Here is a 54508-nt window from a genome sequence, read left to right as displayed (position 1 = left end):
ACTGACATCGCACCCGGCGCCGTCCTGGTGATCAACGCCGGTTCGTCGTCGTTGAAGTATCAACTCGTCGATCCGCGCACCGAGGACGTCTATGCGGACGGCCTCGCCGAGCGGATCGGCGAGGATACGCCGCGGATCAAGCACGAGGCGGGCGGCCGGGAGCGGGTGCTCGAGACCGCCCTTCCGGATCACCGTGCGGCGATCGCCGCGGTGACCGAGCTGCTACACGAGGACGGCATCGATCTGGCCAGTGCGGAGTTGGCGGCGGTGGGTCACCGGGTGGTGCACGGTGGACGCAGCTTCCACGCGCCGACCGTGATCGACGACGAGGTGCTCGCCGAGATCGCGCGGATCGCGCCGCTCGCCCCGTTGCACAATCCGCCGAACCTCGTCGGCATCGAGGCGGTGTCGGCGTTGCTCCCGGACGTGCCGCAGGTGGCGATCTTCGACACGGCGTTCTTCCACGACCTGCCCGAGGAGTCGGCGACCTACGCGATCGATGCCGAGGTCGCCCGTGAGTACGCGATCCGCCGGTACGGCTTTCACGGCACCAGCCACCAATACGTCTCGCGGCGGGCGGCGGAGTTTCTGGGCCGCCCCGTCTCCGAGGTCAATCAGATCGTGCTGCACTTGGGCAACGGTGCGTCGGCCTCGGCCGTGCGCGGCGGGCGCCCCATCGACACGTCGATGGGAATGACTCCGCTCGAGGGTCTGGTGATGGGCACCCGCACCGGAGACATCGATCCCGGCATCGCCTTCCAGCTTGCGCGTGTGGCCGCCGCCGGGAGCGAAGGGAGCGGGCCGAATTCGCAGGGGATGACCATCGATCAGATCGACCGCCTCTACAACAAGCAGTCCGGTCTCAAGGGGCTGTGCGGCGACAACGACTTCCGGTCCGTCCTGGAGCGGGTCGACGCCGGCGACGAGGCCGCCGCACTCGCCTACAAGGTCTACCTGCACCGGCTGCGGCATTACATCGGGGCGTACATGATCGAGCTGGGCCGGGTCGACGCGATCGTCTTCACTGCGGGCGTCGGCGAGAACGCGGCGCCGGTGCGCGCGGATGCGCTGGCGCACCTGGAGATGTACGGCATCGAGATCGATCCGGAGCGGAACGCCGTCCGGTCGGGCGAGCCTCGTCGTATCTCCACGGATTCCTCGACGGTCGCGGTCTTGGTGGTCCCGACCAACGAGGAACTCGCGATCGCGCGCCAGTCCGCCGCCGTCGCGGCCTCGTTGTAGGGGCCGGTCGTCGGATCTGCTGAACGCGGCCACCGCGCACGACTTCCTACTCGAACAGCCGGTACAGAAGGCGCAGCACTGTGATCGCCATCGCCTTGTCGAGAGGTTCGTTGCCGTTGCCGCACTTGGGACTCTGGACGCACGACGGGCAACCGGCCTGGCACGCGCAGTCGGTGACGGCATCGGCGGTGGCCGCGACCCACGCGCCGAACGCCTCGTAGCCGCGCTCGGCGAAGCCCGCGCCGCCCGGGTAGCCGTCGTACACGAAGATGCTCGGCAGGCCGGTGCCCGGGTGGGCGTTGGTGCTCAGGCCGCCGATGTCCCAGCGGTCGCAGGTCGCGACCAAGCCGAGCATCCCGATCATGGCGTGCTCGGCGGCGTGGAGTGCGCCGGGGAATTTGTCCGGCGCGACTCCGGCCGCGATCAGGGCGTCCGGCTCCAGAGTGATCATCACCGACTTGGTCTCGAGTCGTTCGGCCGGCAGGTGCAGGCTGACCGAGTCGAGGATCTCACCGGACAGCGCTTTACGCAGGTAGCCGACCACTTCTTCGGTCACCAGGACATCGGCGAGCGCCACCGTCAGCGGGCCGAAACTCTGCGAACAGGGTAGGCCGAGCACCTCCACCTCGCTGTTCTCGCGCACCGAGGTGGTCCAGTCGGGTTCTTCCGGGTGCGCCAGTGCCAGGCACTCGTCGAGGTCGAGTTCGTCGACCACGAAGCTCTCTCCCTGATGGAGGTAGACGGCGCCGGGGTGGACGGCGCGTTTGGCGCGGGCGGAGTCGACAGTGCCGAGCAGTCGCGCGGTGGTGGTGTCGACGATCAGCACCTGGCCGCCGATGCCGCCGCGGATGTCGATGTCGGCGTGCGGTCCCCCGGTGCCGGAGTTGGTCGAGGGTGCCGGGTACCAGCCCGCCTTGCGTCGGCGCAGCAGTCCTTCTTCGGTCAGCGTGGCGACCACGTCGTGTGCGCCGAAGGCCTCGACGTCGGCTTCCGTCAGCGGCAGTTCAGTTGCCGCGCACAGCATGTGTGGGCCGAGGATGTACGGGTTGGTCGGATCGGTGACGGTCGCCTCGACCGGGCGGTCGAGCAGGGCTTCCGGATGGTGGACCAGGTAGGTGTCGAGCGGGTCGTCGCGTGCGACAAGGACCACGAGCGATCCCTCGCCGCGCCGGCCCGCCCGGCCCGCCTGCTGCCAGAACGATGCGACGGTGCCCGGATAGCCCGCGACGATGACGGCGTCCAGACCGCTGATGTCCACGCCGAGTTCCAGTGCGTTGGTGGTCGCGACGCCGAGCAGTTCGCCGTCGGCGAGAGCGTGTTCGAGTCGGCGGCGGTCGTCGGCCAGGTAGCCGGCGCGGTAGGCCGCGACGCGGCCGGCGAGCGCCGGGGCCGACTCGGCGAGGAGTTGCTGCGCGCGCAGGGCGGTGATCTCGGTGCCGCGGCGGCTGCGGACGAAGCACAGCGTGCGCGCCCCTTCGATCACGAAGTCGGCGAGCAGGCGCGCGGCCTCGGCGGCGGCGGGGCGCCGGACGGGGGCGTCGTTCTCGCCGTGCTGCTCGTCCAGGAAACCGGGCTCCCACAGGGCGACGGTCCGCTCTCCGTGCGGCGACGTGTCTTCGGTGACGGCCTCGACCGGGCTGTTGATCAGCCGGGAGAGCGCCTCGGCGGGGTTGGCGACGGTGGCGCTCGCCCCGATCACCACCGGGTCGGCGCCGTACTGCCGGGCGATGCGGAGGATCCGCTGCAGCACCAGTGCGGTGTGCGAACCGAAGACCCCGCGGTAGTGGTGACATTCGTCGACCACGACGAACGTGAGCTTGGCGAAGAACTGCCGCCACTTGGCGTGGGTGGACGCGATGCCGAGGTGCAGCATGTCGGGGTTGGTGAAGATCCACCGCGAGTGCAGGCGCGCCCATTGCCGGAGCTCCTGCTCGGTGTCGCCGTCGTACATGCACGGCTGCAGGTGGCTGAACTCCGGTCTGCCCGCGATCAGCTGGGACACCGCGCGGAGCTGGTCGGTGCCGAGCGCCTTGGTCGGGGAGAGGTACAGCGCGGTCGCGTGCGGGTCATCGGCGAAACGGGTGAGGATCGGCAGTTGATAGGCGAGCGACTTGCCGGACGCGGTGCCGGTGCACAGCGAGACGTGCCGACCGGCGGCCGCGTGTTCGGCGGCCTCCACCTGGTGCCGCCACGGCGTGGCGATCCCGCGTTCGGCGAACGCCTCCCGCACCGCTGCGGGGACCCACTCGGGCCAGTCGGCGAACTCGGCTGTGCGCGTGGGGATCACCGCGGTGTGTGTAAGCGGGCTCTCGACCTCGGGATCGGCGCCGGCGAGGGTGCGGCCGAGCAACTCGGTGCCGTACGTCACCTGCTCCATCGTCGTGCACCTCGCCGTAGTCGCGCCCGGCGTTCCATCTTATCGATGCGGATCTCGGGGTTGAGCGGGGAGATCCGGCCAGGCGCGGCCCTGCGGGATACTCAGCACTTCAACGAGGCGGCACGCTCCGGCGGGAGCGACCCGTCGGGGACGACCCGTCCGTTCTCCCATCGGTAAGTCACCGTGGCCCGACCCTTCATGTCGGCGAACGATTCGTCGTCGACCAACCACCGGTAGGGCACCGTGACCCTCGTGCCGTCGCCGTTCACCTGACCGAGCGGGCCGAAGCACGGGGTCGACGGGCCGACGAAGTCGCCCTTGTGAAACAGGAGAACCGCGCCGGCGGACGAGACGGTCATCCCCGAGTTCACGACCACGTAGCTCAAATCCAGGCAGGGGTCGTAGTTGCCTTCGCGCTGATCCAGCCACGACAGGTTCTCCGGGGCAGGAGTCTTGGCGACCGCCGCGTCGACCTTCGGGGCGTCGTTGCCGGAATCCTGCGATTCGCATGCCGCTGTGGTCGCAGTCGGGGCGGGGCTCGCTGTGCTCCGTTGCGGACTCTTCGCGTCCTTTTCGAGCATCGAGGTGCAGGCGAAGAACTCGGTGCCGGGCGGCGAGGTGATCGATTCCGGCGAGACGTTCTCGGGCTGACTCGTCATCGTGTAATCGGTGCCGTGCCCCGTTCCTGACATGGATCGTTGGTACTTGTAGGCAGTTCGAGTGGACGGCCCGGCCGTTTCGCCGCCATACGGGGTCTTGGCCTCGCCGACCGCGATGCCGTCTGCGGTGCAGAGCACGCGCGAGCGCTCACCCTCGCCCGCGCGGAACGACCAGAGCGAGAAGCCGCCGTCGCTGGGCCGGAGCAACGATCCGGGTGGTTGGAGACGCGAGAGCTCACCGTCGCGCCAGGCCAGAACGGCGAAGTGCATCGAGGTGGAGCCGGAGCTCACCGGCACGACGATCTGTGCCGCGGAGCCGATCCCGAGTCGATACGCCTCGAGCGGCTCGTCGACCAGAGTGGACTGCGCGGGTAGAAGGTCGCCGTCGACCTCCAGAGATCCGGTGGCGCCGCCGGCGAGGTGCACCACGACGACGCGGTCGTCACCGGCGACGACTTGGCCGACCGCATCGAGACGGCCGTCCCCGTCGACGTCAGCGTTGCCGACGGGGGTGCAGTCGGTACGGCCTTCGCACGCTGCGTCGGCGCTCAACGCGACAGGGCTCTTGGCGCCGGCTGTCGTGTCTTCTGGCGAGTCGAAGTAGGAGCCGCAGGCGGTGGTGAGCAGAAGCGCGGTGGCGAGGGGAACCGCTAGAAGGGAGTGAATTCGCATGGCAGTGAATATCCTGTTTTCGGTTGGCGAAGGACGTGGGCGACCGGTTGGAGTTCGGCGTAGAGCGCGACTCGTCGACTCAGGGAGGCGAATCAAACGGTGTTCCTGACCGTGGCGGCATGATTAGCTGGTCTCGGTCAAAGGGCCTCCGGTGCGATGCCTTGCGGCGGAATCGGCGAAGTCAGAAGAGGAATGCAGTAGATGGCACAGGGAACTGTGAAGTGGTTCAACGCGGAGAAGGGCTACGGCTTCATCGCGCCTGACGACGGGAACCGCGACGTGTTCGTTCACTACACCGAGATCGAGGGGAACGGCTTCCGCACCCTTGAAGAAGATCAGAGAGTGGAGTACGAACTCGGGCAGAGCGACAAAGGCCTGCAGGCGACGGGCGTCCGCTCGGTCTGAAGTCACGTGCACACGTCCTCCTTGCTGATTGCTGATTGCTGATTGGCGAGGGGTGCCTTGTCCCGGCTTCTCAGTCACAGTAGGGACAAGCGTTGCGCCTGTCGCGGAGAACTCCCGACGGATCGTCGTAGAGTTCTCCTGTGAGCCAGTTGTCGTTGTTCTCTGCCGAGACGGAGGATCCAGCCATTGACGACCTGGCCGGACTGCTTGCGGCACAAGGACAATCGCTGCACACGGCGACCGGAGCCAGGGTTTCGGTGGTGGTTCCGGAGCTGTGGCGTGCCGAGGCGATCTGCGCTGACATCGCCGTCACCGGTATCAACGCGGAACTTGCCGAAGCTGAGGGCAAGCCGATCGCCCGAACCGAGGCGAATCCTCGACTGACCGCGCTGCACCGTCGCTGGTCGGCCGGTGCAGTCAAGACCGTCCCGGAGGGTTGGACGCCGTCGCCGCGCGCGCTGCGCCTGTGGGTGCTCGCCGCCGGTCACCCGGAGGGTCCGCACTACGTGCTGAATCTGGACCCACATGCCCCGGACACCCACGGCCCGCTGTCCACGGCGCTCATGCGGATCGGCATCGCGCCGACGCTGGTGGGTTCGCACGGCAGCCAGCCCTCCTTGCGGATCACCGGTCGCAAGCGTCGTGCGCGGCTGCTCGAGACGGTAGGCGGTCCGCCTCCCGGCGCCGAGGCTCGGGCCGCCTGGCCCGCATCCCCTTAGACGCGGTCGCGGCACGACGCGTGCCCGGTCAGCCGTCCGCACGGGCCTCGGTCACGATGCCGTCGTCGATCCGGAAGCTGGCGGCAGGCCCGACGCATTCGACGCCGTTCGGAGTGAGCGTGGTGCAGGTGAGTCCGTAGGCGCTGATCCGATGGTTCGCCGGCATGGATCGCGGTGTGGCCGGTCCGCCTTCGTTCAGGGACGGCTGCACACCCTCGACCGTGAGGACCACGCTGTTCGGCGGACCCGTGAACGGACCGTTCTGCACATCCGGCGTACCGGCGGGGTACTCGCCGAAACAGACGACCGACGCGGGAGACGTGCCGCTGTGCGCCGGACTCAGAGAGCAGATCTGCTCGCCGTCGCCCTGGTTGTACTTCCAGGTGTAGAAACCTGGATACCCCGGAGCCTCGTACTCGGCCGGATCGACGTCGACGATGCCGCTTCCCGGTTCGGCGGTGGCCGCTCCGGGGCCGGCATAGGACGCGCCGCCGGCAAGCCCGACGATGAGCGCAGTTCCCGCGACAATCCGAGCGGTGGATGCAGTGATGGCCATGAAACCGACTCCTTCGATGAGTGCTCGTGGGCGGCAACTGTGTCGACCGGCTTCTCCGTTCCCGGTCCTGCCCACGCCGAGAATGCTAGGAGGGGTCTGCGCCCCTGTACATGGGGAGAACTCCCCTCTCGGCGACGTCGCGCGTCGGCTACTCCGACCGCCATCTGTTTGTGCCTGGAGCACGGAGAAGGCGCAGGGAATCGGCGGTGATCAGTCGGGTGTCGAGTGCGTACTCGACGAGTCGCGTGCGGCGATTGGCGGCCAGGCCGCGACCGCTGCCGACCAGTCCGGTGACGCCGTCGTCCGCCAGTCGCTCGCACAGGCGGTCGAGCTTGCGGTTCACCTTGGTCGCCGACCATCCGAGACGATCCGCTACCGCGTGGAGCGAGGGGATGCGGTCCAGACCCGTCCCCGGATAGCGGAGCAGGGGCTCTGCCATGGCGGCCAGCAGCATCGTCTGTTCCACGTTCAGGTCCCGTGGTTGGGCGGTGGGAACGCGTCCCGGGTCGCCCTCGAACGACGGCGGCGCGGGTGACTCGGAGAGCCGCAGGGCGATCTCGTAGACCGTCGGCCCGGCTTCGAAGACGGCGACCACTCGGTCTGCGACGAGCACGTCGGACGCGCCGGAGCGCAGCACCGATACCGCGCCGGTCCGCTCGTCGAAGACTTTGACGGGAATCCTGCGGCCGACGTTCGAGATCCACCACAGGCGGTCATGGAAGGCGAGATGGATCAGCTGCCGGTGCAGGTACGGATTGTCGGGGAACGCGAGGTCTCCGTCCCGGCCGACGGTGAAGGTCTGACCTGGAGCGATCATGTGATGAGAGCCCATCCGGTCGTCGATCCGCAGCACGGGTCCCGTCATTGAATCGGGGTGGGTCTCGGTCACCTGTCAGCTCTCTCCTCGTGCCGCAACATGGTATGCCGCCGATGTCTGGTATGCGTCATGCAGGGTAATGTCTAGGCCCATGGGGAGTCGGGATCGGAGTGGGAGCGCGCTCGGCGCGTATCACTTGGTCCGGCAGATCGGCCGTGGCGGCATGGGCGAGGTGTACGAGGCGTTCGATGCCGACAGGGACCGCAGAGTCGCCCTGAAGGTGTTGCCCGAGGAATTCGCGCACAGCGCCGAGTTGCGTGCCCGGTTCCTCCGCGAGGCTCGCGCGGTGGCGAAGCTGAGCGATCCGCATGTCATCCCGATCCACGATTACGGAGAGGTCGACGGCCAGCTGTTCCTGGACATGCGCTACGTCGACGGCGGGGATCTGCGAAGACTGCTCCGCTGCGGTGGGATGACTCGCGAGCGCGCGGTGGACATCGTCACGCACATCGCCGCGGCGCTCGATTCGGCGCACGCGGCGGGATTGATTCACCGGGACGTGAAGCCCGAGAACGTCCTCGTCGACTCCACGGGGTTCGCGTATCTCGCTGACTTCGGGCTTGTCCGGACCTCGGGCGAGGATTCGCTGACCCGAACCGGAGTGCCGATCGGATCGATCAACTACATGTCGCCCGAGCGTTTCGGCACCGAGACGGAGGTCGGGCCGAAGAGCGACGTCTACGCGCTCGGCTGCGTGTTGTACGAGTCCATCAGCGGGGAGAAGCCTTTCGGGATCGACAGCGTCGAGCGGATCATCGCAGGGCACTTGCACCGGGAGCTGCCACCGACCGGTACGGCCTTCGATCAGGTGATCGCTGTGGGCACCGCCAAGGATCCGGCCGCACGGTATGCCACTGCGGGTGAGCTTGCTCGGGACGCACGACGCGCACTGGCCGGAGAGCCGATCGCCGGACTGGCACCGCCGGTCGCCGACCAGTCGACAGTCGAAACACTCGCCCCGCCGGCTGCGATCGAGCAGGATCGACCCGAGCGGCGGCATCGGAAGCGAGCGCTGATGGGTGCGGGAGCGGTGGCGGCGGTCCTGCTTCTGGCCGCCGGCGGATACGGGCTCGCGCAGTGGATCGGCCGGGATCAGGGCGAGCGCGTGACCGCCTCCGGCGCCGGCGCGACCACGACGTCGTCGCCCGATGTCTCGGGTACGTCTCCCCGCGCGGCGAGCCCAGTCGGAGAATTGAAGGGTGCTCTCGACGTCGGTGTCCCGATCTCCACAGTGCCGTGCGACGGATCCAGCGCCCTGATCGTCTATGCGAATGCGACCGGGGGCGATCATTCGGCCTATCGCGACGAGATCGAGGCGGGCCTGGCGGCGCACCCGGGGAGCAGCTACATGCGCACCGACCAATTCGTCCTCGATGACGGGACCCGGCTCGGGGAGTGCGGGTCGATCCGCGGCCGGCTGGCCTCGACGCAGGGCGGTGACACCCCGATCTACATCGTTTTTCGGCAGTTCCCGAACGTGCAGGCGGCGTGTGCAGCCGACGATCCGTCCGATGCCGCCTACGTGCGGATCCTTCATCCCGACGGAGAAGTGGGCGTCGATCCGTGCTGACACCGGATCAACGGAGTTGCTCGTAGTACGACCGGCTCGATGTGGGGAACCAGAGAAGGCAGATCACCGGGACCGCGATCAGGATCCCCACCCAAGAAAAGATCCATAATCCCGCGAGTGCCGTCATGAAGATACGCGTCGGATTGCCGGGAAACAGCCAGAGCAGCACGCTGGCGACGACGGCGAGGGCGACCAGAATCCAGAGGAACGGTCCCTGGCCGGAGTACGCGGCGACGGCGGCGATGAACGCGGCCGCCACGAGGCCGAGAACCGAGGCGATCACCACCGGCGCGGGCATAGGCGGGCGCGACTGTCGAGCCGCGGGGTAACCCTGACCCGGTGCGTAGACCGGGTAGCCCGGCACCGGGTACTGCGGCGTGACTGGAAGACCCGGCGGTCCTGTCGGCGGGAACGGCGAAGCAGGGTTCGGCGGCTGGCGAGGGGGACTCGGCTCGAACGGGTTCTGGAACGGATTCGTCACGTCGTCAGTACCTCCGGTTGTGGGCCGATCGATTGAGATAGCGGGTCTTCGCGGCCCGGTACGCGCCTGCTGCGCGTGCCTCCCGCCAGTTGCCGTAGGCACGGAATCCCGCCCCCACGCCGCTGACCGCCCCGGCCCCCAGGTGCAACGCCCCGGCACCCACGTTCAGCAGGGTCGCGTTGCGCTGGCGGCGCGCGGCCTCGTGCTGGAGCTGGGTCGTCGTCGGGGTGCCGTGCCAGACGGCGGCGATGTCGAAGGCGTGCGTGGCGTAGAAGTCGATCTGGCGCTCTGCGCGCGCGTGGAAGAACTCGATGTCGAGCTCGTTCATCGCGGCGAACGACGAGTAGCGGGCCCGCGTGTGCGTGTCGGCCCGCCAGGCTTCTGGTCCGCGTTCTTCAGCCAGCCGGAACTCCGCCCGCCGTCCCCACTGGACCGCTGCGAAGCTGGTCGCGTCCGCGGGACCGAACAGGTCCGCGTGCTGGTCGAGCCGCGCCGCGAGCAGCGCAGGCTCAGCCGGCGGATTCGCTCCCATCTCTTCCACAATCCGCCACAGGTGCTCGGCGACCGCTGCGGCCTCGACCTGGCGCCGACTCGGGTCGCCCGACGCCGCCGCCACCGCCGCGCGGTGACCGGCAGCGCCCATCGCCCAGTCCCAGCAGTGAATCACGCATCGGCGTACGACTTCGGGCGACAGCGGCGTCTGAGCAAGTTGCGGAAAGACCCAGACGATCTCCTGCTCGAGCTGAGGATGGCCGGGCAGCAGAATGTCGCCGGGGATCCGTCGCTGCGGAGGAGGCAGCGGGTGATCGACGGGAGTCAGGAGCATGAATCCTCCCGGATCGAGATACGGGGCGAACGGTCGGTGCGGTGGTCTCATGGTCTCCGCCTAGGTCGAGCGAGGTAACAGGTGACGTGCCGATTCAGAACCTCTGATGTGCCACCGCTGAGTCGACGGCGGGGGAGCACCACAGGGCGATGATCACGATCAGGGTGAAGACGGCGGACAGTCCGACGAACGCGATGCCGATGTACGGCGTCCCGATGCCCAGGACCGCCGGTGTGAGCGGAACGAGCGACGCGGCAATCCGGGTGCTGCGGGACATCCGGGTGACCACGAACACCGCCATGGCCAGCATCCCCAGGCCGAGGAAGATCGCGAAGAACGCCGCTACGGCGCCCAGGGCCCACACGGTAGTGGCGAAGTCGTCGGAAGCGTTTTCGACGCCGCTGACATCGGTGAACTGAAGAATCGACCCCACGATCAGCAGGAGGCCGTACACGCCGAACGCCACCGAGGCGCCTTTGACGGCGCCCGGAGCGAGGTCCCAGCGAGTCGGTGGAGTCTGGTTCGGCGGACCGGGAGGTCCAGGGAGCGGCGCGTGGCCGAAGCCGTTGGTGGCAGGATTGCCCGGCGCCGGAAGCCCGTGATTTCCGGTGGGCGGCGGCGTGCCGGCGGGTTGCGGCGGTGGGATCGCGGTCATTTCCGAACAATAACCCATTTTCGGTTGACGATGGAGGCGCAGGCGCATACAACGATGTGTGCAAGAGGCGGCCCCACTGGCGGCAACCGCGGTCAACCGATCTTTGGGTATCTCGATGGGGAGGGGATCATCGATGAATGGCCTTGCGGGGAGACGGATACGTGAAGCGCAGTGAGGCGCTCTGCCGCATCCTCAAGGGCTATCGACAGGAGAAGGGGTTCACGCAGCAGGAGCTCGCGAACCGGCTGGGCGTCGTGCAGACGCTGGTGTCCAAGGTCGAGTCGCGCGAGCGCAGGCTCGACGTCGTCGAGCTCATGATGTACCTCAAGCCGCTCGACCGGACCGTCGCCGAACTGCTGGACGAACTCGAGCAGCTCGCGCCCGAGTCCGACGACGATCTGACTGGTTCAGGGACTGTCGAGATCAATCGCCTCGTGGTATCCGGCACCGATCTGTCGTTGTCCCGCGTTCTCGGGTCGCTGGAACGCTCGCTCGGGTCGACCGGAGGGGCGACGGTGCCGGCGCCGGAATTGATCGTGTCGCTCACCCGGGGCGAGGACGGCATCGACGAGGTCGTCGTCGACCTGGCTGGGATCCGCGGACCGGCTCATCTCGCCGTCATGGCTGCACTGGAAAGCCTGGGTGAGACTCGCTGGACCGACGACGCGGTGCTTCCGGGCAGTTGACGGCGGGCGAGACGTGCCGGTGGGCGACGTTCGTGGGAGTGCGGACCAGCTACCTGCGGATCACCAGTGAACTTCGACCGACTTCGAAGGGGCCCAGGACGTTTCGCCCGCTGTAGGAGTCGGCGGTCTGCCGGGTCAACAGGATGCGCTGACCCCAGTGGTCGAAGTGCCCGCCGGCAGGTGTCTGGTGCACCCGAGAGCGGTACACCCCGAACGGCGTGAAGACGGTGATCACGCTGTCGTCGATCCGCGCCGGGGTGACCGTCGGATAGACGCCGTAGTTGTTGCTGGTGAACGTGTAATACCCGTCGTCGACCCTCGCTGCCGATTCGCCGGCGGTGAGGGTGGTGCCCGCGAACGCGGCCGCGCTGACGGCCAGGGCCGACAGGGCGACGGCGGCGCGGCGTCTTGATCTCGTCATCGTTCCTCCTGGGATCGACTGATACCGGCCCCGGCCTGGACGTCGCCGTCAGAACTCTGCCACCCGCCGTCGCACCTCGGGGAGCGGCGATCCCGCTCAGCTGGGCCACGCATTGAGCACGATCCCGACGCGTGCGAACCCGGGCGACGAGCAGGTGAGGCGGTCGCCGTTGTAGACGTAGTGGCGGTACTCGTAGACCCCGACGTGCGTACCGAGCCCGTCTGACAACCACCAGCCCAGACACTGCACCGTGCCGTATGCCAGCTTGTTCGACGGCGCGCATGCGAAGGTCGCCGCCTCCCAGGTGATGCTGGAGACCCGGCACGGGTGCGGAGCGGCCGCTGCGGTCGCCGGAACGGCCGTCAACGCCCCTCCGAGACCCAGGACCGCGAGCGCCGCCGCTGCTGCCTTGCTCCGCCAGGTAGACATCAGACCCATCCTTCCCGAGGGTTCACTTGTGATTATCGTCACAAGTGCCGGGGGTGTTAGCAGGACTGGAAGCGGGGCGTCGTCGGACGCGCATCGGGCCTGCGGATGGCCGGCGGCAGAAGACTGCTGATATGCCGATGTGCAGAAGGCCCTATATATAAGGTACAACGGCAACGAGTAGCGATTCTCTTACCGAAGGGCACCCGTGGCCGCCACCGATACCGATTCCTCCGCCGTGCGGCGGCTCGTCATCGTCGAGTCGCCGACCAAGGCCCGCAAGATCGCGGGCTACCTCGGCGGCAACTACATCGTGGAATCCTCCCGCGGGCACATCCGCGATCTGCCCCGCGGCGCCGCGGACGTGCCGGCGAAGTACAAGGGGCAGTCGTGGGCCAGGCTCGGCGTGAACGTCGACGAGGGCTTCGAGCCGCTGTACGTGGTGTCCGCCGACAAGAAGTCGACGGTCACCGAACTGAAGTCCCTGCTCAAGCAGGTCGACGAGCTCTACCTGGCGACGGACGGCGACCGTGAGGGCGAGGCCATCGCCTGGCACCTGCTGGAGACGCTCAAGCCGAAGATCCCCGTCAAGCGGATGGTCTTCCACGAGATCACCGAATCCGCGATCCGAGCTGCCGCCGAGAACCCCCGCGATCTCGACATCGACCTGGTCGACGCCCAGGAGACCCGCCGCATCCTCGACCGGCTCTACGGCTACGAGGTGTCGCCGGTGCTGTGGAAGAAGGTGATGCCGAAGCTGTCGGCCGGCCGTGTGCAGTCGGTGGCCACCCGCATCATCGTCGACCGGGAGCGCGAGCGGATGGCCTTCGTCTCCGCCGGCTACTGGGACATCGCAGCAACCATGGATGCCGGCGCCGATGCGTCGCCGCGGAGGTTCGCCTCCAAACTGCTGTCGGTCGACGACGCCCGCGTGGCCACCGGCCGCGACTTCGGCCCGGACGGCAAGCTGAAGAAGGCCGACTCCGTCGTCGTGCTCGACGAGGCCAAGGCGTCCGCGCTGGCCGCCGGCCTGCAGAACGCGGCGCTCACCGTCACCTCGGTGGAGGAGAAGCCGTACACGCGGCGCCCGTACGCCCCGTTCATGACGTCGACTCTGCAGCAGGAGGCCGGCCGCAAGCTGCGCTTCTCGTCGGACCGCACCATGCGCACCGCGCAGCGCCTGTACGAGAACGGCTACATCACCTACATGCGTACCGACTCGACGACGCTCAGCGAGTCGGCGATCACCGCGGCACGGAATCAGGCGCGGGAACTGTACGGACCAGAGTTCGTCCATCCGACACCGCGCCAGTACAACCGGAAGGTCAAGAACGCGCAGGAGGCGCACGAGGCGATCCGCCCCGCCGGCGACACCTTCCGCACCCCCGGCCAGCTGGCATCTGCGCTGAGCACCGATGAGTTCCGCCTGTACGAACTGATCTGGCAGCGCACCGTCGCCTCGCAGATGGCCGACGCCAAGGGCACCACCATGAGCCTGCGGATCGGGGGCACCGCCACCACGGGAGAGCAGGTGATCTTCAGCTCGTCCGGCCGCACCATCACTTTCCCGGGCTTCCTCTCGGCATACGTGGAGAGCGTCGACGATCAGGCCGCCGGACAGTCCGACGACGCCGAGAACCGCCTGCCGAACCTGCGCGAGGGCCAGTCGCTGACCGCGGCCGAGCTGACCGCGGACGGGCACACCACCAATCCGCCGGCCCGCTACACCGAGGCCTCGCTGGTGAAGGTGCTCGAAGATCTCGGTATCGGGCGGCCGTCGACCTACGCGTCGATCATCGGCACCATTCAGGACCGCGGCTACGTGCTGAAGAAGGGCAACGCCCTGGTGCCGTCCTGGGTCGCGTTCGCCGTGGTCGGGCTGCTGGAGGGGTATTTCGACAGCCTCGTCGACTACGACTTCACCGCCTCGCTGGAAGACGACCTCGACGAGATCGCCAACGGTGACGCCGACCGCACCGAATGGCTCAGCGAGTTCTACTTCGGCCGCGCGGATGCGCAGGAGGAGTCCGACCAGGACGACGCCGCACACACCATCGGGCGGCTCGGCGGACTCAAGAAGCTCGTCGGCGTGAACCTCGAGGGCATCGACGCCCGCGAGGTGAACTCGATCAAGGTGCACGACGACGCGCAGGGGCGCCCGATCTACGTCCGAGTGGGCCGCTTCGGTCCGTACCTGGAGCGCAACGTGGCCCCCGAGGGCGCCGAGCCGGATCTGCAGCGCGCCAACCTTCCGGCGGACATGACGCCGGACGAGCTGACCGTCGAGGTGGCCGAGAAGCTCTTCTCCACGCCCCAGGAGGGTCGGGTGCTGGGCGTGGACCCGGTGACCGGACACCAGATCGTGGCCAAGGAAGGTCGCTACGGGCCGTACGTCACCGAGATCCTCCCCGACGACAAGGACGAGGACGGCGACGCGGCGCCCGCCACCATCCCGCCGGGGCCGACTCCGCGAGACCCGTCGTCGCCGCTGGGAGCCGGTGCCGGAGAGTCGGGCCCCGCCGGTTCGGACGAGGTCGTCGCGCTCGACGAGGTCGGGTCGGTGGCCACCAAGGCGCCGGCCAAGGTTGCGAAGACCTCGACCCAACGGAAGACCGCGGCCAAGAAGGCGGCCAAGCCGAAGCCGCGCACCGGATCGCTGCTGCGCAGCATGGACATCGCGACCGTGACCCTCGAGGATGCCCTCAAGCTGCTTTCGCTGCCGCGGGTGGTGGGCAAGGATCCCGAGAGCGGCGAGGAGATCACCGCGCAGAACGGCCGATACGGCCCGTATCTGAAGAAGGGCACCGACTCCCGTTCGCTGGCGAACGAAGAGCAGATGTTCACCGTGACTCTCGATGAGGCGCTGAAGCTGTACGCCGAGCCGAAGCGGCGCGGTCGTGCGGCGGCCGCTCCGCCGTTGCGTGAACTGGGCGAGGACTCGGCCAGTGGCAAGCCGATGGTGATCAAGGACGGCCGCTTCGGTCCGTACGTCACCGACGGGGAGACCAACGCGAGCCTGCGCAAGGGAGACGAGGTCGCCACCATCACCCCCGACCGGGCGATGGAGCTACTGGCCGAGCGCCGCGCCAGGGGCCCGGCCAAGAAGGCTGCCAAGAAGACGACGAAGAAGGCTGCGGCCAAGAAGACTGCGGCGAAGAAGGCCGCGGCCAAGAAGACCGCGGCCAAGAAGACCGCAACCAAGAAGGCCGCAACCAAGAAGACCGCAACCAAGAAGACCGCAACCAAGAAGGCCGCGGCCGAGGACTAGACGCGCTGCCGAGCAGCAGCTGCCCGGCAGATGAGACCGGCCCGCTCGACTCGGCACCCGACCGACGGTTGCTGTCGGAACCTGCCGGAGTGCGTCCGTCGCGATCGAGCGGGAGTGTCCGTACCCTGACGTACGGAACCGGCTCGGCGCCCTTTCGGGCCAGACGTGCTGGGCATTCGCGCCGAAGGCGAAACTGTACGTCACGGTAGGGACAGCATCGGGTCCGCAGTTAGCTGTGTGGCAGGCATCGGCAGGTGCTCACCGCGCTCGACCACCGCGACGACGGCCTGCACTCGTTCTTCCCACTCGTGGACCACATGCCGGTAGGCGAAGCGCATCGGGAGAAAGCCGAGACGGTACGCCTCCAGGTCCCGTTCGCGGTCGCTGTGGAACTGCTCGCTCGAGGAGTGGTATTCCTCGCCGTCGACCTCGATGATCAGCCGGTTGCCGAGCAACAGGTCGATCCGGCCGAGTCCGGGTACCTCGACCTGGGGTCGCACCCGGTACCCGCGGTCAGTCAGTCGGAGCCGGGCCATGCTCTCCGTCCCCGCCTCAGCCATGGCACACAGATCCAGCAGCGACTGCACCCGCTCGGGCGTCGAGCGGAGGAGGTACTCGATCTCCTCACGCGACAGGAGTCCCTTGTGCATGATCGAGTCGAGCACCACGACGGTGTCCTCGCGGTTGAGGCAGCGCACCGCGTGCGCGAGGGCGGTGGTGACGTCGTCGACGGCGCAGCCCTCGCGCAGCGGGCGCCCGAAGCGCCGACAGAACCCGCGGACCTTGCGGTTGTGGTTCGCGGGTCGAGTACGAGCGTGGACCCGGCTGTGACCCTCGGGAATCCAGACGCCGTGGAGTCGAAGTGCGGAGACGCAACTGCAGACGCCGCCCCGCTGGACGGCCTCGACGACCGCGGGGTCTGCCGTCGGTGTCGCGTACCAGCCCGGGCGCAACCGGCGGAGGTCTGCGGTGGAGAGCGCACGTCGCAGGTCAGTCCTGGTAGCACCCGCTTTCTGCAAGGCGGCCCAGGAGGCTACGCCGTGCCCCTGCTCCAGCGGTGCTTCGATACGCATACTGACGAGTGTCGGCATCGACGCCGGCGGACGGCAGGCCCGTCGGCGGCTGTGGTGGACAACTCCGGCCGTCCACAGGTGGGCGGCGACGGCGCTGGACATTGACCGTACCGTGACGTACAGCGGAGTCCGGCGACTACAGCACCATCGAACGCACTGGTCGGCGAACACGCTAGCGCAGTGTGGCCGACCGCTACGTCACACCCGTGTCACGGGACACTAGGGTCAGTCTTCCTCGTCCGGTGTCTCCGAGATGACGTCCGGGGCGATCTCCACGAGGTTCGGCCGCGCGAGCAGCGTCTCGATGCCGCGACCGCGGAGTTCCACGCCCTCGCCGATCTGCCAGTGCTCGGCCTCGCTCTCGCTGGCCAGAAACACCGCGCGAGCCGAGCCCAGCACGCGCGTCGGCTCGTCCTTGGCGAGTTCGGTCAGGCGCGCGGCCTCGTTCACCGGGTCGCCGATCACGGTGTACTCCAGGCGCTGTTGCGAACCGATGTGTCCGGCGACGGCCTTGCCGGCCGAGACGCCGATGCCCATGTCCACGTCACCGAGGCGCCTGGTGAGCTCGACGCGGAGCTCCCGGCCGGCGGCGAGCGCCCGGCCGGCGAAGTCGTCCTGGTCGAGCGGAGCGCCGAAGATGGCCAGCGCGGCGTCGCCCTGAAACTTGTTCACGAAGCCGCCGTGGTGACCCACGACCTCGACCACCACCTCGAAGAACTCGTTGAGCAGTTCCACCACTTCCCGGGGAGGGCGGTTCACCGCGAGGCGGGTGGACCCGACGATGTCGACGAAGAGCACCCCGACGTAGCGCTCCTCTCCGCCGAGCTCGGTGCCGCTCTCGATCGCCCGCCGCGCCACGTCCTCCCCGACATAGCGACCGAAGAGGTCCCGGAGCTCCTGTCGCTCTCGGAGATCGTCGACCATCTCGTTGAACCCGGCCTGCAGCAGTCCGAGATCGTTGCCGTCGTAGATCTTCACCGCGACGTTCAGGTTGCCCGCGCGCACCTGGCTCAGCGCCGTGCGCAGCTGCTTGATCGGATCGGTGATCGAACGGACCAGTCGCACGAAGGCGAGCAGGCCGATGATGATGGACGCCACCGCCATCCAGATGATCGGACGCTCCAGATCAGCCGAGGTGGCGTCGATCACGTCGGTCCGCTGCAGGATGATCAGAAAAAGGATCACCGACATCGGCAGTGCCACGGTGATCGCCCAGAAGACCCCGATCCGGAGGGTAATGCCCGGTGCCGAGGCCGATTCGGGATGGTTGGCCATCGCGGCCACCGTGATGGGGCGTAGCACCTTCTCGGACTGCTGGAAGCTCAGGATGGCTGTCACCAGAGCACCCACGGCGCTCGCGATCGCCACCAGGATCGCGGCCTTTCCCGACTCGCGGAGGTTGAGTGCGGCCAGCAGCACCCCACCGATCAGCCACAGTCCGACGTTGACGAAGGTCAGCAGCCAGGGCAGCTGGAGGGCGCGCCGGCGGGCCGCTTCGTCGTCGAGTCGGGTCCGCCGACGATGCCAGATCAGCACCGGCATCGACAGCTGGATCGACGCCAGGGCGCCGATCACGATGGCGGCCATCAGATAGCCGATGAAGAACGCCTGGTTCTGGGCGCTGATCTCGTTCAGTGCGATGGCGTCCGGCTCAGGCATGCCGAAGCGCAGGAACGCGAAGGTGAACAGGGCGCCGATAAGGTTGGCGCGCAACATGTCCAGGGCGAGGATCGGCCACGGCGTGTGCGACAGCCAGCGCAGGGTATGCGCTGCCTTCGAGAGTCGCGACCGATGCTGCACCACAGAACCAAGGTACCGGGGTGCTTGCAAGAGTTAAACGCTTTGCCGGGAGAGGCGATGTCTGAGCAGGGACTTACCCTGGTCACTGTGACCAATGTCTTCGAGGGACTGATCGGGCAGGAGACGGTGGCGGCCGACCTGACCGCGGCCGCCCGCGCTGCTCGCGGCATCGCCGCCGAGCTGGAGCGGGTGGCGGACGGCGCCGTCTCGATGTTCGGGGACGACCTGGTGCCGGCCGGTCTGAACGGAACCGACGGGACCGGTGGATCGGCGATGACGCATTCGTGGCTGTTCACCGGGCCTGCGGGCAGCGGACGTTCGGTCGCGGCCACGAGTTTCGCCGCGGCGCTGCAATGCACGGACCCCGACGTCGTCGGCTGTGGCGAATGCCGGGCGTGCACGACGATCCTGGCGGGGACGCACGGGGACGTGCGGCACATCGTGCCCGAGGGGATCTCCATCTCGGTGGCGCAGATCCGCGACATCGTGCGCCTCGCTGCTCGCCGGCCGACCACCGGTCGCTGGCAGATCGTGATCGTCGAGGACGCCGACCGCCTCACCGAGCACGGCGCCAATGCGCTCTTGAAGGCGGTGGAGGAGCCTCCCGATCGGACGCTGTTCCTGCTCTGCGCACCGTCGGTCTCGCCCGAGGACATCTCGGTGACCCTGCGATCGCGCTGCCGTCACGTGGCGTTGACCGCGCCGTCCGCCGCCGACGTGGCTCAGGTGCTGATCCGGCGCGACGCCATCGATCCCGAGCGTGCCGAGTGGGCGGCGAGCGTCTCCGGCGGTCACATCGGCCGCGCGCGGCGTCTCGCGACGGACGAACACGCCCGAGCGCAACGCGACCAGGCGCTGGCCCTGGCGAGTGCGGCTGTGCGCGAGGGTGAGATGTACGCGGCGGGAGAAGCTCTGGTGAGCGCTGCGAAAAAGGTGGCCGACGAGATCGCCGCCGAACTCAACGAACCGGAGATGGCCGAACTGATGACGGCGCTCGGCGCCGGCGGTACCGGAAAGGGCACGGCGCGGCCCCCGCGCGGGAGCGCCGGACCGATCAAAGACCTGGAGCGCCGGCAGAAGGCGCGGCACACCCGCATCGTGCGGGACAACCTCGACCGCGCTCTCGTCGACCTGGCCGCCCTGTTCCGGGATGCGCTGACGCTGTCGACCGGAGCGACGGTGACGATGATGCACCCGGACAGGGTGGCCGACGTGTCATCGCGAATGGCCTCCTACGCCTCGCCGGAGAAGCTGCTCTGCTGTGTCGAAGCGGTCCTGGAATGCCGCGAGGCGCTCGACCAGAACGTGAAGCCGAAGTTCGCGCTCGACGCCCTCATGGTCCGGTTGGGCCAGAATCTGTCCCGCCGGTCCCGGCCGGCGTGATACCAGCAGGGCTGTCCGTCAGTCGTCGGAGGTCGGCTCGACGACGGCGGTGTCGTCGTCCTCGTCGTGATGGGCCAGGGGATCGTCTCCACCGGCGCCCTCGAGCACGGTCAACTCGTTGTCGATCGCGGCGGAAACGGCCTCAGCCTTCGCCTTGAGCTTGTCGGTGAAGTCGGACATCGGTCCTCCTGGGAAGCGAAGTGGCGTCACCCAACTATAGGGCGGCCGCGATTTTCGACGGCGACGGCGGTCTCGACTCCGCGGACCCTGAGCCTGTGGGCCCGAGCATGCGCCGGCGTCGGTCCAGGGGGCGCCGGGGATCGGACTGCGCGCGACAGGCGAGCCGATCACCACTCGTCGAGTGTGGTGTACCCGTCCTGTACCGCCCGGGCGAAGAGCGCGGCCTTGCGTTTCGCCGGACGACCGACCGCCGCGTACTTGGCGCGGATTCGCAGGATGTGGGTGCTCACCGTCGCCGCGCTGATGAACAGTTCCTGTGCGGCCTCCTCCTTCGACGTGGCACGCAGCCACGCCAGAAGCACCTCCACTTCGCGTGCCGAGAGGGTCGGCCGCGGCGGTGCCGCGACCGCGTGCAGACGGGGCGGCTGGGCGGAGTACGGGTGATCGTGTACGTCGGTGGGCGACTGATCGTTGGCAAGCACGTCGGACTCCTCGGGTTGTGGATAGGGTCATCGTGTCGCGCCTGCCGGCGGCCACGCGCGCCAAGAACGCCTGAAAGCCAAGTCGATACGTATTCCGATACGCTGACCTGCGAAAACGGAGGGACGAGGATGTCGGAGACCGTACGCCCGGACAGGGTCGGCAGTCGGGAGGATCTGGGCAGAGCGCTCACGGATCTGCGTTTGAGCGCCGAGCTGAGCGTGCGTGACGTCGCCGCGGAAGCCGATGCGCTGGTCGGAACGGTGGCCGGCTGGTTCGCCGGCCAGCACGCGCCGACCCGCGCCAGCCGTGAGATGTTCGAGCGAGTGCTGGCGGTGTGCGGGGTCGCCGAACCCGACGAGCGGGAGGCGTGGTGGTCGGCAGTCGAGCGGACCTCGAAGCGCCGGGGCCGCCGCCGGCCTCCGGTTCCGTCGCCCTACCGCGGTTTCGAATCGTTCACCGAGGGCGACGGCGATCGCTTCTTCGGCCGGGACGAGGTGATCGAACGCATGGTCACGCTCGTTCGCCTGCGCGCTGCGGGACTCCCGGTGCCCGACGACGGGCAGTCCGGTCCGGAGTCGCCCGCTTCGGGGCTGCACGGCGCCGTGGTGGTCGTCGGTGCGTCAGGCGCGGGGAAGTCGTCTCTCGTTCGGGCCGGTCTGGTCGCGCAGACCCGGGACGGGGCCGCGCTGTCCGGGATGCCGTCGGCGCTGATGGTTCCCGGGGACCGGCCGGGACCCGCACTCGAGTCGGCGCTGGAGTCGCTCGGCGACGCCGCGGGCCCGGCGCTCCTCGTCGTCGATCAGTTCGAAGAACTCTGGACTCAGACCGAGCCGCCGGTCCGCGCCGCCTTCTTCACGAAGCTCTCCGAGGCGTTGGCGGGACGGGCCCTGGTGCCGGTGATCGCGCTGCGGGCTGACTTCTACGCGTCGGCCGCCGAGGTGCCGGGGCTGGCCGAGGCGTTCGGCCAGGCGCAGGTGGTGGTCCCGCGGATGACCGAGGCACAGCTGCGCGAGGTGATCGTGAAGCCGGCGGAGGGGGCGGGGGCCGTCGTCGACGACGACCTGGTGACCCTCCTGCTCGAGGACCTCGCGGCGCCGGGTACGGGCGGCCGGGTCGACGCCGGAGTGCTTCCACTGCTCTCGCACGCGCTCCGTGCGACGTGGGAGCAGTCCGACGGACGCCGGCTCACCGTGGCCGACTACGTGAAGACCGGCCGGATCGGCGGCGCCGTGGAGCAGACCGCCGAGGAGGTGTACGACGACCTGCCCGCCGAGGAGCAGGAGATCGCCCGCGAACTGCTCCTGGCGATGGTGAACGTCGACGAGGACGCCGTGACCCGGCGACCGCTGTGCACCGCCGAGCTCAGTGGAGAACCGGCGCACCGTGTGGTCGAAGCCTTCGCCGACGCGCGACTGTTCACGCTCACCGCTTCGCAGGTCCAAGTGACCCACGAGGCGTTGCTGTCGGCGTGGCCGCGGCTGACCGGGTGGATCGATGCCGACCGCGAGCGGTTGCTGCTGCAGCGCCGGCTGCGCGGGCTGAGTGAACTGTGGGAGGCCGACGGCCGCCCCGACGACCTGCTGCCGGGCGGAGCGCGGCTGGAGATGTTCCGGCCGCTCCTCGACGACGGCGACGAAGCGGTCGTCGACCGTTCGCAGCGCGAGTTCCTGGAGGCCGGCTACGCGCGTGCTGCGGCGAACGAGGCCGTTGAGCGCGGCCGGGCCCGGAAGCTTCGGAGGTTCGCCTGGTCGGCGGCGATCTTCGGGCTGGTGGCCGTGATCGCCGCGGTGGTGGCGGTGGTCGCCGGCCAGAGTGCGGTGGATCAACGCAACGAAGCGGAACGCTCTCGCAACGAGACGCTGAGCCGGCAGCTGGCCATCCAGGCGAACCAGATGGTCGATCGTGATCCCTTCCTCGCCGGTCAGCTCGCGATGGTCGCCTACCGGCAGGCTCCGACCGTGGAGGCGCGCTCGACCCTGATCGACACGATGGCCCGCGGTGTTCCGGACCGCTTCCCCGGGGCCGGCGGCTCGCTGCTGCTCGCGCGCTCCGGATCGTTGCTGGCCGCCGCGAGCGGCAGCGGACAGGTCCGGCTCTTCCGGTTGGGCGAGCACGGTATCGACGAGCAGATCGGTGACTTCTCCGCCGTCGACCCCGCCGACCCGCACCTCGGGGGTGTCGCGGTGGCACCGGACGGCGAGACGCTCTATCTCGGCGGGCGCGGCCGGATCGACGTGTGGAACATCGCCGATGCGGCCGCACCGGTCAAGAAGGGCTCGCTGCCCGACGTGCGGGGCGACGCGAACGCCCTCGCGATCAGCCCCGACGGGAGCTACCTCGCCGCCGCCGAACTCGGGGCGGGTCTGCAGGTCTGGCGGCTGGCCGGCGACGGAGGCCGACCGGTGACGATCGACGGCGACACCGGTGATGTGGCGGGTGCGGTGGCGTTCTCGCCGGACAGCCGGGCGCTGGCGAGCAGCACCGCCAACCAGCGACTCGACTTCTGGACGGTCGACGGCGACCGGCTGCAGCACACGGCGGAGCTGGACCTGGGCTGGCGTGGCAATCAGCTGGCGCAGGGGCTGGCCTACAGCCCCGACGGCAAGAAGGTGTATGCGGCGCTGCGCAGCCGAACGGTCGACGTGCTCGACGTCGCCGATCCGGCGGCACCGCGTGTCGAACGCCGACTGGACGGCCACACCAGTTATGTGAGTGCCCTGGCGCTGTCCGACGACGGAGCCACCCTGGTGAGCGCCGGCGCCGACAACAGCGTGCTGGTGCACCAGTTGAACGACCCGGCCGCGGCGCCGCGCGCCCTTCCCACGGCCGCGAACTCGTCGGCGGTGGCGCTGGCGGGCCAGAATGTCGTCGTCGCGAGCGACGACGGCCGGGTGCAGGATTGGCCGCCGGCCACGGATCGGTTCACGGTCGGCAACAAGACGGTGTTCCAGATTCCGTTCGAGAGCTCCTCCGGCCGACTGCTGGCCGCCGACACCGAGTTGGACGGCCGGATCACGCAGTGGCGGATCGGTCCGGACGGGCCCGAACGGGCGGGGCCGGATCTGCCGCCCCCGCCGGGAGTGGTGTTCGCCGGTTCGGTGGTGCAGTCGGCCGACGGCGCCACCGCGACGCTGGGGTCGGTGTCGGGCACGGTCTACTTCGCCGACTTCTCTGATCCGGCGGAGCCCCGGATCGTCGGCTCGGTCGACGGGCACCCAGGACTGAACGAGACGGTCGACTACAGCCCGAAGACCGGGATCGCGGTGACCGGCGGAACCGACCAGCGGGTGCTGACCATCTTCGATGCGTCCGATCCGGCCGCACCGAAGAAGATCGCGACCTACGACCCCGGGGCGGGTGTGTGGTGGGCGTCGCTGAGCCCCGACGGACGGCGGGTCGCGGTGGCCACCAACACCGGTCAGGTACGCCTGCTCGACATGAGCGATCCCGCCAAGCCCCGCGCCTACCCGGATCCCGTGGCCTTCGGCGGCTCAGCGCTGGCGGTGCGGTTCGACGCCGAGGGCAACCGTCTGGTGGCCACGTCCGAGGACAAGACCGCGGTGGTGGTCGACGTCAGCGACCCGGAGAAGCCCCGGCAGATCGCGGAGATGTCCGGACCCGCCGGGCAGCTGTACAGCGCCACGTTCTCGCCGGACGGCAAGCGAGTCGTCGCCGGTGGCGCGAACTCGGAGATCTGGGTCTGGACGATCGACGACGACGGCGCGCGCGAGGACGTGGTGCTGCGCTCCTACCCCGGCACGGTGTTCGACGTCCGGTTCGTGAGCGACGACCAGATCCTGGCCGCGGGCCAGGCGGGAACCGTCGTCGCGTGGCAGCTGGATCCCAAGGACCTGGTCGACGAGGTGTGTGCCCGCCCCGGCGATCACATCAGCAGGGCCGAGTGGGACACCTATCTCCCCGGCGTACCCTACGACCCACCCTGCTGACCGACGTCGGACGGCGCGGCCCGACGGCGGGTGGATCCGGTCAGGCGAGTTGCGGAGCGACCTGCGAAGCCACCAGTTCCAGGTGGTCGACGTCGGACAGGTCGAGGACCTGGAGATAGATCCGGCTCGCCCCGGTGGACCGGAATCGCTCGATCGCGGCCACCGCCTCGTCGACGGTCCCGGCCACCCCGTTCTCGCGCAGCTCGTCCGGTTCGCGCCCGATCGCGGCGGCACGTCGTACGAACTCCTCCTGGGTACGCCCCACGCACAGCACCAGTGCGGCCGAATAGACCAGGTCGTCGCGCCGTCGCCCCGCCGCTTCGCAGGCGTCGCCGACGCGCTCGTACATCTCGGCGGCCTTCCCGGTGTCCACGAACGGAACGTTGAACTCGCTTGCGTACTTCGCGGCCAGCGCGGGAGTGCGCCTGGGTCCGGTGCCGCCGACGATGATCGGCGGACGCGGACGCTGAGCCGGCTTCGGCAGGCCCGGCGAATTCTCGACGCGCAGGCACTCCCCGGCGTAGTCGAAGGTCTCCCCCTCCGGAAGGTCCCACAGGCCGGTGACGATGTCGAACGTCTCCTCGAGCCGGGTGAAGCGCTCGCCGACCACGGGGAACGGGATCCCGTATGCGGCGTGCTCTTCGGCGAACCAGCCGGCGCCGAGCCCGAGCTCGACGCGGCCGCCGCTCATCTGGTCGGTCTGCGCCACTTGAATGGCGAGCTGGCCGGGGTGGCGGAAGGTCGCCGACGTGACCAGTGTGCCCAGCCGGATGCGCTCGGTCTGCACCGCCAGCGCGGCGAGGGTCAGCCAGGCATCGGTCGGGCCTGGCAGCCCGTCGGTGTTCATCGCGAGATAGTGGTCGGAGCGGAAGAAGGCGTCGAAGCCGAGGTCTTCGGTGGCGCGGGCGATGCGCAGGAGATCGTCGTACGTGGCGCCCTGCTGCGGTTCGGTGAAGATGCGGAGATCCATGCCCGCCATGATGCCCGCGGATGCGGCGAGCTGTCAGCGGGTGGACAGTTCCTCGACGACGCTCGCGCCGGTGAAGTACCGCGAATGGGTGCGATGGACGTCATCGAACGAAGGAGCGATCAGAGGATCGGTCAGAACAGAGTGAGGGCGGGCTCCCGGGGTGTGCTGTCGGCGGCAGGCGCCGCAGCTGCGGTGTCCGCGGGTGCCGGGCGAGCCAGGCCGTGGCGGGCGACGAGCGGGGTCATCTTCTCGCGCAGCCGCGCCGAATACTCCGGCCGGACGTAGCCGCCGCGGCCGTACAGGCTGCGATAGCGGCGGAGCAGAGCCGGATGCGTCTGGCCGAGCCATTCCAGGAACACTCCGCGCGTCGACCCGCGGAGATGCAGCGGGAACGCGGTGACCCGCGACGCCCCGGCGTCGGCGAGCGCAGCGAGGAGATCGTCGAGCTGTGATGCGTCATCGGTCAGATAGGGGATCACCGGCGCGACCATCACGTGCGGTGTGAACCCCGCATCGGCCAGCGCGGCGATCAGGTCGAGCCGGGCGCGCGGCGACGGCGCCCCCGGATCGAGTTGCTTGCGGAGGTCGTCGTCGAGCATGGCCAACGAGATGCCGACCTGCACGTCGACCGCGTGCCGGGCCGCTCGCAGCAACGGCAGGTCCCGCCGCAGCAGCGTGCCCTTGGTCAAGATCGACATCCCGGTGCCCGATTCGGCGAGTGCTCGGATGACGCCGGGCATCAGCCGGTACCGGCCCTCGGCGCGCTGATACGGATCGGTGTTGGTACCGAGGGCCACGGTCTCGCGCTGCCACGACTTGCGCCGCAGTTCCTTGCGGAGCACCGCGGCGACGTTGAGCTTCACCACGAGCTGCGAGTCGAAGTCGTCCGCGGGGTTCAAGTCCAAGTACTCGTGCGTGGGCCGGGCGAAGCAGTAGCGGCAGGCGTGGCTGCAGCCGCGCATGGTGTTGACCGTGTACTTGAACGGCAGTTGAGCGCCGTCGGGCAGCTTGTTCAGCGCGCTCTTGGCCAGGACCTCGTGGAACGTGATCCCCGCGAACTCGGGGGTCTGCACGGTGCGGACCAGGCCGGCCCGATCCAGGCCGGGCAGTCCGCCGTCGTCGGCATCCGCCGATTGACCCGCCCACCGCATGCAGCCATACGAACATATGTTCGGATAGTGGTCAAGTCTCGTGCCTGATCGCAGCACCGGTGGGCGGACTCAGTCGGGGTCGTCGGCCGAGCGTCTCCCCTCGGCCTCACGCGCCCGGCGGCGCTGTTCTTCGGCGCGTTCGCGGACCTTCCGGCGGACCTCCTCGTCGTCGCGCCGGGCGAGGGCTTCGCGGTATTCGGGGCGCTCGTACTCGGGCATGCCGGTCGGCCGGGGCGGGGCGGCGGCAGTTGCGCGCTCGGGGCGGCCCGCTGCGAACCAGATGATCGAGCCGACCAGGGGCAACAGGAGCACGATCAGCAGCCAGACCAGCTTGGGGAGGTGCCGTATCCGGTGTTCGTCGGCGGTGATCAGATCGATCAGGGCGACGATCCAGACGAGCAGGACGAGGATGCCCAGGTATGGCACCGTGCACCTCCGGAGTGCTGGGGAGCGGCCGACTTCTCAGCGTAGCCTCCGTGCCGGAGTCGGGTGCGGCATCCGGCCGTGGTCCGCCGCCGGTGTTCCGTGATCCCTGCGATCGGCGGTGACTTCTGTTACAGTCGAACATGAAACCATGTTCAACTCGGTGGTCGCGACGCTCCCGGGTGGAGACCAGGAGGGCATAACGGTGGACGTAGCTGGGCGGGTGGCCGTCGTCACCGGAGGCGGTGCCGGCATCGGGGCGGCGATCGCCGGAGCGCTGGTGGAACGCGGCGTGCGCGTGGTCGTGACCGACATCGATGCCGATGCCGTCGAAGAGGTCGCCGCCGGCCTCGATCGACGCACGCCCGGCGCCGTCGCGGCGCTGAGCGGAGACGCGTCCTCCGCCGCGCACATCGACGCCGCAGTCGCGCTGGCCGAGGAACGGTTCGGCGCGGTATCCCTCTACTTCGCGAACGCCGGTATCGCCGGTGGCCCGGGACTCGAGGCGACGGACGAGCAGTGGAGCGCGGCCCTCGACGTCAACGTGCTCGCCCATGTCCGGGCCGCGCGACGGCTGGTCCCGGAGTGGATCTCGCGCGGCGAGGGCTACTTCGTTTCGACTGCGTCGGCGGCCGGACTGCTCACCCAACTCGGCTCGGCCACCTATTCGGTCACCAAGCACGCGGCGGTGGGCTTCGCGGAGTGGCTGGCGGTCACCTACGGCGACCAGGGGATTCGCGTGAGTTGTCTATGCCCGATGGGCGTGGACACGCGGCTGTTGCGGCCCGGCGACATCGACGACGACTCGTCCGCGCAACTCATGCAGCGTGCGGTGGAATCGGCCGGTGAGGTCCTCACGCCCGAACAGGTCGCCGACGACGTGATGGCGGGAATCGCCGACGAGCGGTTCTTGATCCTCCCGCACCCGGAGGTGCTGACGATGTACCGCCACAAGGGCAGTGACTACGACCGCTGGCTGCGCGGCATGCGCCGGCTCCACCAGGGACTCGCCGAGTCCGGTCGTGGCGAGTAGCGCAGTCGACCGACACCCAGAAGATCCGTCAGGAGAGACAATGACCAACGCCCTGTTCGAACCGTCCGACCGCGCCGAAGAGTACCGACGGCGTCTGCTCGACTTCATGGAGACGCGGATCTATCCCAACGAGTCGGTGTACGAGCAGCAGATGCGGGAGTCCGCGGACCCGCACGCCAGCCCGCAGATTCTGCTGGACCTCAAGAAGGAGGCCAAGGCCGCCGGCCTCTGGAATCTCTTTCACCCGCACCCCGACTGGGGTCCCGGTCTGACCAATCTGGAGTACGCGCACCTCGCCGAGATCATGGGACGGGTGGTGTGGGCGCCGGAGGTGTTCAACTGCAACGCTCCCGACACCGGGAACATGGAAGTCCTGACGCTGTTCGGCAACGACGAGCACAAGGATCGCTACCTGCGTCCCCTGCTCGACGGCGAGATCGCGTCGGCGTTCGCGATGACCGAGCCCGCGGTGGCCAGCTCTGACGCCACCAACGTGGAACTGCGCATGGAGCGGGACGGCGACGAGTACGTGCTCAACGGGCGGAAGTGGTTCGCCTCCAACGCGGTTCGTCCGGACTGCAGGGTGCTGATCGTGATGGGCAAGACAGATCCGTCCGCTCCGACGCACCGCCAGCAGTCGATGATGGTGGTGCCGACGGATGCTCCGGGCCTGACGATCGTGCGGAACCTCCCGGTCTTCGGGTACGTCGACCGCGAGAGCCACGGCGAACTGGTCTTCGAGAATGTGCGGGTTCCGGCGAGCGATGTTCTGAAGGGCGAGGGTGAAGGGTTCGCCATCGCCCAGGCGCGTCTCGGGCCGGGCCGGATTCATCACTGCATGCGCACCATCGGGATGGCCGAACGCGCACTCGAGTTGTTGTGCGCGCGCGCCACGCGGCGGGTCACCTTCGGTGCACCGCTGGCCGACCGGGCCAACATCCAGGATTGGATCGCCGAGGCGCGGATCGACATCGAGATGGTTCGGCTGCTGACGCTCAAGGCCGCGCACATGATGGACACGGTCGGCAACAAGGCGGCGGCGACCGAGATCGCAGCCATCAAGGTGGCGGCGCCGAACGTGGCGCTCAAGATCATCGACCGGGCGATTCAGGTGCACGGCGGCGCGGGCGTCACCGACGATTTCCCGTTGGCCATGGCCTACGCGCACATCCGGACGCTCCGGCTGGCCGACGGGCCCGACGAGGTCCACAAGAGGGCCATCGCGCGCCGTGAACTCCGCCCCTATCGGGACGCCGCAGCCGTCCCCGAAGCGGTCGCCGGCGTGTCCGACGACGCACTGAGCGCGCGGTACTGAAAGGCCTCGGATGGATGAGAACCACGCACGCACGCCTGCGCCTGCCGAGATTCCCGGTGTCGACATCAGCGGACTCCGAAAGTGGTTGGCGCGGATAGGCATCGAGCCGGACGGAGAGCTGGCGGCGCAGCGGATCGGCACCGGTCAGTCGAATCTCACGTACCTGCTCACCGACCGCGCCGGTGATCGGTGGGTGCTACGCAGACCGCCGCTCGGAACGCTGCTGGCCTCGGCGCATGACGTGGCTCGGGAAGCCCGGATCCTGTCGGCGCTGGCCGGCACCGACGTACCGGTGCCGAAGGTGCACGGTGTGTGCACCGACGAGACGGTCAGCGAGACGCCCCTCGTGGTGATGGAGTTCGTGGACGCTACGGTGCTGGACAATCTCCCGGCGGCGGAGGCGATGAGTGCGGCGGCGAGGCGAACCCTCGGGGCGTCGATGATCGACACGTTGGCGCATGTGCACGCGCTCGACGTCGAGCAGGTCGGCCTCGCCGATCTGGCGAGCCACAAGCCGTACGCACAGCGCCAGCTCAAACGCTGGAGCGCGCAGTGGGAGAAGTCGAAGACTCGCGAGGTGCCGGCGCTCGATGCGCTCACCCGCCGACTGGCCGCGGACGTTCCGGCGCAGCAGGAGGTCCGGCTGGTCCACGGCGATTTCCACATCAGGAACGTGCTGGTCGATCCGGCCGTCGGCCGGGTGCGCGCCGTATTGGACTGGGAGTTGTCGACGCTCGGAGATCCTCTGGCCGACATGGGCAGCACTCTCGCCTACTGGCCCGCTCCGGGTGAGCTTCCGCTGTCGGCGGCGCCGGTGGAACTGCTGGAGGGATTCCCCGATCGGGACCAGCTGGCCGCCGAGTACGTCGCGCGGACTGGACGGGATGCGCGTGCGCTCCGCTATTGGCACGCGCTGGGGCTGTGGAAGGTCGCGATCATCGCCGAGGGTGTGCTGCGGCGCGCGCAGGACAACCCGCAGAACCGGGCGAAGGCCGGTGTGCCGACCGCCGACGTCGTCGACGTACTGGTCACGAAGGCGACCGAGGTGGCCGATTCCGCGGGCTTGTGAGGTCCCCGGCCGCTGTGCGGCCGCTCACTCAGTGGTCGGCAGTGGTCAGGCCGTCACGGTCGATGGCGCGTTTGAGGATCTTGCCGGTGGCGCCCTTGGGCAGTTCGTCGACGTAGGTGATCACACGCGGCACCTTGTACGCGCTGAGCTGCTCCTTGCACCATGCGCGCAGCGCGTCCGGATCCAGGTCGGCGTCGGCGCGCACGGCGACGACGGCGGCGACCTCCTCGCCGTAGTGGTCGTCGGGAACGCCGAGGACGGCGGCTTCCACGATGTCCGGGTGGGTGTAGAGCACCTCTTCGACCTCCGGGGATAGACGTTGTAGCCGCCGCGAATGATCAGGTCCTTCTTGCGGTCGACGATGCGGACGTCTCCGTCGGTGTCGATCGTGCCCAGATCGCCGGTCGCCAGCCAACCGTCGTGCAAAGCCTCCGACGTCGCGTCGGGACGATTCCAGTAGCCCTTCATCACCGACGGTCCGGACAGGAAGATCTCACCGACCGACCCCGGCGGCAGCGGCCGGCCGTCGGGGCCGCGGACCTCTGTGCGGAACCCGGGCAGAGCTCGGCCGACGGTACCGGTCTTGGGTGGAGCGGTGAGGTCCCGGAATGTCGCCGCACCGGACGTTTCGGTGAGTCCGTACCCCTCGAGGAGGGTGGCGCCGAAGCGTTCTTCGAACGCGCGAATCACTTCGCCGGGCAGGGAGGCTCCGCCGGAGCAGGCCAGCCGCAGGTCGGCGAAGTCGTCGGACGAATATCCGGCGCCCTGCTGCAGCAACGCATTCCACATCGTCGGCACACCGCACGCGATGGTGATGCGCTCGTCGCGCAGCCGGTCCATGAACGTCGCGGGTGCGAACGGGCTGAGGAGCGAGAGGGTGCCGCCCCAGGTGAGGGCGTCGTGCATCACCACCAGTTGACCGAAGCAATGGAACAGCGGCAGGGCGGTAGCCCACCGCTCGTGGTCGCCCAGTCGCAGCGCGTCGCGGAATGCGATCGGCACGGCGTCGACGTTCGCGACGGTCAGCTGAGCGCCCTTCGGTCTGCCGGTGGTGCCCGAGGTGTAGAGGATCACGGCGGTGTCGTCGGAGGCTCGTTCCGTCAGGTCCGCCGATCGCGGCGGGACCGCTGTGGACTCGTACGGGCCCAGTTCGGTGAACGGGAGGCCGCGGTGGGCGGCGACCGAGGCCGCCGCGGTGCGGCAGCCGTGCCACGCCACGATCGACGATGCGCCGGAATCCTCGGCGACGTAGTCGATCTCGGGGGCGGTCGACATGACGTTCATGGTGATCACGGTCGCGCCCAGAGCATGAAGGCCGTAGTAGGCGATGACGAACTCGGGAATCGACGGAGCGATCAGCAGGACGCGTTCCGCGTGTCGGGTGCCGTGACCGGCGAAGACCTGCGCGGCCGCTGCTGCATGGTCGCGAAGTCGGGCGTAGGTCAACCGGCGATCGCCGTCGCGCACGGCGATCCGGTCGGGCAAGGAGTCGGCGTTGCGCCACAGGGCGGCAGCGGGATTAGGCATGTCGCGGGAGCCTCACTCGAAGTAGGCGCGCGGAACGTCGACGAGCATCGTGGTGATCTGCCGGCCGGTGACCCCGCGCTCGCGCAACGCGGGCAGCACGTCTTCGCTGATGTGGCGGAAATTCCACTTGGGCACGGCCTGGCGCTTGGCTTCGGGATCGAACCAGTCGATGAAGCACGACGCGTCGTGGGCGAGGGCCATCCGGTCGGCGTACCCCCGCTCGGCGAGTTGAACGATCGTGTTGATCCGGTCGTCGAACGGCAGGAGCACGTCGAGCCCGAACCGGTCCATGCCGAGGATGGAGCCCGCGTCGGCCAGTTCCATCAGATAGTCGAGGTCGGTGGAGTCGCCGGAGTGGCCGATCACCACCTTGCGGAGGTCGACGCCTTCCTCTTGCAGCACCCGCTGTGCCACGAGGCCGGAACGGGTGTGCGGATTGGTGTGCACGGTGATCGGTGCACCAGTCTGCACCGAGGCCTGGCCGACGGCACGCATGACCCGCTCGACCCCCGGGGTGAGGCCGGGTTCCTCGATGGCGCACTTGAGGAACGCCGCCCGCACGCCGGTGTCGGCGATTCCCTCGGTCAGGTCCCGGACGAAGAGCGTCACCAACGGCTCCGGGCAGTCGAACAGCAGGCCCGGGCCCGTGTAGTGGAATTGGAACGGGATGTCGTTGTATGTGTACAGGCCGGTGGCGACGACGATGTTCAGTTCGGTCTGTGCGGCGATCCGCTGGATCCGGGGAATGTAGCGGCCCAGACCCAGCACCGTCGGATCGAAGATCGTGTCGATGCCCAGACCCTTGAGCTCGTTGAGGTCGCGTACCGCGTCGGCGATCTTCTCCTCCTCGTTCCAGTCGTACTGGTAGTTCTCCCGGTGCTCTTCGCCGAGCACGAAGATGTGCTCGTGGACCAGGACGTTGCCCAACTGAGCGGAGTCGACGGGGCCGGTGACAGTTTGCACGGTGCTCAAGGACATTGCCCTTCGGACGGGCGGCGACGGCCGCGGTGTCGGGTGCGGGCCGGCACTCGGCTCACACGGTCGCAAAGCGTGATGTGCATCACTCTCGCTCTGCCGATTCTGGCCCAATATGAATCTGACGTCAACCTCATATTTGCTCTCCGTGTCCCGCAGAGCGGGCGCAGAACGGCGCGAGGGGAGTACTAGGGTGTTGGCATGACCTCGGAGAACGACGTGCCCGACGAGGCTCCCGCGCTATTCGATCCGGACAAGTTGGGGGTCACTCCGCAGACGGAGCGTGGACGCCGGACCCGGTCGGCGCTGATCGCCGCTGCCCGGCGCGTCTTCGAGCGGGACGGCTTCGTCGACTCCCGTTTGGTCGACATCGTCGCCGAGGCGAATTGCTCGATCGGGAGCTTTTACACCTGGTTCGAGAGCAAGGACGAGGTGTTCGCGGCTGTCCTCCACGAGGCGCAGAGCGACATGATGCATCCGGGGACCGGCCGGATCGAAGAGACCGACGACCCGGTCGCCATCATCGCAGCGAGCAATCGCGCGTATTTCGAGGCGTATCGCCGGAACGCGCGACTGAATCATCTGCTCCAGCAGGTCGCCGCCGTCGACCCGCGCTTCCGGGCGATGCGGATCGCCCGCACCAACGCCTTCGTCGCGCGCAATGCCCGCGCGATCGCGGATCTGCAGTCGCGCGGACTCGCCGATCGGCGTGTGGAGGCCGAACTGGCCGCCACGGCCTTGTCCGGCATGATCTCCCGCTTGGCCTACGACACCTATGTCATCGCGGGCGACGATGCCCCTGAAGAGGGATTGTCGGACGCGACGGATCGCCTCGTGGAGTCGGCCACCCGCATGTGGACCAATGCCCTCGGGCTGACCACGCCGGAACTGCGCGCCGACTGAATCCTGCGGCGAGGCGCCTGCGATGCGGCCGCCTACCAATAGTTGAGTTCGGATTCAAGTTGTGTCAGGGTGGCGCGAAGAACCGTGAGCGAAAGGACCCACTCCGTGCGCGCCATCCAGATCACCACCCTCGACGGCCCGGAGGCCGTCGAACTCGTCGACATCCCCGAGCCGGCCGACCCCGGTCTGGTGACCATCGCCGTGCAGGCCGCCGGCGTCGCGTTCCCGGAACTGCTCCAGAGCCGGGGTCTGTACCAGGTGAAGCCCGCACTTCCCTTCGTTCCCGGTGCGGAGGTGGCGGGCATCGTCGAAAACGCGCCGGAAGGCAGCGGGTTTGCCCCCGGGGATCGGGTGGCCGCGCTCACCCTGCTGGGCGGGTTCGCCGAGCGCGCCCAGGCGCAGCCTCATCTGACCTTCGCGCTGCCCGACGAGGTCTCGTTCGAGGACGGTGCCGCCTTCACGTTCAACTACGCCACCTCGTACTTCGCGCTCGTCGAGCGCGGCGGCCTGGCTGCCGGGGAATCGGTGCTGGTGCACGGCGCCGCCGGCGGCATCGGCACCGCGGCGATCCAGATCGCCAAGGCGTTCGGTGCGGGCCGCGTCGTCGGAGTGGTCTCCTCCGAGGAGAAGGCCGAGGTGGCCCGCGCCGCCGGGGCAGACGACGTGGTCCTGGCCGACGGCTTCCGCGACCAGGTCGCCGGCAAGGTCGACATCGTCGTCGATCCGGTCGGCGGCGATCGCTTCACCGATTCGCTGCGGACGCTCGCCGAGCACGGGCGGCTGCTGGTCATCGGCTTCACCGCGGGTGAGATCCCGACGGTCAAGGTCAACCGGCTCCTGTTGAACAACATCTCCGTCATCGGCGTCGGCTGGGGCGCCTACGTCCTTCCGCGTCCCGGGCACGTCGCCGCCGAGTGGGAAGCCATGCTGCCGCACCTGCGCAGCGGCGCCCTGAAGCCGCTCATCGGGGCGCGCTACCCGCTGGACGAGGCGGCGCGCGCGCTCCTGTCGCTCGAGGGTCGGACCGTGACCGGCAAGGTGATCCTGCTGCCCTGAGGGTCCGGCGGCTGTGGCTTCACTCTGCCGGCGCGGTGACCGGAGTAAGGAGCCCAGGTCAGATACTGCGTCTGACCTGGGCTTCTTTGAGCCGCCTAGGAGAATCGAACTCCTGACCTATTCTCAGAACTGGGTCATGCCTCATTCGAACGCGCATTGACCTGGTTGGACTCGCCATAACATCCGACCAGGTGTTTTCGTGTCCAACATTGTCAGCACGTGTTCGAACATGTTCAGCGGCGTCAGGGTCAATTCCGGGGATATTCCGGGGATTCAGGTGCCAGCAAGTCCAGCACGTCGGACACGTCCGGCGCTACCACAGACCGCTCGACGTAGTGCTTCGCTGTCACTGCCGACCCCGCGTGGCCGAGCTGCTTCGACGCCGCCTCCAACGACGACTCCCGCTCCACCAACGTCGCCACGGTCTTGCGGAACGTGTGCGGCTTCACCCACTTCCACTCGTCGCCCCGCGCGGCCCGCAACTGCGTCCGCAGATTCGACGGAGACCGCAGGGTGCCGGTGCTCGACGGGAAGATCACGTCGTGCGGGTTCTTCTTCGCCGTCGTCTTCAACCGCAGCAATGTGGCGACAGCGAAGCGCGGCAGATGCACGGTGTAGCGGTCCTTCGCCTTCCGGTGCTCCTGCCGGACCAGGCCGCCCCCGTTCTTCCTCCCGCCGGGCAGATCCACCAACGTCCCGCAGATGTGCGCCGTTGGACGCTCAGATTCCAGATCGACGTCCTGCCAGCGCAGCGCGAGAACCTCGCCGATCCGCGCGCCGGTCGCGAGCTGCAAGTCCACGATGTCGAGCAGATCGGTCGCCCGCGGCTTCCCACCCCGCTTGATCGGCCGCCCATCCTCATCGGTGGGGCCGGCCATCCACAGCCGGATGCACTCGCGGTACGCCTTCAACTCGTCCATCGTGAGCGCTCGCGGCGCCTCCCGCTGCGAGCGCGCGATCACAACTTCGCGGGCCGGGTTCTCGCCGTCATACGCGTCGTGCCGGATCGCGAGGCCCATCATGCCGCGGATCGTGCGCCGCAAGTTCGCCGCCTTCGACGGCTTGTCGGCGGCCTCGACTCCGATGAACCACTCGACGGTCGCCGTCGACAACTCGCTGATCCGCAGCGCGCCGAGTCCCTCCTTCACCACGTCGCGGTAGTACCGGTAGTCCGGGAGCGACTGGTCGGCGACGTCGCCGGACGCCTCTACCTGGTTCATCCACATGTCGGCCAGGTCAGCGATCATCGTGTCCGGCCCGAGAACGATCGACGGTGCGCCAGGTCGGGTGCGGCCGGCGGTCGCTGCTCGCTCGACGGCGCGCGCTTTCACTCGGTCGGCCGCCGCAGTCTTCGACGGCCCGTCCGCCTGCACCGAGCGCACCTTCCCATCCCGGCACCGCACATCGCATCGTGCCCGGATCTTCTTCGGGCCGATCGTCTCGAACCGAATCTGCCCGTACTCACCAACCTCCAGCCGCCGACGGCCCATCAGCAGCCGTCCAGCCGCCAAGCGCCGTTGATGAACGTCCACTGCTCAGGCTTCATCGTGCCCTTCCCGTCGTACGACTTCGACACGACGAGCGCCGAGTCTCCGTTCATGGTGATCAGGTATTCGGGTTCGCCCGAGAAGTCGCGGCCGGATCCGGGGCCGTAGGCCTCGGCCATTCCGGACGCGAGAGTGTCGGCGTCGACCTCACGTTGACAGCGCGGCGACAGGTAGTCGTAGGCCTTGTCCCATTGACCACGCTGCGGGACGGTGCGGTAGTAGTCGGCCAGCGTCGCGCGGAGCGCGGCTTCGCTGTTGGGCGCGGGAGCGCTCGAGGTCACCACGGGCGCCGACTGCTGCTGCGGGCCCTCGGCGGTCGTGTTGTCGCTTGACGAGCATGCAGCGAGTGCGAGCGCTGCCACGGCACCGGCGAGCGTGCTGGTGATGGTTCTCATTCGGATCTCCTTGGACTATGCGGCCCAGTCGCAGTCGGCGAGCCGCCCGGTGATGTAGTTGCGCTCAGCCGGGGTGAGCGTGTTCATCCGTACCGCGAGGGTGTGACGGTCTGTCCACACCTCGTCGGCGCACTCGCTGGTGGCTCCCCGGCACCAGCGCAGCGCATCGACGAGCTGATCGAGGGTGATGAGGGCCCGGGCGGCGATCTCGTCGACGGTCGCTTCCTCGCGGGCGGCGAGCACCGGGTCGAGCGGGATCACGCCGCGTTCGATGTGCGCCATTTCGTGCGCGAGCGTCGAGCGCCGTTCGGCCTGTGTCGCTCGCGGATCCATCACGATCCGGTTCGCGCCGTCCCAGTAGCCGCAGACCGCGCCGGCGATCCGCTGCCAGGTGATGTCGACGTGGGGGAGGTGGTCGCGCAGTGCGCGCCACGGGTGGTGTCTGCTCATGCGGGATCAGTATCGCCGGGGTCCTGCGATTCCTCGCCGAGTTCAGCGAACTCGTCGTCGATCTTCTCCCCGTCGCTCTTCCCGTCGAGAGTCCGGGCCGCCATCCCGCGCGGCATGCGGTGCTCGTCACGACGGACTCGCTCGACCTCCTCATCTGTCGGCGGCACGCCGGTGAGCCCTTCCTTCTCGGCGCGCCGCATCTTCCACGTCGCGAGGTCCATGGTGTCGTCAGTGCCGATCGACCCGGCGTGCGGTGCACTCGTCCGCTCGGCGAGGATCTGCGCAAGCCGCGGAGTGCTCAGCTTCCGATCGACGAGTTCGAGGAACAACTGCTCCTCGTCGGCCGTGGCGAGCAGTTGTCCGTCCGAGTCGGCGAAGTCGATCGCTTCGTTGATCGTGACGAACTTCAGCTCGACGAGCGCCTCGACGGGGTTCACGTCGAGAGCCCGGCAGAGCGTGATGACGTCGCTCGCATTCAGGCCGTCCGCTAGCCGCTTGCGCGCGGTCTTCTCTGTGACTCCGAGGATCTCGCCTATGCGGACCGCAGTGAGGCGCACTCCTCCGAGTGATCCGAGGATCGACTGCTGTGTGCTCATGCGACCAATCTAACCGGCAAGTTTCTTCCGGTCAATACGTAATCGACATGGGGAAACAGTCGTTTCGGTCGACTTAAGCGGTAATTAGTGGTTGACAGGACTACTGGGACCGGTAAGTATCTTCCGTGTAATCCACATCAAACGGAGGAACCCGGAATGTTTCTACTGAGTCTCGATGAGATGGAGCGGGTGAAGGGAGCCAACAACCTCCCGACCTTCGCCAGCCTCGAGGAGAAGACCCACGTGTCCGAGCGGACCTGGCGTACCGCGTTCAAGTCTCGCCGTCCCACGCCCGCAGTGCTTGACGCGCTGGGCGGGCTTGGTGCCCGCCCTGATCGCATCTTGATCTGGCAGGAGCCGTCTCAGGTTGTCCGTGCGGGTGCTGTCCGACAGGCGGTGTCGGCATGACCGCCGTGGTCGCGAGTCTGCCCGTCCCGCCCGAGGGCATCGAGGTCGACGGCGGCCCGGTCCGTCCGTTGTACACGTTCGTGACCCTCGCCGCGCTCCTCGACGTCACGCCCGGCACTGTCCGGCAGATGCGGCACGCCGGCCAACTTCCGCCCGCCGTGAAGGTCGGGAATCGCGTCCGATGGCGGCCCGAGACGATCGACCGCTGGCTCGCCGAGCAGGAGGAGGGGGACCAGTGACCCGTGAAGCCGCCGACCTCCTAGCCCGTGTCGAAGCGCGCCGCGCCCGCGACCACGAGGCCGGGATCACCCACCCCGCGCCGACGCCCACCCTGGCGCGCGACGTCCTGGACGTGTTGAAGCCCGGCAGTCCGACCTAGTCGGAAGGGGGCACCACACCCCCCAGCACGTGCTCTACCGGGCTTCGGCGATGTCCATGAAGGAGACGATCACCCGCCGCCCACTCTACCGCCCGCAATCACCGCTGCCGCGCAGCAGCGGTAAGCGACACACCACAACCCATGAAGGAACCCCCATGCACAACCTGACTCAACTCCTCATCGAGGCCGAGCACGCCGCCGGCGGAGGCGGTGCCCACGCTTCCATCGACTTGACCCGAAGCATCAGGAACCACGCACCGACGATCTCCGTGAACGTCCACTTCGCGCACATCACTCACTCCGACCGCGGCACCTGGGGCGAGCCCGGGATCTACGTCAGCACTAACAACACCACCCGCAACGTCCACGTGTTCACCGACGATCCGACCGCTGATCCGGCGGACCTGCTGCGCGAGTTGATCGAGTTCCTGCGGCGTGCACCGATCCGCGAGGAGGTCGTGCTGTGAGCGCCATTCGGCGTGTGACCGTCGAGATGCCCTGCACGGTCGCCGACCTCGAAGGGTTCTGCGCGACCGCACGCCGCGACGGCGCCAGCGGCGGCACGCTCGTCACCCTCGCCGAGGTCGCCCCGTTCATCAAGAAGTACCGGCTGCAGGCCATCTGCCCGCCCCACCCGAAGGAGACGCGATGACTGCCGCGTTCAAGCCGTCCACCGACTACAACCCGTACGAGATGCACGCCCGACTGCTGCCGACCCCGGCGGACGAGACGGCATGGCTGATCCAGCGGCGCGAGGGTGTCGGCGCATCCGACTGCTCGGCCATCCTCGGCTTGAGCACCGTCGAAGGCGTCACCCCCTTCAACACGTGGCTGGACAAGACCGGTCAGCTCCCGCTCGGCTCGGTCGACTCCGAGATCATGTTCTGGGGCCGCAGGCTCGAGCCGACCATCCGCGACACGGCCGCCGAACGCCTTGGCTACGAGGTTCGCCTGATCGGTGGTCTGGCGTCCCGGGACCGCGACTGGCAGCGCGCGAGCCTCGACGGCGTGCTGCTCACCGAAGACGGGCCGATCCCGATCGAGGTGAAGAACACCAACCAGTGGCTCGCGAAGGACTGGGCCGACGACCAGGTCCCCGATCATGCCGAGCTGCAGGTGCAGCACCAGATGGCGGTCACCGGCGCCCCGTACGCCTACGTGGCCGGTCTGGTCGGCGGGAACCGGCTGGTGGTGCGGCGAGTGGACCGCGACGACGAACTGATCGGGCACATCAACGCCGAGGAGGAGGCGTTCTGGCAGCACGTTCTCGACGGCACCGAGCCGTCGATCGTTGCCCGCGATTCCCTCGCCCAGATCGTCGGCGCCGCCGGGCGTCCGGACGACGACGGCCCGCTGCTCCTGGACCCGGATGATGCTGCCGAGGCTCGCCGCTGGGTTGAGGCGTACGAGCAGGCCACCGTCGAGGAGAAGGCGGCGAAGGCGAAGAAGACCGAGGCCCGCAACAACCTGGTGTGGTTGGCGAAGGGACACGCCGAGGTGTGCGACCTGGCCGGCGACGTCATGCACACCCTGTTCAAGCTGCAGCGCGGCGTGTTCGCGGCGAAGAAGTTCGTCGAAGCCGAACCGGACCTCGCGCCGCTGTTCGAGAAGAAGGTCACAGTCGTCGACACCGCAGCATTGCGGGCTGAGGATCCCGATCTCTACCGCCGTTTCCAGTCGGTATCGGTGCGCGTCCCGAAGGGCGGTGCGGCGTGAGCGAATTGACCCTGACCGATCTGTTCTGTGGTGCCGGTGGCTCGTCGACGGGCGCGATTCAGGTGCCCGGCGTCCGTGTGCGCGCGGCGTCGAACCACTGGCAGCTCGCCGTCGAGACGCACAACGAGAACCATCCGGCGGCCGATCACATCTGCGCTGACCTGAGTCAGATTGACCCGCGGTATTTCCCTCCGTCGGACATCCTCTGGGCGTCGCCCGAGTGCACCTCGCACAGCGTTGCGCGCGGCAAGAAGCGGGCGACGGCGCAGCCGGATCTCTTCGGCGAGGTGCTGCCCGACGCCGCGGCGGAGCGCTCACGCGCGACGATGTGGGACGTCCCGCGGTTCGCCGAAGCGCATCGCTATCGAGCGGTGATCGTCGAGAACGTCGTCGACGCCGCGAAGTGGATCCCGTTCGACGCGTGGCTGATGGCGATGCACTCGCTCGGCTACCGGCATCAGATCGTGTGGCTCAACTCGATGCACGCCCAGTACGCCGGGCCGGGCGCGCCGCAGTCCAGGGATCGCATGTACGTGGTCTTCACCCTTGAAGGCAACCCGGCACCGGCGCTTCACAAACTGAACCGTCCGCCGGCGATCTGCCCGGACTGCGGGCCGGTGCTGGCCATGCAGGCGTGGAAGAAGCCCGACCGGCCGTGGGGCCGCTACCGCGCGCAGTACACCTACCGGTGCCCGAACGTCGCCTGCCGCAACCAGATCGTCGAGCCGACCGTTCGCGCCGCCGCCGAGATCATCGACTGGTCCCTCGAAGGGCAGCGGATCGGGGACCGCGCCAAGCCCCTCGCCGAGAAGACGATGCGGCGGATCCAGGCCGGGATCGACCGTTACTGGCGGCCCCTGATCGTCGAGGCTGCCGGCAACACCTACGACGCCTCCGACCCGCGGCACCCGCAGCACGGGCAGCCTGGCGCGTACATGCGGGCCTGGCCGGCCGACGATCCGCTCCGCACCGTGCACACGACAGCGTCGAAAGCGCTCGCCGTGCCAGTGGAGGGCCGCGACGGGAAGACAGCGCAGCCGCTCGACGGTCCGCTGCGGACGATGACCACGCGCTCGGAGACGGGGATCGCGGTGCCATGCGGTGGGACGTGGCGGGAGTCCGCGACGTCGCTCGCCGATCCGTTGCCGACCCGCACCACGCGCGAGACTGACGGCCTGGCGTTCCTCACGCAGTTCCGTGAGCGCGTCCGCGACCTCGACCCGCACCGTGAGCCGCTGACAACCGTGGTCGCCGACGGCGCGAACCACGGCCTCGTCCAGCCGCCAGCCCCGTTCATCGCCGAGCTGCGCGGCGGCGGATCTGACGCCCGCTCTACGACCGACCCGCTCTCGACGGTCACCGCGTCCGGGAATCACCACGGCTTGGTCACCTCCTACTACGGGAAGGACGGAACCGTCCCGACCGGGCAGCCGATTCCGACGGTCACCGCGGTGGAGAGGCACGCGCTGCTCATGCGGAACAACACCGCCCGCGGGGACCAGGGCCAGATGTCGACGCCGGTCAGCGAACCGGCACGCACCGTCACCACTGCCGGCCATCAGTCGCTCCTGGCCGCCGAGATCCCGACGATCGACATCAACGACGTCCGATTCCGCATGCTCGAACCCCGCGAGATCATCGCCGCGATGGACTTCCCCGGCCACTACGTCGTCCTCGGAAACCGCCGCGAGCAGGTGCGGATGGCCGGGAACGCGGTCACGCCGTGCGCCGCGCGGGATCTCGTCGCCGTCGTCGCAGAGTCCCTCGGAGTCGTCGGATGACCGCGGCATCGATCGCCGAGCAGCTCGACCTTCTCGATCTGCTCGACGCTGGCGACGAGCCCGCGATCGGACCGGTCACCGAGGACGAGTACAAGGCAATGGTCATCCTCGCGTCCGGCTTCGGTACCGACGACAACCACCTCGGCTACCTGCTGTGCGCACCGGAACGCGAGATCGCACACCTGCGACGCAACCGCATCAGCAAGACCGCCAACGGTGCCTGGGCGTGGACCGCGCACAGCACCGGGGTCACCGTCACCATCGACGTCGTCCCGCCCCGGATCGTCGTCGACCTGAGCTACGCGCGGCTGACCGAGTGGGCCGAATCGATGCCCGCCGAACTGCGCGCCCGCGCACAGGCGGCGCACTGCGGCGCACTGGCGCACTGCGCCGACCACCTCTACGAGATCACCAAGGAAGCCCTCGCCCTCACCCCGAAGGCCACCCCATGACCGCGGCGACGGTGTGCGCGATCTGCTCCGCGGTGTACCCCGCCCACGACATCCACACCTGCACCTACGAAAACCCCCACCAGGAAGGAAACACCAACATGCAATACCCGCCGGCGCCATACGCGCCCACATACCCGACACCCGCGGGACTGAAAATGCCCGACGACCCGGAACCCGACTCCGGGCAGGACATCCGCCTCACCTGCCTCCGTCTCGCAGTCGAGACCGGCATGCCCGAACACCTCATCGCAACCCGAGCCGCCGAATGGGCGGACTTCGTCCTCGGCACCACCACCAAGAAGGAGAACTGATCACCATGGCGAACAATCTCAAGCAGCGCGCAATGGCGCCCGCACAGCAGCAGGGTGAACCGACCCTCGCGCAGCTCATCGAGCGCATGAAGCCCGAGATCGGGCGTGCCCTCCCGAAGCACATGAACCCCGACCGCATGGCGCGGATCGCGACCACCGTGCTCCGGCAGACACCCGCGCTCGCCCGCTGCACCCCCGAGAGCTTCCTCGGCGCCCTCCTCACCGCGTCCCAGCTTGGCCTCGAGCCGGGGCCTCTCGGCGAGGCGTACCTCGTCCCGTACGGCAACACCGTCACCTTCATCCCCGGATACAGAGGCCTCGTCAAGCTCGCGTTCCAGTCCGGGCGCGTGCAGACGCTGCAGGCCCACGTCGTCCACGAGAACGACGACTTCGACTACTCCTACGGACTGACCCCCACGCTGCGGCACAAGCCGTCACTCGGTGACCGCGGTAAGCCGATCGCCGTCTACGCCGCCGCCGTGTTGAAGGACGGCGGCTCCCAGTTCGAGGTCATGTCCGTCGCCGACGTCGAAGCGATCCGCCGCCGCTCCAAGGCCGGCAACAACGGCCCGTGGAAGACCGACTGGTCGGCGATGGCGCGTAAGACCGTCGTCAAGCAGCTCGCGAAGTGGCTCCCCCTGTCCACCGAGTTCTCCGACGCCGTCGTCCGCGACGGCACGATCCGCACCGACACCCGCGACCTCGTCGACGTCCAGCCGGTCTACGCCGAAGGAGAGATCGTCGACGAACCCCCGGCCATCCAACCCGAGCAGCCCGCCGACGACCAGCCTGTCGCGGTGGACCGCGAGTCCCTCGAGAACTCGGTCCTTGCCGCCCTCGCGGACGCTGGCGTCACTGACGTCGCCGCACACCTGTCGTCGCTGTTCGGCGACAAGATCGAGGGCGTCAACGCCCTCACCGACGAGGAACTGCAGAACATCCTCGCCACCACCAACACCAGCCAGGAGGGCTGACACATGACCGCCGAGCAGTGGCGTCCCATCGCTGGATGGGAGGGCTACTACGAAGTCAGCGACCACGGGCAGGTGCGATCGGTGGACCGCATGATTCCCGACCGGAATCGCCGCCTCCGCGGCCGATTGCTGCGCCCGAATAGGACCTCGGCCGGGTACCTGGCAGTGAGTTTGTCCCGCGAAGGAGAAGTTCAGGCGCGGCGAATCCACCGGTTGGTCCTCGAAGCCTTTGTCGGATCAGGGGACGGACTTGATGCCTGCCACGAGGACGGCGACCCGACGAACAACCGCCTCGACAACCTCCGCTGGGACACACGCTCCGAGAACATCAAGGACGTCGTCCGTCATGGCACTCACCACCTGTCGGCTCGCACCCACTGCGAGGCCGGCCACGAGTTCACCCCGGAGAACACAGTTCCCCGGACTGGGGGAGGCCGTCGTTGCCGAACCTGCCGGAATGCCGAAAGTCGGCGCCGGAAAGCAGAGAAGAGGGCTGCAGCATGAGCAAAGTCGAGAAACTGAACGGCACCGGAGGAACCGCAGACGGGCTGTACTTCTACAGCTTCGCCGGGCGTCCGATTGATCAATACGACTGGGCGGATGGCACTGACCCGAGGGCGAACATCGGCGACGTGTACGTGCTGACGATCCGCGCAGAGGTGCAGAAGGTCGTGACGGACGAGATCAAGGACGGCCAGCGCCAGACGATCGGGTTCAAGGTCATCGACGCCAAGCGCGGGCAAATGGTCGCGAAGGCCGACAAGTCCGACCCGAACCAGACGTCCATCGACGACGTCGACGTCGACGAGGACACCGACTACGGTGACAGCCCCGACCCCGACGATGTGATCGACGTCGATGTGATCGACGACCCCGACGACGACACCGTGGTCGCCGGTGACTTCGGCCCGAACTTCTCCGAGGCCTGACCCATGAGACACGCACTCACCCGCACCCTCACCCTGCCGCACGGCGTCTACCCGCCCGGGCTGCGGGTGCGGGTGGTGCGCGTCAACCGGCGCCGCCACCTCACCACCATTGACCTCTCACCGGCCGGCACTCCCGCCCGCTATCACGTCGTGCCCGACCACTATGTGCGCACCATCGCCCGCCGCCGGGCCGGCAACCCGCACGAGCACGGCACCCTCGCCGCAGCGAACCGGCACAACGCCCGCAAAGAACCGCTGTGCGAGCAGTGCGCCCCCGTGTGGGCCGACGCCGCCCGCGCACGCCGCCTCCGCGAAGGCACCCAGCAGATCCGCGTCGACCGGCAGGCGCTCGCCGCGCTGCTCGTCGACCGCGACGACGACCAACTCGCCCGGATCGCCGACACTCTCGGCCCGCGCACCCTCGACACACTCATCGACCTTCACCACGCAGACCAGCAGAACGCCGGTTGACGAGTGACTGCAACCGATGAACGCCGCTATGGTCGGTCGGAGATGAGTCGGCCCCGCGCGGCGCTACCAACACCGACGGGGCCTGACCAACCCCATCTGACAACGACAGAAGGAGTGGATGACGTGGATTCTACCCACAACCCCGACGCCAAGGGCAGGTCGATCTAAGTGGCCGCCACAGGCAAAGACTTCGCCGCCGTCAACGTCGCGATCTGGGGAGACGACGACTTCCTCGACCTCACCATCGACGAGCAGATGCTGTTCATGCGGCTGTGGACCAGCCCCGGCCTCACGTACTGCGGCGCGGGGGACTGGCACCCCGGGCGTCTCGCGCAGTCGGCGACCGACTGGACCCGTGAACGGATTGAGCGCGCGGCGGCCGGGTTGTCACGCGGCCGATTCCTGATCATCGACACCGACACCGACGAGTTCCTCCTCCGCTCGTGGATCCGCCACGACGGACTCTGGAAGACCCCGAACATGGCCGTCTCGATGGCCAACGCGCGCGCCGATCTGGCGTCCCGGACGCTGCGCGCCGTCGTCGTGCACGAGGTCCGCAGACTCCGCGACGAGCACCCAGAGGTCAACTCGTGGAAGCGAACCGCGGTGGTGTCCCTCCTCGACCAGAAGGCCACCGATCCGGCGACTCTCGCGCCGTTCAACCCCCCGTCCAACCCCGGCGCTAACCCCGCACCCGAGGGAAACCCAACCCCTCCCGTAACCCCCGACTTAACCCCTGGCCTAACCCTTAGCGGGGGGGTTGACCCTAACCCCCCGTCTAACCCCGGCCCTACTCCTGCTCCTGCTCCTGCTCCACACCAATCTCCGGCTCCTGCTCCAGAAAGACCCGCCCCTAGCGCTAGGGATGCATCTCACTTGTCGCCGCAACGCGAATCGAGATCGGTGGCGCGCATGCGCGAACTCAACGCCACCGCCGTCAGTGGAGCCGCCGTCGAAGTAGCCCGCGGCTACGCCGCATGGGCAGGCGGGGGGATCGACACCAAGACCCAGCACGACGTCGCCCGCGAAGTCGAACCACTCCTCGCCGACGGAATCGACCCCCGCCAGATCGCCGAAGGGATCAAAGCCTGGCAGCGCTCCGACTCCTGGTCGCCCTCCCAGATCCGCCGCTTCGTCGCCAAAGCCGCCCGCACACCCGACGACCCCGTCACCACCAAGGCCACCAAGAAGGCCGAAGCCACCATGACCGCCGCCGAACAGATCATCGCCGAACTCCGACAGGACCAACCCGCATGACCACCCCGCCCACCCTCACCGAAGCGGTCGTCCGAGCCGCCGGAGCCGCTCTCTCCCGCGCCGAAATCCACGACGACCGAATCACCGTCGACCGCAACCGCATCGAAACCTGGGCCGCCAGCATGCAGACCTACGCCTGCGACGACCCCGCCATCGCCTGCCGCGCCGCCGACACCCACTACTCCCAGCCCAACGCCCCCGCCATCAAAGTCGGCGACCTCATCGCCGCCTACCGGAAGATCCGCGGCGAACAAGCCGAACGCGAGAAAGGCGACGCGATCGCCGCCCTCCCCGCACCACCAGCACCAGACCCGCAACTCGGCGGCCTCCCCATCGGCGCCGCCGACGGACAACCCATCTGGCACGCCTACGAACACGCCTACAACGCCATCCGGCACGCCTGCCCCACCTGCGAGGCCCAACCCGAAGAATCGTGCGTCAACGCCATCAACGGCCGCACCCGCAAGATCCCCTGCACCGCCCGCGTCCAAGCCGGAATCACCGCCGGAACCGACTACTGCGAGACCTGCCACCGAATTCCCGAACCACCCAGCAACGACGAGGACCCGTACCGCCGCCCATTCGGACGCTGAGCGCACCGGAACATCGGATGACGTACCCCAGTAACCCCCAAACCCTCAAAACGGCACACAGGCCTTAACGAAACCCATTCCCAGCAACCCAGAAACGGACACCACACCGTGAAGAAGGAGCAAGACATGGCACCACCCCGAACCGGCGAGAACCGCACCTGCCCCGTATGCGGTAGCGAGTTCTATGCAGTCCCCAGCGACGACAGGCGGGGACACCGTCGCACGTACTGCTCGATGACATGTCGAGCAGAGGCATACAAGGGCGAGGGAAATCCGAAGTGGCGAGGCGGAACGTTCGTGACCGCCAGCGGATACCGGATGATTCACCTGCCCGGTCACCCCCACTCAGACAAGGCCGGCTACTACGAAGAGCACCGGCACATCGTGGAGCAGCGGATCGGACGGACGCTAGAACCCACCGAGTGCGTCCACCACCTGAATCACGACCGTCTCGACAACCGGCCAGAGAATCTCCAGCTCATGGAGAGCTGGGCGGAACACCAGATTGCGCATGCCGAGTACCGAGACGAACCGTGTGGAACGTGCGCCGCCCCTGTGCGTCGATCGAAGGCGCACCGCAGGAAGTGGCAGCGCGTATTCTGCTCTCGCTCCTGCGCGGCCGCCGCGGGGTCAGTGTCGAATGCGGCGAAGGCTGGTGCGCGATGATCGTCACTGGGCTTGATCTCTCACTCACCGGTACGGGTATCGCCACCATCGACACCACCGGCCACCAAGGCCTCACCGCCCAACTGAAAACCATCACCAGCAGCGGCAAGAAGACCGCCACCCTCGACGACCGCACCACCCGACTCCGCAAGATCCGCAACGCTGTCATCACCCACGTCACCCGCACCGACACCCAGCTTGCCGTGATCGAAGGCCCTGCGTTCGCCTCCCAGGTCGGCCAGATGTGGGATCGCGCCGGCCTGTGGTGGCTGGTGCTGCAGTCGCTCCACCACGCCCGGGTGCCCGTCGTGCAGGTGGCGCCGGCCCAGTTGAAGAAGTTCGCGACCGACCACGGCGCGTGCGACAAGGATCTGGTCGTCGAGCGCATGCAGCGCTTGTGGGGGGATCGGGTGCGGATCAGCGACAACAATCAGGCCGACGCGCTGGCGCTGGCGACGATGGGCGGGGTGCGCTGCGACCGCCGCAACATGACGATGACGCTGCATGAGCATCATCTGCTGGTGGTATCGGCGATCGAATGGCCGGTCTAGCCAGTTTTCGCGCGTATGACAACAGCGGTAAACGACAGACTGTAACCTGTCTGGACACCACTTGAAGGAGACAAACCCATGACTGAACCGCATTCGCATGTAGAAGACCCAACTCGTCGCCCGCAGCCGGGGGAGTGGTGGTGGACGACCCTCCGCGGTGGTCTCGCGCAGTTGACGGAGCAGGGCTGGGCGTGGCCGGGCGGTGCCCGAAGACCGCCCGCGAAGGCCGCTACCTCCTCACCTGCTGCCGACCCGCAGGACACGCCGGCGACTGCTGGTGCCCGCGACATCCGCCTCGCCGACGACGAGGACGGTGCCAGCGATGAGTGACCTCCCTGCCCGGCACCGCACCCGCCCCGACCTATGCCCAAGCCTCGACCACCCCGGCGTCACCTACAACGCCCGCGAGGACCGCACCTGGTGCCTCTGCGGCCATCGCACCTACCCCGGACGCGCCACCACCGTCGACCAGCACCTCGCCTGCTGCGGCGGACCACTCACCCAGGAGATCCCATGATCGCCGTCCTGATCCTCGCCGCCATCCTCGGTGCCGCCGGCCGCCTCGTCTGGCACTGGGGACAACGCCAGAACGCGCGGCCAATCGAGCACAACACGATGACCGGAGAAACCCGCCGATGACCAGCCCAGACATCCCCGACGACCTCTCCGGCATGCCCGACCCCAGCCTCCGCGTCCGCGAAGAAGACGCCGACCACATCGACACCATCATTGCCGCGCTGCACGACGAGCTCCCCGCCGCGTGCGTCTCGATCGTCATCATCCCCGCAGGCCTCGACAACGGCGACCCCGACATCCGCATGCGCCTGGACGCCCACGCCTACCCCGACGTCGCGGCCCTCGCTGACCACCTCGAAGGCATGGCGAACACCATCCGCGAGCAGCAAGGCGAGATCAATGCCGACACCCACCGCCGGATCGTCGAGGAGGGACAGTGAGCCTGAAACGCGTGCGTTGCCGATCCTGCGGCGCAACCATCGTGTGGGCGATCACGAAGCCCGGCAAGAAGCGTATGCCCGTCGACGCTGACCAAGACGACCAGCGCGGGAACGTCGCGCTCACCGCCACCCAGAGCGACGAGTTCGGGCCGCACTGGGCCGCCGTCGTCGTGCCGACCAGCAAAGCCGCCGCGATGCGCGCCGCCGGCCAGCCCTTGCACCTGCCGCACCACGCGTCCTGCCCGGACGGGGAGAAGTGGAGGAAGAAACGATGAGCGACTTCACCCTCCGAGACCTCGAAGACATTCTCGAACCCGAACGGTTCGTGCACATCGACGACGCCCTCGAACGCGCCACCAAGTGCGCGTTGTGGGCGGGGCGGCCGTGGCTGATCACCGACCCGGCCGGGCGCGCCGCCTACTCCCACCGCTACCCGAAGGACACCTGATGTCCGCCCCAGAGCGGTGGATCACCACCAGCGGCTGCAACCAGACGATTGCGAGCCTCCAAGCGTTCCTCGACGCGCTCCGCGCCGACGGCGCCCCGGAAGACGAGCCGATCTACACCGTGCGCCGAGGAACCCTCGACCCAGCCGACCACTGCACCGTCCACCGAGCCCGAATCCCCAACCCACCGAAAGGCACACCATGACCACCCCGAACAAGACCAGCAAGATCACCGGCGAGGTCGTCGAGCTTCGCGCCGGCCACCTCGACGACCGGCAGCTCGCCCGCGCCGAAGCCCTCGACCGGGCACGGAAAGTACTCACCGCGAAGGGCTTCGCATCCGACGGCGCCGCCGACGCGATGGACCTGATCAACGTCGCCGGATGGATCATCGACGGCCGCGACCCGTGGGTCGAGCACTCCGAGCCCGACACGTTCCGGATGGCTCTCCGCGCCGCCACCGACGCAGCCGTGGACCAGCTCGCCGACGCGACCGGTATCGACCCCGACGCGCCGCTGCTGGCCGACGGCGACGCACGGTCCGACGACCCGGAGTGGCACGACGCCGACGACGACCAGATCGGGAGCGTCACCGCATGAGCACCGATATGCCGACGAAGTCGCGTAAGCCCTACTCGAATCGGATGCCGCGACCAGACTGCCCCGTCTGCGGAACGCCCGTCCCGAAGGCGCGAGCGAAGTACTGCGGCCGAGCGTGCATGGCCGCTGGGAAACGAGGCGTCCAGCGTGATCGCCGGGTGGCCGACCCGATCGCCCATATCCGGGAGCGCTGTGCGATCACAGACGACGGCTGCTGGGAATGGCAGAAGGCGCTCACCAGCCAGGGATACGGAATCGTCGCCATCAGCGACTACCTCCACGTCTCCAAGCTCGTTCACATCTTGACTTTCACAATCCTCGTTGGGCCCGTTCCGGCCGGGCTGGAACTTGACCATCTGTGCCGGAATCGGGCCTGCTGCAACCCTGAGCATCTTGAGCCCGTGACGCACGCTGAGAACGTGCGGCGCAGCGAGGCTGCGGCGGTCCAGCGCGCCCGCCACGCCGCTCGGACCCACTGCAAGCGAGGCCACGCCTTCGATGAGGAGAACACGGCACGCGACACCAGAGGCCATCGGCGGTGCCGCACCTGCAACCGTGAGTGGGCACAGCGGAAGGCGGCATCGTGATCGCCGACATGCCGCTGGCCGCCTTCGACATCGAAAGTTCAGGTACAGACGTGTTCACGGACTTCATCGTTACGGCAACCGTCGTCACCATCGACGGCACGAACGTGCACGCTGACGAATGGCTACTACAGCCGCCGGAAGAACGCGAGATCCCCGAAGGCGCCACAAACGTCCACGGGATCACCACCGAGAAGGCGCGCGCCGAAGGGCAGAACTATGCCGAGGGGTACGTCGCGATCCGCGACCGCCTAGAAACCGTGTGGTCCAAGGACTTCTTGATGTGCATTATGAACGCGTCGTTTGACTGCTCGATGATGCACCATCAAGGCATCGCGCTCGGGCATCCGCCTTTGGAAGTCGGTGCAGTGGTTGATCCGTTCGTTCTAGATAAGGCTCTCGACCGGTTCCGTAAGGGGAAGCGCACCCTGACGGCGTTGTGCGATCACTACGGGGTGAAACTCGGGAACGCGCACGACGCTACCGCTGACGCACTCGGCGCCGCCCGGCTCGCGTGGAAGATGCTGCGGCTGCCCGAGTTGGCGTCGTTCTCTGACGTCGAGTCGCTCATGCGGGCACAGGCGCAGTGGAAGGCCGAGCAGGCCGAGTCCCTGTTCACTTACTTCAAACGGCAGGGCAACGACGAAGCTGCGGCGTCGGTGTCCGGCGAATGGCCCGTGCAGAGGTCGGCATGAGCGTCTCTGGCTGCCCGTTCTGCGAGTACGCCACTTTCCAGCCGCCGATACGGCCGGGCGGGTACCGCTCTACCAGCGTCGATGTCAGCGGCCGCACGGTCACCTTCTTCTCGGGCTGGTGCCCGGTCATGTGGTTCGAGCCGCTCAACCCGGTCACTCCCGGGCACATGCTGTTCGTGCCAACCATGCATGCCGTCCACCGCGACAACGTGCTCGCCTCCGCCGCCTTCCGCGCCGCCTATGACCATGCGACCACCGGCGACCAGTACGGCACCGACTTCAATCTGATCGTCAACGCCGGACCATCGGCCACGCAGACGGTAGACCACCTGCACGTCCACTACGTGCCCCGCCGCGCAGGCGACGGCCTCACCCTCCCATGGACAGGACAACGATGACCGACCACAAGCACCAGCGGATCGCCGAGCCGAACACAATCCTGCGCGGACAGGTCGGGTCCGGCCTGCACGGCGTCACCACCGGCGCCGACGACCGCGACGAAATGGGCGTCTGCATCGAACCCCGCGCCAACGTCATCGGCCTCGATGTCACCGCGGCCACCGTCCGCTGGTCTCGGACGCCGATCCACTGCGCGACATGCACGACGCCGGCGAAAGGTCCCGCCTCGCGCACCAGCGACTCCATGACCACGCCCCTCGACGTCTTCCTGCCGCTCGGCATGACGTCGCTCGGATTCACCGCAGACTCCGCCGGCGGGGACGACGGACTGGGAGTCGTCGAGGGATGGACGCTCCCGTCATACGGCGAGGTGGTCGAGGTGACGTTCACCGACGTCAACCCGAACCTCGCGCGTCTCCTGTTCGGGCCGGACGCCCCGAGGGTGCCGCTGTTCTGGCCGCGCATGAAGTACCGGGCCCGCCGCCGACACCGCGGGTACACCCGCACCGGGAGACGACGATGAACCGGGCAGACCGGCGCCGCGCCGAGCGAGAGAACCGCCGAGCACGCCGCCGACAGCACGCCGACCAGCCGATCGAACGCACACCATGCGAGACGATCCCCGCGTTCTACGAACAGCGGCCACCGACCTGGACCGGGGGACGACGATGAGCGACGTCGTGACCCTCCGGCCGCGTGACAACCACCGCTGCCCGCTCCCGACGGCCCGCGACCATCAACGCGAAGTCGTCATGTGCCAAGCCTGCGAGAAGGTGTGGCGCTCATGTCGCGACCAGCGTCCGGGTCGCCCGGACCGCTGGCGCTGGCGGCGCGTCCGCTGGCTCGCCTTGTGGTACCGCCTCGCCGCCCCAGCGACGATGCCCCGCTGATGGGCGCCCACGGGTACGCCCTCTGTGACGCGTGCAGGCACCCCCTCTGCCTCCACCACCACATCGACGGCTGCCTCGTCCGATACTGCGAATGCTGGCGCACTGAATCGGCGCAGCACTCGTCAGAGAAGGCTCTCGAAAGAGTCGATTGCCGCCCCTAAGAACCACTCCGCGAACGTCATCCGATCAGCGAGCGAGTCGTTCCGGATATTGGCCGAAACGCCCTTGCTATGGGCGTCGACGTACCAATCAACCAGCTCCAGTTTCGAGTCCGCACTAAAGCCGAGCTCGCCAACTAGCGCTATAGCGTCCTCCTCGGTCTTACAGACATAGACGAGCGGGATGAACTCACGCGTCGCCGAACAGACCGGAGGGATCTCGTCGGTATCGGCGTAGTAGTACGTATCGACCCGAGCCTCTGCGCCCTCGGCGAACTCGGGGACTACCCGCTCAACTCTGCCGCCCATTTCCCAGTCAGTCCGATGGCGATCGATTCGTGCGTGATCATGGATCCACAGGATGACATCCCCATCAGGTCCGTACTTGCCATTCATCGGCTGCATTGCGCGGACGGCGTTGATCGCGGTCTCACCGAAGCCGTGAAGTGGCCTTGTCCGTCCGGTAAACAGGGCGTTGAATTCCTCCTGGGTGCGGCACACAGGGAATTGCCGCTGACCGCTGCGGGTCGGAGGGTTCTGTCCGGTCTCCAGTACTGCAAGCTGATAGAAGAGATGGTCGAGAGTGGCTCGAATTGCGCCCAACCAATCGCCGAACATGGCGCCAAGCATCGGATCGCAGGGCTGCGTGAGAGCGAGGTAGACCGCAGATCCATCCCGTCTCACTTCGCCGTGAAGTCTGTGCAGGTCCTTTGTTTCTACGAACCGGTCGTGCATTGACTCGCGGTGCGCGACCGCGCGCTCGAGTCGGCGACGCGGCCCCGAGTAGTCCGCCCGATTAGGTTCGTTCACCATGCGTGCCTATCCTACGGATCTCACGACCGGCGATTAGCTCTTTTGGTGCCTCGTGCAGCTGGTGAGGTCTGCCTATGTGTATTCGAAGGGCTCGCCAGCCTACGAGCTACGTGCGTCGAGCCACGGCTGCAGCGTCTCCAACTTCCACGCCGGCGACTGCCCGATCCGATAGTCCGGCTCCGGCAACGCCTCACCCGATCCCGGTGTCACCTCGGTCAGCCCCGCCTTGCGGGCGTCCTTCGAACGGGCGAAGTACACGCGCACCGTACCCACCGACAGGCCGGTCAACTCGGCGATGCCTTTGAGGTCGTACAACTCGTCAGCCATGGTCTCCTCCGTCGTGGTGTGCTGTCAGCTTGCCAG

At 68.2% G+C, this 54508-nt stretch carries 63 protein-coding genes and 2 pseudogenes (1 of these 65 cut by a window edge); 41 read left to right on the top strand and 24 right to left on the bottom strand.

Annotated features, from left to right (window positions below; genetic code table 11):
* A protein-coding gene (locus C6V83_RS00300) for an acetate kinase (protein ID WP_105940704.1) crosses the window boundary here: on the top strand, positions 1-1242 show its 3' portion. Its footprint begins 3 nt before the window's first position; the window shows 1242 of its 1245 coding nt (coding positions 4-1245); the start codon falls outside the window, past its left edge; it ends in the stop codon at positions 1240-1242.
* Positions 1243-1288: 46 nt separating this feature from the next.
* Here C6V83_RS00300 and C6V83_RS00295 read toward each other — a convergent pair whose 3' ends face one another.
* Together C6V83_RS00295 and C6V83_RS00290 are read right to left on the bottom strand one after the other, a co-directional pair.
* Positions 1289-3619, bottom strand: coding sequence for a DEAD/DEAH box helicase (locus tag C6V83_RS00295; RefSeq protein WP_105940703.1), 2331 nt, complete (start codon positions 3617-3619; stop codon positions 1289-1291).
* A 101-nt stretch (positions 3620-3720) separates the two neighbouring features.
* On the bottom strand, positions 3721-4950 hold the full coding sequence (locus C6V83_RS00290) for an LppP/LprE family lipoprotein (protein WP_105940702.1): 1230 nt from the start codon (positions 4948-4950) through the stop codon (positions 3721-3723).
* A gap of 201 nt (positions 4951-5151) precedes the next feature.
* On the opposite strand from C6V83_RS00290, the gene C6V83_RS00285 reads away from it, so the two are divergent.
* Complete coding sequence (locus tag C6V83_RS00285; RefSeq protein ID WP_105940701.1) at positions 5152-5355, top strand: cold-shock protein; 204 nt, start codon at positions 5152-5154, stop codon at positions 5353-5355.
* A gap of 140 nt (positions 5356-5495) precedes the next feature.
* Entirely contained in the window at positions 5496-6074 is a 579-nt protein-coding gene (locus tag C6V83_RS00280) for a hypothetical protein (RefSeq protein ID WP_105940700.1), read from the top strand.
* A gap of 28 nt (positions 6075-6102) precedes the next feature.
* On the opposite strand, the gene C6V83_RS00275 is transcribed toward C6V83_RS00280, so the two are convergent.
* Entirely contained in the window at positions 6103-6630 is a 528-nt protein-coding gene (locus C6V83_RS00275) for a hypothetical protein (RefSeq protein ID WP_105940699.1), read from the bottom strand.
* Between the two features lie 148 nt (positions 6631-6778).
* Complete coding sequence (locus tag C6V83_RS00270) at positions 6779-7519, bottom strand: hypothetical protein (RefSeq protein WP_159067410.1); 741 nt, start codon at positions 7517-7519, stop codon at positions 6779-6781.
* Positions 7520-7598: 79 nt separating this feature from the next.
* On the opposite strand from C6V83_RS00270, the gene C6V83_RS00265 reads away from it, so the two are divergent.
* Complete coding sequence (locus C6V83_RS00265) at positions 7599-9077, top strand: serine/threonine-protein kinase (protein WP_159067409.1); 1479 nt, start codon at positions 7599-7601, stop codon at positions 9075-9077.
* Positions 9078-9084: 7 nt separating this feature from the next.
* Here the strand turns inward: C6V83_RS00265 and C6V83_RS18215 are convergent, their stop codons facing one another.
* From C6V83_RS18215 to C6V83_RS00250, 3 genes are all read right to left on the bottom strand, one after another.
* A complete protein-coding gene (locus C6V83_RS18215) occupies positions 9085-9558 on the bottom strand; it encodes a hypothetical protein (RefSeq protein WP_159067408.1) in 474 nt (157 codons plus the stop codon).
* 4 nt (positions 9559-9562) lie between these two features.
* Positions 9563-10384, bottom strand: a complete 822-nt coding sequence (locus C6V83_RS00255; RefSeq protein ID WP_105940695.1) for a hypothetical protein — start codon at positions 10382-10384, stop codon at positions 9563-9565.
* Positions 10385-10478: 94 nt separating this feature from the next.
* A complete protein-coding gene (locus C6V83_RS00250; RefSeq protein ID WP_105940694.1) occupies positions 10479-11039 on the bottom strand; it encodes a hypothetical protein in 561 nt (186 codons plus the stop codon).
* A 137-nt stretch (positions 11040-11176) separates the two neighbouring features.
* Between C6V83_RS00250 and C6V83_RS00245 the strand changes: the two genes are divergently transcribed.
* Positions 11177-11725 (top strand): helix-turn-helix domain-containing protein, encoded by a 549-nt coding sequence (locus C6V83_RS00245; protein WP_105940693.1) that lies wholly within the window; start codon positions 11177-11179, stop codon positions 11723-11725.
* Positions 11726-11774: 49 nt separating this feature from the next.
* On the opposite strand, the gene C6V83_RS00240 is transcribed toward C6V83_RS00245, so the two are convergent.
* Both C6V83_RS00240 and C6V83_RS00235 read right to left on the bottom strand, forming a co-directional pair.
* A complete protein-coding gene (locus C6V83_RS00240) occupies positions 11775-12146 on the bottom strand; it encodes a hypothetical protein (RefSeq protein WP_105940692.1) in 372 nt (123 codons plus the stop codon).
* Positions 12147-12242: 96 nt separating this feature from the next.
* A complete protein-coding gene (locus C6V83_RS00235; protein ID WP_159067407.1) occupies positions 12243-12575 on the bottom strand; it encodes a hypothetical protein in 333 nt (110 codons plus the stop codon).
* Between the two features lie 205 nt (positions 12576-12780).
* Here C6V83_RS00235 and topA point away from each other — a divergent pair, with 205 nt between their 5' ends.
* Positions 12781-15840 carry a type I DNA topoisomerase gene (gene topA, locus C6V83_RS00230; RefSeq protein ID WP_105940690.1) on the top strand — a complete coding sequence of 1020 codons (3060 nt, stop codon included), beginning with the start codon at positions 12781-12783 and terminating at the stop codon, positions 15838-15840.
* A gap of 200 nt (positions 15841-16040) precedes the next feature.
* On the opposite strand, the gene C6V83_RS00225 is transcribed toward topA, so the two are convergent.
* Both C6V83_RS00225 and C6V83_RS00220 read right to left on the bottom strand, forming a co-directional pair.
* Complete coding sequence (locus C6V83_RS00225; RefSeq protein WP_105940689.1) at positions 16041-16913, bottom strand: DUF559 domain-containing protein; 873 nt, start codon at positions 16911-16913, stop codon at positions 16041-16043.
* Positions 16914-17138: 225 nt separating this feature from the next.
* Entirely contained in the window at positions 17139-18716 is a 1578-nt protein-coding gene (locus C6V83_RS00220; protein WP_105940688.1) for an adenylate/guanylate cyclase domain-containing protein, read from the bottom strand.
* 84 nt (positions 18717-18800) lie between these two features.
* Between C6V83_RS00220 and C6V83_RS00215 the strand changes: the two genes are divergently transcribed.
* Positions 18801-20096: a DNA polymerase III subunit delta' gene (locus C6V83_RS00215; protein WP_105940687.1), complete on the top strand. Its 1296-nt coding sequence runs from the start codon at positions 18801-18803 to the stop codon at positions 20094-20096.
* An 18-nt stretch (positions 20097-20114) separates the two neighbouring features.
* Here C6V83_RS00215 and C6V83_RS18450 read toward each other — a convergent pair whose 3' ends face one another.
* Positions 20115-20276, bottom strand: coding sequence for a hypothetical protein (locus tag C6V83_RS18450; protein ID WP_199832553.1), 162 nt, complete (start codon positions 20274-20276; stop codon positions 20115-20117).
* A 167-nt stretch (positions 20277-20443) separates the two neighbouring features.
* A complete protein-coding gene (locus C6V83_RS00210) occupies positions 20444-20692 on the bottom strand; it encodes a LuxR C-terminal-related transcriptional regulator (RefSeq protein WP_407646289.1) in 249 nt (82 codons plus the stop codon).
* 195 nt (positions 20693-20887) lie between these two features.
* Between C6V83_RS00210 and C6V83_RS00205 the strand changes: the two genes are divergently transcribed.
* The gene (locus C6V83_RS00205) at positions 20888-24706 is read left to right on the top strand and encodes an nSTAND1 domain-containing NTPase (protein ID WP_105940685.1); all 3819 of its coding nucleotides are present in this window, start codon (positions 20888-20890) and stop codon (positions 24704-24706) included.
* A 40-nt stretch (positions 24707-24746) separates the two neighbouring features.
* On the opposite strand, the gene C6V83_RS00200 is transcribed toward C6V83_RS00205, so the two are convergent.
* The 3 genes from C6V83_RS00200 to C6V83_RS00190 all read right to left on the bottom strand — a co-directional run bounded on the left by C6V83_RS00200 (position 24747) and on the right by C6V83_RS00190 (position 27253).
* On the bottom strand, positions 24747-25676 hold the full coding sequence (locus tag C6V83_RS00200) for an LLM class F420-dependent oxidoreductase (protein WP_105940684.1): 930 nt from the start codon (positions 25674-25676) through the stop codon (positions 24747-24749).
* A gap of 131 nt (positions 25677-25807) precedes the next feature.
* Positions 25808-26827: an Rv2578c family radical SAM protein gene (locus C6V83_RS00195; RefSeq protein ID WP_105940683.1), complete on the bottom strand. Its 1020-nt coding sequence runs from the start codon at positions 26825-26827 to the stop codon at positions 25808-25810.
* 69 nt (positions 26828-26896) lie between these two features.
* Entirely contained in the window at positions 26897-27253 is a 357-nt protein-coding gene (locus C6V83_RS00190) for a PLDc N-terminal domain-containing protein (protein WP_105940682.1), read from the bottom strand.
* Between the two features lie 202 nt (positions 27254-27455).
* On the opposite strand from C6V83_RS00190, the gene C6V83_RS00185 reads away from it, so the two are divergent.
* Genes C6V83_RS00185 through C6V83_RS00175 form a run of 3 tightly spaced genes read left to right on the top strand, consistent with a single transcriptional unit; the run spans position 27456 to position 30667 of the window.
* Complete coding sequence (locus tag C6V83_RS00185) at positions 27456-28283, top strand: SDR family oxidoreductase (RefSeq protein WP_105943611.1); 828 nt, start codon at positions 27456-27458, stop codon at positions 28281-28283.
* Between the two features lie 40 nt (positions 28284-28323).
* A complete protein-coding gene (locus tag C6V83_RS00180) occupies positions 28324-29598 on the top strand; it encodes an acyl-CoA dehydrogenase family protein (protein WP_105940681.1) in 1275 nt (424 codons plus the stop codon).
* A 10-nt stretch (positions 29599-29608) separates the two neighbouring features.
* Entirely contained in the window at positions 29609-30667 is a 1059-nt protein-coding gene (locus tag C6V83_RS00175) for a phosphotransferase family protein (RefSeq protein WP_105940680.1), read from the top strand.
* 28 nt (positions 30668-30695) lie between these two features.
* Here the strand turns inward: C6V83_RS00175 and C6V83_RS00170 are convergent.
* Together C6V83_RS00170 and C6V83_RS00165 are read right to left on the bottom strand one after the other, a co-directional pair.
* Positions 30696-32194 (bottom strand): annotated as a pseudogene (locus C6V83_RS00170) (AMP-binding protein).
* 12 nt (positions 32195-32206) lie between these two features.
* Positions 32207-33166, bottom strand: a complete 960-nt coding sequence (locus tag C6V83_RS00165; RefSeq protein ID WP_105943610.1) for a phosphotriesterase family protein — start codon at positions 33164-33166, stop codon at positions 32207-32209.
* A gap of 204 nt (positions 33167-33370) precedes the next feature.
* On the opposite strand from C6V83_RS00165, the gene C6V83_RS00160 reads away from it, so the two are divergent.
* Both C6V83_RS00160 and C6V83_RS00155 read left to right on the top strand, forming a co-directional pair.
* A complete protein-coding gene (locus C6V83_RS00160; protein WP_105940679.1) occupies positions 33371-34072 on the top strand; it encodes a TetR/AcrR family transcriptional regulator in 702 nt (233 codons plus the stop codon).
* A gap of 105 nt (positions 34073-34177) precedes the next feature.
* Entirely contained in the window at positions 34178-35128 is a 951-nt protein-coding gene (locus tag C6V83_RS00155) for an NADPH:quinone oxidoreductase family protein (RefSeq protein ID WP_105940678.1), read from the top strand.
* Positions 35129-35376: 248 nt separating this feature from the next.
* Here C6V83_RS00155 and C6V83_RS00150 read toward each other — a convergent pair whose 3' ends face one another.
* The 4 genes from C6V83_RS00150 to C6V83_RS00135 all read right to left on the bottom strand — a co-directional run bounded on the left by C6V83_RS00150 (position 35377) and on the right by C6V83_RS00135 (position 38116).
* Complete coding sequence (locus tag C6V83_RS00150) at positions 35377-36501, bottom strand: tyrosine-type recombinase/integrase (RefSeq protein ID WP_159067406.1); 1125 nt, start codon at positions 36499-36501, stop codon at positions 35377-35379.
* A 116-nt stretch (positions 36502-36617) separates the two neighbouring features.
* Entirely contained in the window at positions 36618-37070 is a 453-nt protein-coding gene (locus C6V83_RS00145; protein ID WP_105940676.1) for a hypothetical protein, read from the bottom strand.
* A gap of 15 nt (positions 37071-37085) precedes the next feature.
* Entirely contained in the window at positions 37086-37520 is a 435-nt protein-coding gene (locus C6V83_RS00140; RefSeq protein ID WP_105940675.1) for a M78 family metallopeptidase domain-containing protein, read from the bottom strand.
* The gene (locus C6V83_RS00135; RefSeq protein ID WP_105940674.1) at positions 37517-38116 is read right to left on the bottom strand and encodes a hypothetical protein; all 600 of its coding nucleotides are present in this window, start codon (positions 38114-38116) and stop codon (positions 37517-37519) included. Before C6V83_RS00135 ends, C6V83_RS00140 begins: the two co-directional genes overlap by 4 nt.
* Before the next feature lie 404 nt (positions 38117-38520).
* Here C6V83_RS00135 and C6V83_RS00125 point away from each other — a divergent pair, with 404 nt between their 5' ends.
* The 28 genes and pseudogenes from C6V83_RS00125 (at position 38521) to C6V83_RS18595 (ending at position 52807) form a co-directional block, all read left to right on the top strand.
* A complete protein-coding gene (locus tag C6V83_RS00125; protein WP_105940672.1) occupies positions 38521-38763 on the top strand; it encodes a helix-turn-helix transcriptional regulator in 243 nt (80 codons plus the stop codon).
* The gene (locus C6V83_RS18210) at positions 38760-38903 is read left to right on the top strand and encodes a hypothetical protein (protein WP_159067405.1); all 144 of its coding nucleotides are present in this window, start codon (positions 38760-38762) and stop codon (positions 38901-38903) included. The genes C6V83_RS00125 and C6V83_RS18210 overlap by 4 nt, the downstream gene beginning before the upstream one ends.
* A gap of 155 nt (positions 38904-39058) precedes the next feature.
* Complete coding sequence (locus C6V83_RS00120; RefSeq protein ID WP_105940671.1) at positions 39059-39370, top strand: hypothetical protein; 312 nt, start codon at positions 39059-39061, stop codon at positions 39368-39370.
* Positions 39367-39555, top strand: coding sequence for a hypothetical protein (locus C6V83_RS18205; protein WP_159067404.1), 189 nt, complete (start codon positions 39367-39369; stop codon positions 39553-39555). The genes C6V83_RS00120 and C6V83_RS18205 overlap by 4 nt, the downstream gene beginning before the upstream one ends.
* Positions 39552-40619: a YqaJ viral recombinase family nuclease gene (locus C6V83_RS00115; protein WP_105940670.1), complete on the top strand. Its 1068-nt coding sequence runs from the start codon at positions 39552-39554 to the stop codon at positions 40617-40619. The genes C6V83_RS18205 and C6V83_RS00115 overlap by 4 nt, the downstream gene beginning before the upstream one ends.
* The gene (locus tag C6V83_RS00110) at positions 40616-42400 is read left to right on the top strand and encodes a DNA cytosine methyltransferase (RefSeq protein WP_105940669.1); all 1785 of its coding nucleotides are present in this window, start codon (positions 40616-40618) and stop codon (positions 42398-42400) included. The genes C6V83_RS00115 and C6V83_RS00110 overlap by 4 nt, the downstream gene beginning before the upstream one ends.
* Positions 42397-42852, top strand: a complete 456-nt coding sequence (locus tag C6V83_RS00105) for a hypothetical protein (RefSeq protein WP_105940668.1) — start codon at positions 42397-42399, stop codon at positions 42850-42852. Before C6V83_RS00110 ends, C6V83_RS00105 begins: the two co-directional genes overlap by 4 nt.
* Positions 42849-43163, top strand: coding sequence for a hypothetical protein (locus C6V83_RS00100; protein WP_105940667.1), 315 nt, complete (start codon positions 42849-42851; stop codon positions 43161-43163). Before C6V83_RS00105 ends, C6V83_RS00100 begins: the two co-directional genes overlap by 4 nt.
* 5 nt (positions 43164-43168) lie before the next feature.
* Positions 43169-44137, top strand: a complete 969-nt coding sequence (locus tag C6V83_RS00095; RefSeq protein WP_159067403.1) for a recombinase RecT — start codon at positions 43169-43171, stop codon at positions 44135-44137.
* A 3-nt stretch (positions 44138-44140) separates the two neighbouring features.
* A complete protein-coding gene (locus C6V83_RS00090) occupies positions 44141-44641 on the top strand; it encodes an NUMOD4 motif-containing HNH endonuclease (RefSeq protein WP_105940665.1) in 501 nt (166 codons plus the stop codon).
* A complete protein-coding gene (locus C6V83_RS00085) occupies positions 44638-45066 on the top strand; it encodes a DUF7171 family protein (protein ID WP_105940664.1) in 429 nt (142 codons plus the stop codon). Before C6V83_RS00090 ends, C6V83_RS00085 begins: the two co-directional genes overlap by 4 nt.
* 3 nt (positions 45067-45069) lie before the next feature.
* Positions 45070-45537, top strand: coding sequence for a hypothetical protein (locus C6V83_RS00080; RefSeq protein WP_105940663.1), 468 nt, complete (start codon positions 45070-45072; stop codon positions 45535-45537).
* A 168-nt stretch (positions 45538-45705) separates the two neighbouring features.
* Positions 45706-46794, top strand: a complete 1089-nt coding sequence (locus tag C6V83_RS18200; RefSeq protein WP_159067402.1) for a hypothetical protein — start codon at positions 45706-45708, stop codon at positions 46792-46794.
* Positions 46791-47387 (top strand): zinc finger domain-containing protein, encoded by a 597-nt coding sequence (locus C6V83_RS00065; protein WP_105940660.1) that lies wholly within the window; start codon positions 46791-46793, stop codon positions 47385-47387. Before C6V83_RS18200 ends, C6V83_RS00065 begins: the two co-directional genes overlap by 4 nt.
* Before the next feature lie 126 nt (positions 47388-47513).
* A pseudogene (locus tag C6V83_RS19045) lies at positions 47514-47858 on the top strand (HNH endonuclease); the annotation flags it as partial.
* A 62-nt stretch (positions 47859-47920) separates the two neighbouring features.
* Positions 47921-48604 (top strand): crossover junction endodeoxyribonuclease RuvC, encoded by a 684-nt coding sequence (locus tag C6V83_RS00055; RefSeq protein ID WP_159067400.1) that lies wholly within the window; start codon positions 47921-47923, stop codon positions 48602-48604.
* A 78-nt stretch (positions 48605-48682) separates the two neighbouring features.
* Entirely contained in the window at positions 48683-48934 is a 252-nt protein-coding gene (locus C6V83_RS18195; RefSeq protein ID WP_159067399.1) for a hypothetical protein, read from the top strand.
* A complete protein-coding gene (locus tag C6V83_RS18190; RefSeq protein ID WP_159067398.1) occupies positions 48927-49121 on the top strand; it encodes a hypothetical protein in 195 nt (64 codons plus the stop codon). Before C6V83_RS18195 ends, C6V83_RS18190 begins: the two co-directional genes overlap by 8 nt.
* Positions 49118-49243 (top strand): hypothetical protein, encoded by a 126-nt coding sequence (locus C6V83_RS18890; protein ID WP_267893962.1) that lies wholly within the window; start codon positions 49118-49120, stop codon positions 49241-49243. Before C6V83_RS18190 ends, C6V83_RS18890 begins: the two co-directional genes overlap by 4 nt.
* On the top strand, positions 49240-49560 hold the full coding sequence (locus C6V83_RS00050; protein ID WP_105940657.1) for a hypothetical protein: 321 nt from the start codon (positions 49240-49242) through the stop codon (positions 49558-49560). Before C6V83_RS18890 ends, C6V83_RS00050 begins: the two co-directional genes overlap by 4 nt.
* Positions 49557-49835 carry a hypothetical protein gene (locus C6V83_RS00045; RefSeq protein WP_159067397.1) on the top strand — a complete coding sequence of 93 codons (279 nt, stop codon included), beginning with the start codon at positions 49557-49559 and terminating at the stop codon, positions 49833-49835. Before C6V83_RS00050 ends, C6V83_RS00045 begins: the two co-directional genes overlap by 4 nt.
* Positions 49832-50008, top strand: coding sequence for a hypothetical protein (locus tag C6V83_RS18185; protein ID WP_159067396.1), 177 nt, complete (start codon positions 49832-49834; stop codon positions 50006-50008). Before C6V83_RS00045 ends, C6V83_RS18185 begins: the two co-directional genes overlap by 4 nt.
* Positions 50008-50211 carry a hypothetical protein gene (locus tag C6V83_RS00040; RefSeq protein WP_105940655.1) on the top strand — a complete coding sequence of 68 codons (204 nt, stop codon included), beginning with the start codon at positions 50008-50010 and terminating at the stop codon, positions 50209-50211. The genes C6V83_RS18185 and C6V83_RS00040 overlap by 1 nt, the downstream gene beginning before the upstream one ends.
* Positions 50208-50606, top strand: coding sequence for a hypothetical protein (locus C6V83_RS00035; protein WP_105940654.1), 399 nt, complete (start codon positions 50208-50210; stop codon positions 50604-50606). Before C6V83_RS00040 ends, C6V83_RS00035 begins: the two co-directional genes overlap by 4 nt.
* Before the next feature lie 158 nt (positions 50607-50764).
* On the top strand, positions 50765-51193 hold the full coding sequence (locus tag C6V83_RS00030; RefSeq protein WP_234353802.1) for an HNH endonuclease signature motif containing protein: 429 nt from the start codon (positions 50765-50767) through the stop codon (positions 51191-51193).
* Positions 51190-51885 carry an exonuclease domain-containing protein gene (locus C6V83_RS00025; RefSeq protein ID WP_105940652.1) on the top strand — a complete coding sequence of 232 codons (696 nt, stop codon included), beginning with the start codon at positions 51190-51192 and terminating at the stop codon, positions 51883-51885. The genes C6V83_RS00030 and C6V83_RS00025 overlap by 4 nt, the downstream gene beginning before the upstream one ends.
* The gene (locus tag C6V83_RS00020) at positions 51882-52283 is read left to right on the top strand and encodes an HIT family protein (protein WP_159067395.1); all 402 of its coding nucleotides are present in this window, start codon (positions 51882-51884) and stop codon (positions 52281-52283) included. Before C6V83_RS00025 ends, C6V83_RS00020 begins: the two co-directional genes overlap by 4 nt.
* Complete coding sequence (locus C6V83_RS18595; protein WP_234353801.1) at positions 52280-52807, top strand: DNA polymerase beta superfamily protein; 528 nt, start codon at positions 52280-52282, stop codon at positions 52805-52807. Before C6V83_RS00020 ends, C6V83_RS18595 begins: the two co-directional genes overlap by 4 nt.
* Positions 52808-53296: 489 nt before the next feature.
* On the opposite strand, the gene C6V83_RS00010 is transcribed toward C6V83_RS18595, so the two are convergent.
* Entirely contained in the window at positions 53297-54145 is an 849-nt protein-coding gene (locus C6V83_RS00010; protein ID WP_159067394.1) for a hypothetical protein, read from the bottom strand.
* A gap of 99 nt (positions 54146-54244) precedes the next feature.
* Positions 54245-54472 carry an aminoacyl-tRNA hydrolase gene (locus tag C6V83_RS00005; RefSeq protein WP_105940650.1) on the bottom strand — a complete coding sequence of 76 codons (228 nt, stop codon included), beginning with the start codon at positions 54470-54472 and terminating at the stop codon, positions 54245-54247.
* Between the last annotated feature and the right edge of the window lie 36 nt (positions 54473-54508).

The organism is Gordonia iterans (genome assembly GCF_002993285.1).
GTDB lineage: Bacteria > Actinomycetota > Actinomycetes > Mycobacteriales > Mycobacteriaceae > Gordonia > Gordonia iterans.
This window is presented reverse-complemented; position numbering and strand designations above follow the sequence as displayed.

What these genes read in the sequence shown, in the direction of transcription:
- C6V83_RS00200 (WP_105940684.1), bottom strand. Translation starts at nt 25,676, where the DNA reads ATGGATCTCCGCATCTTCACCGAACCGCAGCAGGGCGCCACGTACGAC.
- C6V83_RS00285 (WP_105940701.1), top strand. Translation starts at nt 5,152, where the DNA reads ATGGCACAGGGAACTGTGAAGTGGTTCAACGCGGAGAAGGGCTACGGC.
- C6V83_RS00080 (WP_105940663.1), top strand. Translation starts at nt 45,070, where the DNA reads ATGAGACACGCACTCACCCGCACCCTCACCCTGCCGCACGGCGTCTAC.
- C6V83_RS18450 (WP_199832553.1), bottom strand. Translation starts at nt 20,276, where the DNA reads ATGTCCGACTTCACCGACAAGCTCAAGGCGAAGGCTGAGGCCGTTTCC.
- C6V83_RS18190 (WP_159067398.1), top strand. Translation starts at nt 48,927, where the DNA reads ATGAGTGACCTCCCTGCCCGGCACCGCACCCGCCCCGACCTATGCCCA.
- C6V83_RS00005 (WP_105940650.1), bottom strand. Translation starts at nt 54,472, where the DNA reads ATGGCTGACGAGTTGTACGACCTCAAAGGCATCGCCGAGTTGACCGGC.
- C6V83_RS00145 (WP_105940676.1), bottom strand. Translation starts at nt 37,070, where the DNA reads ATGAGAACCATCACCAGCACGCTCGCCGGTGCCGTGGCAGCGCTCGCA.
- C6V83_RS18195 (WP_159067399.1), top strand. Translation starts at nt 48,683, where the DNA reads ATGACTGAACCGCATTCGCATGTAGAAGACCCAACTCGTCGCCCGCAG.
- C6V83_RS00090 (WP_105940665.1), top strand. Translation starts at nt 44,141, where the DNA reads ATGACCGCCGAGCAGTGGCGTCCCATCGCTGGATGGGAGGGCTACTAC.
- C6V83_RS00125 (WP_105940672.1), top strand. Translation starts at nt 38,521, where the DNA reads ATGACCGCCGTGGTCGCGAGTCTGCCCGTCCCGCCCGAGGGCATCGAG.
- C6V83_RS00225 (WP_105940689.1), bottom strand. Translation starts at nt 16,913, where the DNA reads ATGCGTATCGAAGCACCGCTGGAGCAGGGGCACGGCGTAGCCTCCTGG.
- C6V83_RS18185 (WP_159067396.1), top strand. Translation starts at nt 49,832, where the DNA reads ATGAGCGACTTCACCCTCCGAGACCTCGAAGACATTCTCGAACCCGAA.
- C6V83_RS00100 (WP_105940667.1), top strand. Translation starts at nt 42,849, where the DNA reads ATGACCGCGGCGACGGTGTGCGCGATCTGCTCCGCGGTGTACCCCGCC.
- C6V83_RS18595 (WP_234353801.1), top strand. Translation starts at nt 52,280, where the DNA reads ATGACCGACCACAAGCACCAGCGGATCGCCGAGCCGAACACAATCCTG.
- C6V83_RS00105 (WP_105940668.1), top strand. Translation starts at nt 42,397, where the DNA reads ATGACCGCGGCATCGATCGCCGAGCAGCTCGACCTTCTCGATCTGCTC.
- C6V83_RS00040 (WP_105940655.1), top strand. Translation starts at nt 50,008, where the DNA reads ATGTCCGCCCCAGAGCGGTGGATCACCACCAGCGGCTGCAACCAGACG.
- C6V83_RS00245 (WP_105940693.1), top strand. Translation starts at nt 11,177, where the DNA reads ATGGCCTTGCGGGGAGACGGATACGTGAAGCGCAGTGAGGCGCTCTGC.
- C6V83_RS00020 (WP_159067395.1), top strand. Translation starts at nt 51,882, where the DNA reads ATGAGCGTCTCTGGCTGCCCGTTCTGCGAGTACGCCACTTTCCAGCCG.
- C6V83_RS18890 (WP_267893962.1), top strand. Translation starts at nt 49,118, where the DNA reads ATGATCGCCGTCCTGATCCTCGCCGCCATCCTCGGTGCCGCCGGCCGC.
- C6V83_RS00065 (WP_105940660.1), top strand. Translation starts at nt 46,791, where the DNA reads ATGACCACCCCGCCCACCCTCACCGAAGCGGTCGTCCGAGCCGCCGGA.
- C6V83_RS00275 (WP_105940699.1), bottom strand. Translation starts at nt 6,630, where the DNA reads ATGGCCATCACTGCATCCACCGCTCGGATTGTCGCGGGAACTGCGCTC.
- C6V83_RS00095 (WP_159067403.1), top strand. Translation starts at nt 43,169, where the DNA reads ATGGCGAACAATCTCAAGCAGCGCGCAATGGCGCCCGCACAGCAGCAG.
- C6V83_RS00115 (WP_105940670.1), top strand. Translation starts at nt 39,552, where the DNA reads ATGACTGCCGCGTTCAAGCCGTCCACCGACTACAACCCGTACGAGATG.
- C6V83_RS00010 (WP_159067394.1), bottom strand. Translation starts at nt 54,145, where the DNA reads ATGGTGAACGAACCTAATCGGGCGGACTACTCGGGGCCGCGTCGCCGA.
- C6V83_RS00235 (WP_159067407.1), bottom strand. Translation starts at nt 12,575, where the DNA reads ATGTCTACCTGGCGGAGCAAGGCAGCAGCGGCGGCGCTCGCGGTCCTG.
- C6V83_RS00295 (WP_105940703.1), bottom strand. Translation starts at nt 3,619, where the DNA reads ATGGAGCAGGTGACGTACGGCACCGAGTTGCTCGGCCGCACCCTCGCC.
- C6V83_RS00195 (WP_105940683.1), bottom strand. Translation starts at nt 26,827, where the DNA reads ATGCGGTGGGCGGGTCAATCGGCGGATGCCGACGACGGCGGACTGCCC.
- C6V83_RS00205 (WP_105940685.1), top strand. Translation starts at nt 20,888, where the DNA reads ATGTCGGAGACCGTACGCCCGGACAGGGTCGGCAGTCGGGAGGATCTG.
- C6V83_RS00160 (WP_105940679.1), top strand. Translation starts at nt 33,371, where the DNA reads ATGACCTCGGAGAACGACGTGCCCGACGAGGCTCCCGCGCTATTCGAT.
- C6V83_RS00265 (WP_159067409.1), top strand. Translation starts at nt 7,599, where the DNA reads ATGGGGAGTCGGGATCGGAGTGGGAGCGCGCTCGGCGCGTATCACTTG.
- C6V83_RS00180 (WP_105940681.1), top strand. Translation starts at nt 28,324, where the DNA reads ATGACCAACGCCCTGTTCGAACCGTCCGACCGCGCCGAAGAGTACCGA.
- C6V83_RS00250 (WP_105940694.1), bottom strand. Translation starts at nt 11,039, where the DNA reads ATGACCGCGATCCCACCGCCGCAACCCGCCGGCACGCCGCCGCCCACC.
- C6V83_RS00035 (WP_105940654.1), top strand. Translation starts at nt 50,208, where the DNA reads ATGACCACCCCGAACAAGACCAGCAAGATCACCGGCGAGGTCGTCGAG.
- C6V83_RS00120 (WP_105940671.1), top strand. Translation starts at nt 39,059, where the DNA reads ATGCACAACCTGACTCAACTCCTCATCGAGGCCGAGCACGCCGCCGGC.
- C6V83_RS00255 (WP_105940695.1), bottom strand. Translation starts at nt 10,384, where the DNA reads ATGCTCCTGACTCCCGTCGATCACCCGCTGCCTCCTCCGCAGCGACGG.
- C6V83_RS00290 (WP_105940702.1), bottom strand. Translation starts at nt 4,950, where the DNA reads ATGCGAATTCACTCCCTTCTAGCGGTTCCCCTCGCCACCGCGCTTCTG.
- C6V83_RS00085 (WP_105940664.1), top strand. Translation starts at nt 44,638, where the DNA reads ATGAGCAAAGTCGAGAAACTGAACGGCACCGGAGGAACCGCAGACGGG.
- C6V83_RS00140 (WP_105940675.1), bottom strand. Translation starts at nt 37,520, where the DNA reads ATGAGCAGACACCACCCGTGGCGCGCACTGCGCGACCACCTCCCCCAC.
- C6V83_RS00175 (WP_105940680.1), top strand. Translation starts at nt 29,609, where the DNA reads ATGGATGAGAACCACGCACGCACGCCTGCGCCTGCCGAGATTCCCGGT.
- C6V83_RS00240 (WP_105940692.1), bottom strand. Translation starts at nt 12,146, where the DNA reads ATGACGAGATCAAGACGCCGCGCCGCCGTCGCCCTGTCGGCCCTGGCC.
- C6V83_RS00050 (WP_105940657.1), top strand. Translation starts at nt 49,240, where the DNA reads ATGACCAGCCCAGACATCCCCGACGACCTCTCCGGCATGCCCGACCCC.
- C6V83_RS00135 (WP_105940674.1), bottom strand. Translation starts at nt 38,116, where the DNA reads ATGAGCACACAGCAGTCGATCCTCGGATCACTCGGAGGAGTGCGCCTC.